The sequence below is a fragment of the Streptomyces sp. XY431 genome (genome assembly GCF_001279805.1).
Classification (GTDB): Bacteria; Actinomycetota; Actinomycetes; order Streptomycetales; family Streptomycetaceae; genus Kitasatospora; species Kitasatospora purpeofusca.
The window spans coordinates 1-57671 of sequence record NZ_LGDO01000070.1; the positions used below are offsets into that span (position 1 = coordinate 1).

The window sequence follows — 57671 nt, forward strand, 5'->3', positions numbered from 1 at the left end:
GGCTGGGGGTTCCCGGACCCGGTGGTGCCGTCGGTGCTGGTGGCGGAGGGGGTCGCGGGGCCGGCCTGGTCGGTGCCGGAGCCCTTGTCCTTGACCGCCCAGAGGATGCCGCCGCCGAGGGCCAGTACGAAGAGCAGGGCGAAGGCGATCAGCAGCGGCGCGCGCTTGCTGCCGGGGCCCTCGTCGTCGTCGGCGGCCTCGTAGCCGGTCGGGTAGTCGTGCCCGGCGTACTCGTGCTGGGGGTACTCGTTCCCGGGGTACTCGTTCGCGGGGTACTCGGGCTGGGCGTACTCGGGCCTGGTGTGGCCCGGCTGGGTGTGACCCTGCTGGGCGGGGTCGTACGGCGGTCGGCCGGGCGCCCCGTACGGGGCCTGGCCGTACGGGGCCGCCTGGCCGTACCCGGGCTGCGGCTGGCCCTGCGGCGGGTACGGCGGCTGCTGGGCGGGCCGGGGCGGTCCGTAGGGCGCCTGCTGCTGCGGCGCGCCCCGGGGCGGGAAGGCGCCGGGCGCGTCGGGGCGCGGCGGCACCGGCTGCGGGATGAAGGCGGTCGGGGCGTCCTCGCCGTACGGTCCGGCCGGCTGCGGCTGCGGCTGCGGCTGCGACGGTCCGGCGGGAGAGCCCGGGGGCGGGCCGGGGGCGGCCGGCGGGGCGGTCGGCGGCGCGCCCGGAGTGGCCGGCTGCTGGGGACCGCGCACCCAGCCGCCCGCACCGCCGCGGGCGGTCGGGTCCCAGACCGCCGGAGCGGTGTTCTGCTGGTCCGTCATCTGTCCCTGGCCCCCACGGTCTGCCCGGGCCTGCTCCGCCCGGGTGCTCTGCTGGTGTCGTGCGGCCGCGCCGCGGTCGCGGGCGCCCGCGACCGCGCGGACACCGTACCTTTCGCGACCCCCGCCCGGCAGCCCCGGCACGACGTTAGAGCATCCGTGATCGCCCGTGGGGCGGGTCGGCCGATTCCGGACACCCCGGGCGGCGGCCGGACGGCGGTGGGTGCGGGGTGCCGGGCCCGGCAGGTCCGGACGGTGGGTCCGACCTGCGGATCAGCCGGCGGTGGCGCGGCGCAGGACGCGCAGCGAGCCGGTCACCGAGACCTCCTCGAAGCCCTCCGCCAGCGCCCGCAGGTACACGCGGTAGGGCGCCTGGCCGCCGTCGGCCGGGTCGGGGAAGACGTCGTGGACGACCAGCAGGCCCTCGGGCGCCAGGTGCGGTGCCCAGCCCTCGTAGTCGGCGGTGGCGTGCTCGTCGGTGTGGCCGCCGTCGATGAAGACCAGGGCCAGCCCGCCGCCCCACAGCGCCGCGATCCGGGGCGAGCGGCCGACCAGGGCGATCACGTGGTCCTCCAGGCCGGCCGCGTGCAGGGTGCGGCGGAACCGGGGGAGGGTGTCCATCCGGCCGACTTCCGGGTCGACCAGGGTCGGGTCGTGGTACTCCCAGCCGGGCTGCTGCTCCTCGGAGCCGCGGTGGTGGTCGACGGTCAGCGCCACGGTGCCGGTCTCCCGGGCGGCCTCGGCCAGCAGGATCGCCGAGCGGCCGCAGTAGGTGCCGATCTCCAGCACGGGGAGGCCGGTGCGGCGGGCGGCGGTCACGGCGGCGGTGTAGAGCGCGAGGCCCTCGTCCACGGGCATGAACCCGGTCGCGCCCTCGAACGCGGCCAGCACCTCGGGCCGGGGGTGCGCGGTCTCCAGGAGGTCGGACATGGTGCTGCTCCTCGGCGGGGTGGTGGGTGGCGGCGCGGTTCGGTTTCCGCCCGCCGTCGGACCCTACTGGACGGTACGGCCCGACCCCGACCCCGCGGCGGCACTCTCGGCTCCGCCCTGGTCCGGCCCGCCACGGGGTGCGGGCCGTCGTCGGCATCCGCCCCGCCCCCCATGGCGGACCGGGTGGTCCTGCGGAGAGCGCGGGGGCGTCAGCCGGCCAGGAGGGTGCGGGCGGCGCGGGTGCGGTGCGGGGCGAGCTCGGTGTCGACGGCGGCGGCCTCCTCCGGCGGGCAGACGACCGCCGCCGGGACGGGTGTCCGCCGCTCCAGCAGCGAGATCCGCAGGTGGGTCGGCGGGTGCGAGGCGTCCACGCGGTGCCCGGACCTGCGCGAGCGGCGGAGCAGCCGTTCGTGCTCCAGCGGCGGGATCGCCGCCAGGTGCGCGCGCAGCTGCGGCCAGAGGGAGTCGGCGTCCGGTCCCGGCGCGGCGTCCCGCCGCCCGGAGCGGGGCCGGGACTGGATCTCGGCCCGCAGCCGCATGGTCACCGTCCCGGTCGCCGGGCCGAGCAGCAGGGCCGCCAGGCTCTCGCGCATCGCCCCGGTGGATCCGACCCGGGCGCCGAGTTCGTCGGCGTGGTACTCGGCCTGCTGCCCGGCCCGCGCCGTGAGCCGGTCGAGGAGGAGGTAGGCCCGGAACAGCAGCCCGCTGAGCAGGTGCAGGAAGGCGTTGCCGAGGTAGTCGCCGATCATGGTCAGCAGCGCGACCACGCCGTACCCGGGCGCGGTCCGCTCGCGCGGCAGGCTGAGGTCGTGCCAGTGCGCGAGCGACCGCATCGCCGAACCGAGCCACAGGCCCTGCCGGTGGTCGCCGTTCACCCGGTGGGCCAGCTCGTGGCCGAGCACCGCGATCCGCTGCGGCCCGTCCAGCGCCTCCCAGAGCGGCAGGCCCAGGGTGAGCACGGAGGTCCGGCGCAGGCCGACCACCCCCATGCTCGCGTTGAAGCTCTCGTCGACCCGGATCACCCCGATCGGCGGCGCCCCGAGTTCGGTGGCGATCCGGTCGGTCAGCCCGTACAGGGCGGGCGCCTCGGCGCGGGTCAGCACGCCCTGGCCGCTCGGCACCCGGCCGAGCCTCGGGCGGATCAGGAAGGCGACGGCGAGCAGCAGGGCGCCCAGGCAGCGCAGGGGCGTGTTGCCGGTGACGAGCAGCCAGAGGCCGGACCCGGTCACGGCGACGGTGACGAGGTGGACCGGGACGGCCAGGGCCGAGGCGGCGAGCCAGTCGTGGCGGGTGGTGTCGACGCGGCCCGCCACCACGTCCTCGAACAGTCGCTCGGTCCGCTCGGCCGCCGCGTGCTCCCGGGCCAGCTCCTTCGCGCTCCTGGCGGTGTCCTCGGCGGCCTCCTCGGCCGGGACGAGGTTCCACTCGCAGGCCGGGCACCAGGCGGTGAACCGGGGGTCGGGGTCGAGCGGCGCGGAGCACTCGGGGCAGCGGTCGGGGCGGCCGCCGACGGGGGCGGTGGCGGTGGCGCTGGTCGGTGGCGCGGCGGGATTCGGCGCGGCGGAGTTCGGCACGGCGGACGATCATGCCAGTGCCGGGGTGGCGGCGGAAGGGTCCGGCCCGGCCGGATCCGGCGCCCGGGTACGGTTCCCGGCGCGGCGCGCGGTCGAGTGGAACGTGTTCTACTCCGAGCGGGCGCGGCGTGCCAGAATCGGCCCGACCGACGATCCGCGAATCCGCGAAGGACCCGGGAGCAGCCCATGCGCGCCGCCATCCTGCACAGGACCGGTCAGGACACGCTCGACGTCCGCGACGACGTCGAGGCGGTCGGCTTCGGACCGGGCAGGGTGAGGATCCGGCTGCGGGCCGCCAGCCTCTGCCACTCCGACCTGTCGGCGATGAGCGGCGTCCTGCCCCAGCCCGCGCCGTTCGTCCCCGGCCACGAGGGCGCCGGCGACGTGGTCGAGGTCGGCGAGGGGGTGACGGAGGTCGCCGTCGGCGACCGGGTGGTGCTCAGCTGGATGGCGCCGTGCGGCCGCTGCGCGCACTGCGGGCGCGGGCGCGCCCACCTCTGCGTGGCGAGCCTGCGGCGGCTCGGTGCCCCGGGCTTCCGCTTCGGCGGGGACGGGGACGGCGCGGGGGAGGCCTCCGGCTTCTACGGCACCGGCACCTTCGCCGAGGAGGTGGTGGTGGACCGCGACGCGGTGGTCCCGGTGCCCGCCGACCTCCCGTACGAACTGGCCGCGCTGATCGGCTGCGGCGTGACCACCGGCATCGGCGCGGCCGTCCACACCGCCCGGGTCGAACCCGGCGCGTCGGTCGCGGTGATCGGTGCCGGCGGGGTGGGCGTCGCCGCCCTCCAGGGCGCCCGGGTCTGCGGCGCGGCCCGGATCGCGGTGGTCGACCCGGTGGCGTCCCGCCGGGAGCGGGCGCTCGCCTTCGGCGCGACCGAGGCACTCGCCCCCGAGGAGCTCAGGGCGGTGGCGAAGGGCCTGCCGGGCGGCGGCTTCGACTACGTCTTCGAGGCGGTCGGCCGCTCGGCCACCGTCCGGGCGGCGTACGACGCGGCCCGGCGCGGCGGCGCGGTGGTGGTGATCGGCGCGGGGGCGCAGGACGACCACGTGCAGTTCGGGATGGGGGAGCTGTTCTTCAACGAGAAGCGGCTGCTGCCCTCGCTGTACGGCGGCGCCCCGCTGTCGGGCACCGTCGCGCTGGTGGTGGAGCTGTGGCGGGCCGGCCGGATCGACCTGGCGGGGATGGTCACGCACCGGGTCGCGCTGGCGGAGGTCAACGAGGCGCTGGCGCAGATGCGGAGCGGCGAGGCACTGCGGACGGTCGTACTGCCGGGCTGAGGGCTGCCGGGTCGGCGCCGGGCGGTGGGTCCGGCCGCGGCACCTCGCCGGGCCGGACCCACCGCGACCGGGTCAGCCCAGGTCGGCCGAGGCTGCGCGATGGCGGCCGTGCGGGTCCGCCTCGGGGCTGTCGTCGGCGGCGGAGCGGCCGCGGTGGCGACCGGCCGCCGCGGTGTCCTCGGTCGTGGTCCCGTCGGTGTCGGTGAGGGTGTCGGAGATCAAGATCGTCTGTCCGTGCTTCCGTGCGAGGGTGCGGGTCGTCCGGCCTTCGGCCGGTACCACTGGACCCGGCCGGGGCGCGGCCGCCACCCTAACCGGCGGGGCGGACGGGGTGCTCCCGGGATCACGGCGCCCGCGCCCCGAACGACCCTGCCCCGTACGGCCCGACGGTTCGTACGACCCGGCTGCCGGTCCGACCTGTTTCGGCGGCCCGGGGCACCCAACGGGCGCTCCCCCGTGGCGCATTCGCTCCCGCCGGGCGGGCGGATCTGGGAGACTCCGCCCAGGGGCCGCGGCACGGGGACGGGGCGGCCCGGACACCAGCGAGGGCGGGGGCCGGATGGAGCCGGTGTTGATTCTGGCGGTCGTGTTCGTCGCGACGCTGTTCGTCGTGCTGGTCAGGTCGGTGGGGCGTTGGCGGGCCCGCCGACGCCCGGTCGGACGGAACCCCGTCGGCCCACCCGCGGCGCCGGGCGGGCCCCTGCCCGGCGGTGCGTCGTTCGGTGTTGTGTCACCGGGTGTTGTGTCACCCGGCGGTGCGTCACCCGTCCACCGGGCCACCCCGCCGCCGCCCGCCGACGCGTACCCCCCGACCGTTCCCGCGCTCGGCGACCTCGGAGACCTCGGCAGCCTCGGCCGCTTCCGCCTGACCGGCGAGTTGGGGCGGGGCGGCATGGGGACGGTCTACCTGGGCCTGACCCCGGGCGGCCGCCCGGTCGCAGTGAAGGTGGTGAACCCGGAGCTCGCCGCGGACCCGTCCTTCCGTCGCCGCTTCGCCCGTGAGATCGAGGCCGCGCGCAAGGTCGGCGGCTTCCACACCGCGCCCGTGGTCGACGCGGATCCGTACGGCGACCCACCCTGGCTGGCCACCGAGTACATCCCCGGCCCGTCGCTGCAGGAGGTCCTCCGCCGGCACGGGCCGGTACCGGCGCGCACGCTGCACGCGCTCGCGGCCGGGATCGCCGAGGCGCTGGAGGAGATCCACCGCTGCGGTGTGACCCACCGCGACCTCAAGCCGGGCAATGTCGTCGTCTCCGGCACCGGCCCGCGGCTGATCGACTTCGGCATCGCCCAGGTCGCCGACGACACCCGGCTCACCTCCACCGGATTCGTCGTCGGCACGGCCGGCTTCGTCGCCCCGGAACAGTTCACCGGTGCACCGGTGACCCCCGCCGTCGATCTGTACGCGTTCGGGATGGTGCTGTGCCACGCCGGTGGGGCGGCTCCGTTCGCCCCGGGGGTGCCGCTGGAATCCGCCCTGGGCATGCTTCCCGCACACCTGGCGGCGGTCGTGGCCCGGTGCCTGGACCGCGACCCCGGGCGCCGGCCCACCGCGTACGAGGTTCTGCGGCAGCTCTCCGGAGACCGGATCGGGAACGACGACTGGCTGCCACCACCGGTCCGGACGATGGTGGAGCAGCACCACCGCCCCGGCAGCCCCTGGGAAACGCCCTAGGCCGGGCGGCCGGTGCGCAGGAAGCCCGCGAGCAGTTCGTGCAGCACCGCGCCGCCCTCCTCGGCCAGCACCTCGTGCCCGGCGCCCGCCGCCTCGATGTAGCGGAAGTCGGCGCCCTCGGTGCGCCCGATCCGCAGCAACTCGTGCCGCAGCGCACGGGACTGGCTCACCGGTACCACCTCGTCCCGGTCGCCGTGCACCACCAGCAGCGGCGCGCCGATCCGGTGCGCGAGCTGCAGCACGTCGCGCGGTCCGCGGGCGTCCGCGATCGGCTCCCCGCCGCCCAGCCGGGTGGTCAGCGCCCGGACCGGGTCGGAGGCTTCGGCGAGCAGTCGGGCGCCGGACAGGAACGGCGCGACCACCGCGCAGCGCGCCACCTGCTCGGCCGGTGCGTGGGCCGCCGCCAGCAGCGCGAGGAAGGCGCCGTAGCTGACGCCGAACAGGGCCGGCGGCTCCAGTCCGAGCGCGGCCCGCTGGCCGGCGATGCCCTCCAGCAGGTGCAGGACGTCGTCGAGATCGGGCCCGCCCCAGGCGCCCCGGATCGCCAGCGCGTGCGCCACCCCGTAGCCCGTGGAGCCGCGCTGGTTCGGGGCGAGCACGGCCAAGCCCTCGCCGGCCATCCGCTGCAGTGCCGGGTCGAACTCCAGCCGCCAGGCGTCCGCCGGGCCGCCGTGCAGGGCGAGCACCAGCTGGGGGCTGCTCAGCCAGGCGTCCCCGCCGTACACCACCGCCTCCAACGGGCCTGCCGGGCCGGAGAGTTCGAGGCTCTGGGCAGGATGCCAGCGGCCGCCGTCGCCGGGCTCGGCGGAACCGTCCAGCCGCCAGCCGCGCAGCGTCGTGCCGGGGCGGCTCCTGGTGGTGCCGGGCTGCCAGGGCAGCACGGTGTCCCGCCACGGGCCCGGCAACCCCGAGCCCAGCGGCGCCAGTTGGAGCGGCAGCGGCACCGGCCCCGAGGTAGTGGCGACCGGGCCCTGGGTCAGCAGCGCGTCCACGTCCAGGGTGGCGAGCGCGGCCGGGTGGTCCGGCGCCGAGTACGGCAGCCGCAGCCCGTCCGCCGACCAGTGGCCTACCGCGCCGAGCCGCCCGGGCGGGACCGGCAGCGGGTCCAGCCGGCCGAGGGCGGGCCGCCACAGGGCGAGCGAGCAGCCCGCGCCGTGGTCGATCTGCACCGCGACCCGGGGTCCGTCGGCGGCCGGACGCAGCGCGACCGGCCGCAGGAACATGCCCGCGACGTGCAGGACTTCGGGGAACCGCAGCGGCTCGCCGCCGCCGGGCACGCCCCAGCCGATCCGGTCGGTGCCGGGCGCGTCGCTGCGCACCATGGCGAACCGGCTGTCCGGGTCGAACAGCAGCAGCCGGTCGTTGCTGTGCTCGCCGATCTCCAGCAGCGGGGTGACGGCGCCGGTGCGCAGGTCGAGCACCACGGTGCGGACCAGGCCGTCGCCCACCCGGTCGAGGGCCAGCAGCGCGCCGGCGTGGTCCAGCCAGACGCCACCGCCGTGCAGGCCCGGGATCTCGGCGATCTGGTGCGGCGGCGAGCCGTCGGCCCGGACCAGCCAGACCGTGGTGCCCGGCCGGGTGTCGCTGCCCAGGGCGAGGGCGACCGGGGCGCGGGGGCCGGACGCCGCGCCCGCCGGGAGCGGCAGCAGCCGGAGTCCGGGCATCCGCAGGGTGGCCAGCGGCCGTTCGGCGGTGACGGCCCGGCCGTACTGGTCGGTGGCGGCGGAGAGCGTCACCAGGTCGTGCCGGTCGCCGTCGGAACGGCGGACCAGCACCGAGCCGTCCGGCAGGGCGACCAGCTGCGAGCGGAGGTCCTCGGAGCGGTGGCCGGGCAGCGGGAGCCCGGTCGGCAGGGCGGGGCCCCGGGCGGGGAGGTGCCAGCTCTCGGCGTACCAGCCGCCGTCGGCGGCGGAGGCCAGGCAGGCGGCGTGGCTGCCGTCGGCGGAGAAGGTGAAGCCGAGCCGGCGCAGGGCCTGGGTCCCGGCCCGGGTGGTCACGTCCATGAATCCACCTGCCCGGCCGGATCGGGGCCGGTCCGCCCGGACGGCGTACCGAGCGGTGGGTCGAAGGGTCTGTCGGAGGGTGTGTCGAAGGGGGCCGGGTCCACCCAGAGCCGCGGACCGCCGTGCCGCAGCCGCAGCAGGAAGGCCAGTGCCCCCGCCGTCCCGGTGCCGTACGCGGGCGCGCACCCGGTGCCGGTCTCGTCCGGCAGCACCAGCAGCCCGTCGCGCAGGGCCGCGCGGGCGGCGATCAGCAGGCCCGACTCGACGGCGGCGGAGCGGAAGCCCGGATCGCCGGTGGCCTCGGCGAGGTCGAGCAGGAACTCGCCGTCCCCGGCCAGGCCGTGGCAGGCGCAGACACCGCTGTGCCAGCGTCCGGCGGTCACCGCCCGCCCGGCGGCCAGGGCCAGCCGGTGCGCGTCGGCGTCGCCGGTGGCGCGCCAGAGCCGCAGCAGGAAGGTGCCGGCGCCGGAGGAGCCGTTGCACCAGTGGGTCAGGCGGACGTGCGCGGGGTCCTCGGCGCTCCGCGGCCACCGGGCGGCGGGGGAGGCGCCGTCGTCGGCCGGGCCCGGGGCGGCCGGCGGGTCGAGGCGGGCGGTGGCGGCGAGGGTGCGGCCGGCCTCGACGGCGCCGGCGAGCAGCGCTGCGTCCCCGGTGGCCCGGGCCGCCGCCAGCAGGAAGGCGCCGACGCCCGCGACCCCGTGCGCGAACCCGAGGTGGGTGATCCCGGCGAGCGCGGAGTCGAAGTCCTGCGGCACCGGCCACACCGCGCCGTAGGGAGCCTGGCGGGCGGCGGCGAGGAGGCCGTGGCCGCACCGCGACGCCCGGGCGAGGAACTCCGCCGCCCCGGCCGCCCCGTCGGCATCGGGGGATCCGGGCAGGTCCTCGGCGGCGCAGCGGAGTTGCAGGAAGCCGGCGCCGGCCGCGCCGTGGCAGACGTCCGGGTTCGGCCACTCGACGGCTATCCGCTCGGCCAGCTCGGCCGCCCGCCGGGCGAGTGCCCGGTCGTCCAGGGCGCGGGCGGCGTCCAGCAGTGCCCAGGCGGCGCCGGAGCGTCCGAAGTGCAGCCCGGGCAGGACCACCGGTTCGGCGGCGCAGCGGCGCTCGATCCAGTCGGCGGCGGTCCGGGCGGTGGCCCGGGCGGTGGCCCGGACGTCCTCGGGCAGCCCGGTGGTCGCGGCCGCCCGGGCGAGGACGGCCAGGACGCCGGCCGCGCCGTGCTGGACATTGCAGGGGTCCGCGCGTTCGCCGGCCTGCACCACGGGCCACAGCCGGTCCCGGCGCGAGGGTGCGGCGGTGGCGGCGATGTGCCGCAGTCCGTCGTGCAGCACCCGGTCGAGGACCGCGGTGTCGCTCCCGCCGTGGCCGTGGCTGCGGCCGTCGACGCGGGTGGCGGCGGCCGGGGTCGGCCCCGGCCGGTCCGGCGTCGTGGCCGGTTCGGTGTGCCAGAACGCCCCGCCGGGCTCGGCGCGGTCCGTGTCGCTGTCGGCCCCGGCCGGCCCGGGTCCGTCGAGCTGCTCGGGGTCCCGCACCGGTGCGGGGCGGTCCGGGCCGGACGGGCGGTCGGCCCGGAACGGGGCGTGGCCGTCGGCCGCGAGGGACTCCCGGACCAGGGCCGGGTGCCAGCGGTGGCGCGGGTCCTCGGCGCGCAGGCCGAGCACGGCCGGGGCCAGTCGGCGCGCGGTGGTGCCGCAGCGGGCGGCGAGGGCGAGCCAGCGGCCGAGCCGGTCGGCGACCGGGCGGGCGTGCGGCAGGTCCTCGGGCAGCAGCGGGTCGTGCCCGGTGGCGAGCAGGAAGAACAGCCCGCCCAGCGCGAAGAGGTCCGCCTCCGGTTCGGCGGTGCGGGTGCCGTCGCCGCCGCGGCCCGCCGTCAGGCCGGCGAACCCCCCGCCGCGCCGCACCGCCGCCGGGGCCCCGGCGGCGGTGACCAGGGCGAGCCGCCCCGGCCCCTGCTCGGGGGCACGGTAGCCGGGCACGCCGGCCGGGCCGGCACTGCTGCCGGCCTCGGCGGCCAGTTCCAGGTCCACCAGCCGCAGCGAGCCGTCCGGCTGGACGAGCACATGGCCGGGGGAGAGGTCGCGCAGCACCAGCCCCTGCTCGTGCACCCGCTCGACGAGGTCGAGCAGGATGTGGGCCATCGGTCCGGCCTCGGCCCAGTCGACGTCGGGGCTGCCGTCGCGGCGCAGTCGGGCCGCGACCCAGCTGCCGAGCGGCTGTCCGGCGATTCGTTCCTGCACCAGGAAGAGCGAGTCGTCCTGTTCGACGAGTTCGACCGGTCTCGGGGCCAGCCCCAGGCCCTCCAGCCGGGTGAGCAGCGCGGCCTCGTGCCGCAGGGCGGCGCGGGCGTCGGTGCCGGCGGGGTCCATCTCGATGTGCGCGCGGGCCTGCTTGACCACGACCTCGGCGCCGCCGTCGGTGTCGCGGCCGAGGAAGACGCCGCCCTTGGCGCCGTGCCGGATCGCCCCGGTGACCACGTAGCGTCCGGCGAGCAGGACCCCGCCGCTGCCGCGCCGCCGGGGCGCGGGCCGGCCGACGCCCGGCCGGTACCCGGGTCCGGGGGAACCGGCGGCGCCGGGCGTACCGGGCGGGGTCGGGCCGAGCGGGGCCGGGGCGGCCCGCGGCCCGTCGAACGCCTGCTGTCCCTCGGCGGCCAGCGGATCCCGGGCCCACGGCGGGATCCGGTACGAGGCCCCGCGCACGTCCTCGACCCGCTCGCCGTCCGGCCCGCGCAGCATCGACCGGTACCCGCCGTCGTTGCCCAGCTCGGCCCGGGCCGCGATCGCGCCGTACCGGTAGTGGACGAGACTTCCGGGCCGGTACGGGCGGTCGGAGAGCACCGCGGGCCCGGGCAGGCCGTCGGTGGCGCGGTGCAGCGCGGCGGCCAGCCGCCGGAACTGCGGTTCGCCGACCGGGTAGACGGTGATGAACTTGCCGGCCGAACCCTGTTCGCTGTGGCGCGAGTTGAGCTCGTGCAGCTGGGCCGGTCCGGTCGCGAACCGGAACGCGCACGGGTCCTCGGCGAGTACTTCGGCGACGGCCGCGAGCACCGCGCCGCCGACCGTCGAGGCGGCGCTGACGTGGAGCTTCCAGCCCTCGTCGGGGAGTTCGCCCGGGGTCGGCCTGGCCGTGGACCAGAAGCCCTCGACGTCCACCCGCCAGCCGACCCGCCGGTCCTGTCCGTCCTGTCCGTCCTGTCCGTCCCGGCCTTCCCGCCCGTCGACCGGCGGGACCCCGGCGGCGAGGGCGGTCCGCGTCATCCCGGGCCACCCGCCGTCCGGGTCCGGCCTGCCGTCCGCCGGAGCGTCGCCTGCCGGAGCGTCGCCCGCCGGATCCGTGCCACCGGCCGTCCGCAGCGATGTGTCCGCCCGCATCCGCCACCACATCCCTTCGTCGGGTGCCGACGCGCCCGTCCCGGTGCCCGCTGCTCCGGCACCGGGCGCGCGGCCACGGCCTGAAATCGGTTCCTCGGAAGGCCCGGGTCCGCCGCCCCGGTGGCGGTCCGCACCGCCCCGGCCGCATCCGGCCCGTTCTGCGCACCCGGGACCGCGCCTCCGGCGGACCGCCCTCCCGGCGCCCTGGCCGGGGCGACTCCCATGGCCGGGACAACTCCCTTTCGCAGAAGTGAAGTTACTTTCGGTAGCGAGGGATGCTCAATCCGAAGCCGGTCACTTCACTCGTAAGGGTGATCCGGGCGCCGTTTCGAATTCGTGCGAACCGCGGGGTGTGCGCGAGGCCCGCCCGGTCACCCGGTGCGAACCGGGCCCGGGCGCCGGTCGAACGGGGCCGCCGCCCGCCCGAGGGCACCCGCGCCCCGGGTTGACGCGCGCGCGCCCCCGGCGGGGCCGCCCACCGGGCGGCCGGGCGGGCGGACGGCTCCCCCCGTGCGCACGGTAGTCTCGACAGGTGCCGAAACTGTCCGACGTCATCACCGCCCTCGAAGAGCTGTACCCGCCGCAGTGGGCGGAGTCCTGGGACGCCGTCGGCCTGGTCTGCGGAGACCCTCAGGCCGAGGTCCGCCGCGTGCTGTTCGCCGTCGACCCCGTGCAGGCGGTCGTCGAGGAGGCCGTCGAGTGGGGGGCGGACCTGGTGGTCACCCACCACCCGCTGTACCTGCGCGGCACCACCACCGTGGCCGCCACCACCTTCAAGGGCCGGGTCGTGCACACCCTGATCCGCGCCGGGATCGCCCTGCACGTGGCCCACACCAATGCCGACCACGCCGACCCGGGTGTCTCGGACGCGCTCGCCGAGGCGGTCGGCGTGACCGTGACCGGCCCGCTGGTCCCGGACCCGACCGACCCGCTGGGCCGGCGCGGCACCGGGCGGGTCGGCCTGCTGGAGCCCCCGCTGCCGCTGGCCGCGTTCGCCGCGCGGGTCGCCGCCGGCCTGCCGGCCACCGCCGCCGGTGTCCGGGTCTCCGGTGACCCGAACCGGCTGATCAGCCGGGTCGCGGTGTGCGGCGGATCGGGCGACAGCCTGTTCGCCGAGGTGCGCGCGGCGGGCGTCGACGCCTACCTGACCGCCGACCTGCGCCACCACCCGGCCTCCGAGGCCGCCGAGGCGGCGCCGGTCGCCCTGGTCGACGCCGCGCACTGGGCCACCGAGTGGCCCTGGCTGCCGCTGGCCGAGCGGGCGCTGCTCGGTACCGCCGAGAAGCGCGGGTGGACCGTGGAGACCAGGGTCTCCCGTACGGTCACCGACCCGTGGACCGCGCACGCCCCCATGTCCTTCCCCGCCTGACCCGATTCACAGGAGCTCTCCGCTTGAACGCCGCGCCCGCCGACCAGATCCGCCTGCTCGACCTCCAGGCCTTCGACTCCAAGCTCGACCAGCTGGCCCACCGGCGGCGCAGCCTGCCGGAGCACGCCGAGATCGACAAGGTCAACGCCGACCACACCGCGCTGAAGGACCTGGTGGTCGCCGCCCAGGCCCAGCACGGCGACACCACCCGTGAGCTGACCAAGGCCGAGCAGGACGTGGAGCAGGTCCGCTCCCGGGCCGCCCGCAACCAGCAGCGCCTGGACTCCGGCGCGATCACCTCGCCGAAGGACCTGGAGAACCTCCAGCACGAGATCGGCTCGCTGGCCAAGCGCCAGGGCGACCTCGAGGACGTCGTGCTGGAGATCATGGAGCGGCTGGAGTCCGCCCAGACCCGGGTCACCGAGCTGACCGCGCGCCTGGAGCACTCCACCGTCGTGCTGACCGAGGCCGAGGGCCGCCGGGACGCCGCGTACGCCGAGATCGACGCCGAGGTGGAGAAGGTCCGCCGCGACCGCGAGGCCGTCGCCGCCGTCGTCCCGGCCGACCTGATGAAGGTCTACGCCAAGCTGCGCGAGACGCAGGGCGGCGTCGGCGCGGCCCGCCTGTTCCAGCGCCGCTGCGAGGGCTGCCGCACCGAGTTCTCGATCACCGAGCTGAACTCCATCAAGGCCGAGCCGGCCGACAAGGTGGTCCGCTGCGAGAACTGCTCCCGGATCCTGGTCCGCACCGCCGATTCGGGCGTCTGACCCGGTGGCCGTGCGCAGGTTCGTCGTCGAGGCGGACGGCGGTTCCCGGGGCAACCCGGGGCCGGCCGGCTACGGCGCGGTGGTCCGGGACGGCGACACCGGACAGATCATCGCCGAGGCTGCGGAGTTCATCGGCCACGCGACCAACAACGTCGCCGAGTACAAGGGCCTGATCGCCGGCCTGAGGGCGGCCCGGGCGATCGACCCGGCCGCCTCGGTGGACGTCCGGATGGACTCCAAGCTGGTCGTCGAGCAGATGTCCGGCCGGTGGAAGATCAAGCACCCGGACATGCAGCCGCTCGCGGCCGAGGCGCGTGAGGTCTTCCCGCGCGCGCAGGTGGCGTACACCTGGATCCCGCGCGAGCGGAACAAGGACGCCGACCGGCTGGCCAACGAGGCGATGGACGCGGGCAAGGCGGGCCGCCAGTGGGAGCCCAGGGCCCCCAAGGCCGCCGCCGTTGTCGACGAGCCCGAACCGCCGCTGGAGACCGCCGCGCCCAAGGCCGGCTGGGCGGCGCCCGCCGACCTCGGCACCCCGACCACCTTCGTCCTGCTCCGGCACGGCGAGACCCACCTCACCCCGGAGAAGCGGTTCTCCGGCAGCGGCGGCACCGACCCGGAGCTGTCCGAGAAGGGCCGCTGGCAGGCCGAGCGGGCCGCCGAGGCGCTCGCCGCGCGCGGTTCGGTCCAGGCCGTGGTGGCCTCGCCGATGCTGCGCACCCGGCAGACCGCCGAGACCGTGGCCGCCCGGCTGGGCCTGGAGGTCCGGTACGAGGAGGGGCTGCGCGAGGTCGACTTCGGGGCCTGGGAGGGGCTGACCTTCGGCGAGGTCCAGGAGCGGCACCCGGAGGACCTCGCCGCCTGGCTCGGCTCCGCCAGGGCCAGGCCGACCGGCGGGGGCGAGAGCTTCACCACCCTCACCCACCGGGTCGGGGTGGCCCGGGACAAGGTCCTCGCCCGCTACCCCGGGAAGACCGTGCTGGTGGTCTCGCACGTCAGCCCGATCAAGACGCTGGTCCGGCTGGCGCTCGGCGCCCCGCCGGACTCGCTGTACCGGATGGAGCTGTCCGCCGCCTCGATCTGCGCCGTCCAGTACTACGCGGACGGCAACGCCTCGCTGCGGCTGCTCAACGACACCGGGCACCTGCGCTGACGGACGCCGGGGCCGGTCGGATCCCGTCCGACCGGCCCCGGCGCGCCTCGGGACTCAGTGCACCTCGGTGACCACCACGTCCAGCTGCCACGGCTTGCGCGCGGTGCCCTCGGCGGCGACCTCCACCCGGTGGCCGAGCCCCAGCAGCGCGTCCAGCAGCTCGCCGGGCGTCTTGGGCTCGGCGCCCGCGACCAGCAGGTCACGGACCAGGCGGCCCTTGGTGGCCTTGTTGAAGTGGCTCACCACCGTGCGCCGGCCGTCGCGCTCCTGCAGCACCCGCACGGTCGCCGTCCGGGCTACGAGCTCGCCGGCGGGCTTCCAGGCGGCCGCGTACGCGGAGGAGCGCAGGTCCAGCACCAGCCCGTCGGCGACCTCCGGCAGCACGGGCGCCATCGCGCTCCGCCAGTACGCTCCGAGCGCCCCCAGTCCGGGGAGTTTCACGCCCATCGAGCAGCGGTAGGGCGGGATCCGGTCGTCGATCCGTACGGCGCCCCAGAGCCCGGAGAAGACCAGCAGCGTCCGCACGGCCCGGTCGTACGCGGCCTCGTCGAGCGTCGCCAGCCCGAGGTTGTCGAAGAGCACACCGGTGTACACCTCCCCGGCCGGGAAGGCCCCCGCCGTCGGCAGGCCCGCGTTGCGCGCCACCTCGCCGCGCAGCCCGGGGCTCAGCCCCAGCACCTCGGCGGCGGCGTCCTCGTCGCCCCGGCAGAGTCCGACCAGCGTCTCCAGCACCCGGGCCCGGGCCGCCGTCAGCCCGGACAGCGACAGTCCGTCGAGCGCCACCGGCACGCCGTCCCCGGACGCGGCCTTCCCCTCCGAGGGCGGCAACAGGACCAGCACGGCGGACTCCTCAACACTTTGTGGCGACGGACCCGGCCACCCTACGCAACCGGCCCCGGCTCCCGGTAACCCGTGCCGGCCGCCGCGACCACCGCCGCCCCGGTGCCGAGCGCCAGGCAGAGCGGCGAGTAGTACCGGGCGTCGAGCCGCCGGAACCGCTCCGAGCGCAGAGCCCGCTCGCCGCCGACCAGCGTCAGCCCGCCCGCACCGCGGGTCAGCAGCACCGCCGACACCGTCCACACCCCCGCCCGGCGCAGCCGCGCCGGCCCGACCGCCGGCGCCGCCCCGGCCTCCGCGGCCACCAGGTAGGCGGCCGCACCGAGCAGCCCCGCCACCGCCGCGCACGCCGCCGCCGGGGGCACCCCGTCGCCGGTGCCGACCACGGTGTCCGCGAACTCCTCCGGAGTCCGCAACGGCCACGGCGTCACCGTCCACAGCGCGTGCAGCGCCCCCGTTCCCGCCAGCACCCCGGCCACCGCCGTCCCCACGGCCCGTACCGCTCGCATCGCCCGTTCCCCCTTCGCCGTCGATCATCAGCGCCTCCCACGCTACGACCTCTTACGCCGACGCCCCGCCCGGTCCGGCCCCGGCCGCGCCGCCCCGACGTCGGCGCGCCGCCCGCCGCCGACCTCCGGCCGGAACCACCCGCCCGGCCCTACGCTGCCCCCATGCCCCGCCGAAAACTGCGCGTCAAGGCCGCCGACTCCGCCCGGATCAATGCCGAACTGGCCGAGCTGCGGGCCGCTCTGGAGATCCGCACCGAATGGCCCGAGGCGGCACTGGCGGAGGCCGAGCGGGCCGCCGAGGCACCCCGGCTGCCCGACCACGACGCCACCGAGCTGCCGCTGTTCACCGTCGACCCGCCCGGCTCCCGCGACCTCGACCAGGCGATGCACCTCGCCCACCGCCCCGGCGGCGGCTACCGGGTGCACTACGCCATCGCCGACGTCGCCGCCTTCGTCCGCCCCGGCGGGGCGATCGACCAGGAGGCCCGCCGCCGGGTGCAGACGCTGTACTTCCCCGACCGGCCGGTGGCGCTGCACCCGACCCGGCTCTCCGAGGACGCGGCCAGCCTGCTGCCCGGCGAACCCCGCCCCGCGCTGCTCTGGCAGCTCGACCTGGACGAGGACGGCGCCGTCGTCCTCGCCGACCTGCGGCGCGCCGTGGTCCGCTCGCACCGCCGGCTCGACTACGCGGCCGTCCAGCGCGCCGTGGACGCCGGCGGCGCCGACGAGCAGCTCGTCCTGCTCGCCACCGTCGGCCGGCTGCGCGAGGAACAGGAGCGCGAGCGCGGCGGGGTCAGCCTTCCCGTGCCCGAGCAGGAGATCGAGGAGACCCCGCGCGGCTACGTCCTCGGCTACCGCGCGCCCACCCCCGCCGACGGCTGGAACGCCCAGATCTCGCTGCTCACCGGCATGGCCGCGGCCGAGCTGATGCTGGACGCCGGGGTCGGCCTGCTCCGCACCCTGCCCGCCGCGCCGCCCGACGCGTACGAGCGGCTGCGCCGCACCGCCCGCGCGCTGGACATCGACTGGCCCGACGGCCTGCCGTACCCGGACCTGGTCCGTTCGCTGGACCCGGACCGCCCGCTGCACGCCGCCTTCCTGAACGAGTGCACCGGCCTGCTGCGGGGCGCCGGCTACCGGGCCTTCGACGCCGCCCGGGGCCGGCCCGCGCCCGCCGACCCCGGACACGCCGCGCTGGCCGCGCCGTACGCGCACTGCACCGCGCCGCTGCGCCGGCTGGGGGACCGGTTCGCCCAGGAGGTCTGCGCGGCGGTCGCGGCGGGGGAGGAGCCGCCGGACTGGGCGCGCGAGGCGCTGGTGGACGTGGCCGCGCTGATGACGGCCGGGGACCGCCGGGCGGGCGAGGTCGAACGGGCCTGCATGGACCTGGTGGAGGCGGAGGTGCTGTCCGGCCGGGTGGGCGAGGACTTCCCGGCGGTGGTCATCGACGTGGACGGGAAGCGGCCGGGCCGGGGCACCGTCCAGCTCCGCGAGCCGGCCGTCCGGGCCCGCTGCGACCGGGCGGGGACGGGGCCCGGCGAGGGGGCCGACGGGGAGTCGCCCGGCACCGCCCTGCCGCTCGGCGGCCGGATCTCCGCCCGGCTCACCGTCGCGGACCCCACCACCCGGACGGTCCGCTTCGCCGCCGTCTGAGCCGGGTCCTGGTGGGAGGATCGACCCGTGCCCGATGCGACCTTCATGAGTCCGCCGCCCGTCGCCGACCCCGGCCGGCGCCGCCGACAGCTCGTCCTGGCGATCTGCTGCATGAGCCTGTTCATCGTCGGGCTCGACAACACCGTGGTGAACATCGCCCTCCCGGAGATCCAGAAGGACCTGGACGCCCCCGCCTCCGGCCTGCAGTGGATCATCGACGCCTACACCCTGGTGCTGGCCTCGCTGCTGATGCTGTTCGGCTCGCTCGCCGACCGCTTCGGCCGCCGCCGGGTGTTCCAGACCGGCCTGGTGGTCTTCGTGCTCGGCTCGCTGCTCTGCAGCCTGGCGCCGAGCCTGGGGTGGCTGGTGCTGTTCCGGGCGGTGCAGGCGGTGGGCGGTTCGATGCTCAACCCGGTGGCGATGTCGATCATCACCAACACCTTCACCGAGCCCCGCGAGCGGGCGCGGGCGATCGGCGTCTGGGGCGGGGTGGTCGGCATCTCGATGGCGCTCGGGCCGCTGCTCGGCGGCTTCCTGGTGCATGCTGCCGGCTGGCCGGCGATCTTCCTGATCAACGTCCCGGTCGGACTGCTGGCCTGTCTGCTGACCGCCCGCTACGTCCCCGAGTCGCGTGCGCCGCGGGCCCGCCGGCTGGACCCGGTGGGGCAGCTGCTGATGGTGGTGCTGCTCGGCTGCGGCACCGCCGCGATCATCGAGGGCCCGGAGCACGGCTGGACCTCCCCGCTGATCCTCGGCCTGGCCGTGGCGGCGCTCGCCGCGCTGGTGGCCTTCCCGCTCTGGGAGCGGCGGGTCGCCGAGCCGCTGGTGGACCCGAGGTTCTTCCGCAGCGCGCCGTTCACCGGGGCCACCCTGACCGCCGTCTGCGCGTTCGCCTCGCTCGGCGGGTTCCTCTTCCTCAACACCATCTACCTCCAGGACGTCCGCGGGTACAGCCCGATGGAAGCCGGTCTGTGGACGCTGCCGATGGCCGTGATGATGCTGGTCTGCGCGCCGCTGTCGGGCCGGATCGTCGGCGCCAGGGGCCCCCGGCTGCCGCTGGTGCTGGCCGGTCTCGGCCTGGTCGGCAGCGGTCTGCTGCTGACCAGGCTGGCGGCGGACTCCCCGCCGGCGCTGCTGCTGGCCGCGTACGGGCTGTTCGGCTTCGGCTTCGGCTTCGTCAACGCGCCGATCACCAACTCCGCCGTGTCCGGCATGCCGAGGGCCCAGGCCGGGGTGGCGGCGGCCGTTGCCTCGACCAGCCGCCAGGTCGGCCAGTCGCTCGGCGTCGCGGTGATCGGCACCGTGGTCGCCTCGGCCGTGGTCGGCCCGGTGCTCACCGGCTTCGCCCCGGCGACCCACGCCGGCTGGTGGATCCTGGTGGGGCTCGGCGCGACGATCCTGCTGCTCGGCCTGGTCACCACCTCCGCCTGGGGCACCGCCACCGCGGCCCGGGTGGCCGCCCACCTCGGCGCGGAGCCGCCGCCGGCCCGCCCCGGAGTACGGGAGGCCCCGCCCGAGCGGCTACCATGACCCCTACGGCGGAAGAGTCGGCCGGGCGGTCGCGACGGGTCCCAGGACCCGCCGAGGAACGTCCGGGCTCCACAGAGCAGGGTGGTGGGTAACGCCCACCCGGGGTGACCCGCGGGACAGTGCCACAGAAAACAGACCGCCCGCCGCTTCGGCGACGGGTAAGGGTGAAACGGTGGTGTAAGAGACCACCAGCGACCGGGGTGACTCGGACGGCTAGGTAAACCCCACCTGGAGCAAGGTCAAGATCGGCGCCCCAGGGCGCCGTGCGCGGATGCTTGAGGGCTGCTCGCCCGAGTCCGCGGGTGGACCGCACGAGGCTGTCGGCAACGGCAGCCCTAGATGGATGACCGCCTCCCCGGCCCGCGCGAGCGGCCCGGGAGACAGAACCCGGCGTACAGGCCGACTCTTCCGCCCCTGACGTCCACGAAGGCCCCCCGATCTGCGAAACAGCAGGCCGGGGGGCCTTCGGCGTTCCCGGGGCGGACGGGGGATCAGCCCGGGTGGGTGCCGACGGCGTCGCGGATCTGATCGCCGAGGCCGCCGTTGACGCGGGCGCAGTGGGCGCAGCAGAAGAACATCCCGGCGACCTCGACACCGTGGCCGACGATCCGGACGCTGCACTGCTCGCAGCGCGGGGCGAGCTTCTCCATGGCGCACTCGAAGCTGTCGAAGGTGTAGACGTCGCCGGTGACGGTCTTGATCTCGAAGGCGAGCCAGTAGTCGTTGCCGCAGGTGACGCAGGTGGCCATGGCGGCGCACTTCCTTCCGGGCGGGTGGGGCGGACGGCGGGGCCGGGCGGCTGCCCGGCCCTTCCCAGTGTCCGAGCGCCCCCGGCGGGCGGCCACCCGGTGGAGCCACCCGGTCACGTGGAGCGGTCGGAGAGCTTCTCCAGGGCGGCGAGGACGCGTTCGGCGTCGGCGGCGGCGACGAACAGGTGGTCGTGGTGGTAGCCGGCCACCACGTTGCAGCTGAGCCCCTCCTCGGCGAGCCGGGTCGCGACGGCGGCGGTCAGGCCGACGGCCTCCAGGGCGGAGTGGACCCGCAGGGTGATCCAGGCGGCCACGTACTCGTAGCGCAGGCCCAGTGCGTCCGCCTCCTCCTGGGCCACCACCACGGTCACCCCCTCGGGTTCGGCGACGGTGGCGACCGGCCGCAGTCCGGCGGGCACCTTGGTGGGGAGCGTGCAGTAGACGTACCGCCCCGGGTTGAGCACGGGGCGCAGGTCGCGCAGCAGCGTTGCGAGGTCTCGTTCTCCGGCCATGCACGCACCGTAGCGGCCGAGGGGGCGGCAGTGTCGGAAGGTGTATCGGAAAGCGTTGACGGTCGACAGTCAGCGATATATCGTCGAGTTATCGAGACAGTAACTCGACTGTCCCGAACGATCGTCTGACGATCGTCGCGACGGGGCCGCGTCCGAGCGGTCCGAACTGGAGGTGGGTGCCATGCGCCCAGGACGATTCCGTGGAGAAGGCGGTCCCGGCGGTTGCCGCCCGGGGCCGGAGTTCGCCGGTACGCCCGGTGAGAGGTACGAGGGCCGGGGGGCGTTCGGTCCCTTCGGGCCGCCCTTCGGCGGCGGGCCGGGTGGACGCCCGGGGCCGCCGTGGGCCCGGGGCGGCTTCGGCGGGCCGCCGCCGTGGGTGCGCGGACGGCGCGGCGGGCGGGCCCGGCGCGGGGACGTGCGTGCCTCGCTGCTGGCGCTGCTCAAGGAGCGGCCGATGCACGGCTACGAGATGATCGCCGAGATCGCCGAGCGCTCGGGCGGGGCCTGGCGGCCCAGTCCCGGTTCGGTCTACCCCACCCTCCAGCTGCTGGAGGAGGAGGGCCTGGTCACGGCGGAGGAGGTCGGCGGCAAGCGGCTGGTCCAGCTCACCGAGGCGGGCCGGACCGAGGCCGAGGCCGGACCGGACGAGCCGTGGGCGGAGGCCGGTCAGGAGGTCGACTGGGCCGCGGTCCAGGAGGTCGGCCAGGCGCTGGGCGCGGTGGAGCAGGCCGTCCGCCAGGTCATGGCGACGGGCACCGAGGCGCAGCGCGCCAAGGGCCTGGAGGTGCTCAACGAGGCCCGCAAGAAGCTCTACCTGATCCTGGCCGAGGACGCCTGACCGGTTCCGGTCCGGGGCGCGGTCCCGGTGCGGGCGGTGCGGCTGCTCAGGAGCGGACGGCGAACAGTGCCACGCACGCGAGCAGCAGCACCGCCCAGCCGAACCAGAGCCAGCCGTTGGAGCCGAGCACCGCGCTGTAGACACTGACCGCCACCAGCAGGCCGGCCGTGACCCCGGCCACCTGTCGATTGTGCAGCGCCACCGACCGGGAGCGGTTCCTCGGGTGCCGTTCGGTTCTCGCCATCGCCGTCCTCCCGCGAGGGGAGGCGGCCGTCACCCGGAAGCGCGGGCGGTGGCCGCCTCGTCGTACTCGTAGCGCCAGAACCAGCGGGTGCCCCGCTGCTGCTTGGCCCGGACGTACACCAGTGTGCGCGCCGGGGTGTCCCTGTGCGAAGGGACCGGCACGGTGTACTTCTTGGGCACCCCGTACATCGGGCCCAGCGGGATGGGGAGGGTCCGGCCGTCCAGGGGGCCGCCGACGAATTCGGTGTCCGCGCTCTTCACCCCACCAGGGTCTCACCCCGGCGGGGGTTCGCGGAGGGCCCGGCGAACGGGGGCGGACCGGGCCGCCGCAGGTGTCCCGGCGAAGGCGGTGTGAGGGCCGGGTGCCGGGAGTGTGACCGGAGAGGCACCGCCCCCGGTCATCCGAAGGGCCCGCGCACCCTTATCCTTCCTGTTACGCCCTCGGGGTCCACCCGGGTCAGCGGGCCCGTACGGGCCGGGCGAGGCGCATCTCATCGTGCCCGCCGGGCCGCCGAGCCGCAGCCGTCGTGCCGCCTTGACTCCGTACCGTGACCCCGGGCGTCGACCGTCCGGCAACCCCGGCTCCGGTCGGCGGGGCGCGGGACCGCAGTGCCGAGCACCACCCGGGGAAGCAGCGGGGGGCGCCGTGCGTTGCGTCGGAGTGGTACGTCGAACGCTGTGTCACACCAGGCACGGCAATGCGCGGAAGGGGCCCGATGGAATCCGGCGGCAGGTGGACGGCCTGGTGGCAGAAGCGGGATCGTGAGCGGGCCCGGTCGGCGGCACCCGACACCCCCGCCGCCAGACTGGACCAACTGCTCGGCGCCGTGCGCGCCGGCTTCCCGCTCGCTCCCGCCGCGCATCCGGCCGGGTACCGCTGTTCCTGCGACCGGGTGGCCTGTCCGGCCCCGGCCCAGCACCCGGTCTCCTTCGCCTGGCAGACGCAGGCCACCACCGACCCGGAGCAGCTCGCCCGCTGGCTCTCCCGCGACCCGCTGGCCAACTTCGTCACCGCCACCGGCCGCGCCCACGACGTGCTGGACGTCCCGGCCGAGGCCGGCCGGCTCGCCCTGGAGCGGCTGACCGCGCTCGGCGTCGAGGGCCCGGTGGCCGCGGTCGGCGAGGACCGCTACCTGTTCTTCACCGCCACCAGGGGCACCCCGGTGGACGAGGACGAGTGGTGGCCGAGCGCCCTGGACTCCACCCCCGACACCATGTCCGAGCACCCCGGCCTGCGTTGGCACTGCCGCGGCTCGTACACCCTGCTGCCGCCGGCCGCGCTGCCGGACGGCTCCGAGGTGCGCTGGCTGCGGGGTCCTGAGCAGCCGCTGCCGGACCCGCTGCGTGTCCTGGACGTGCTGACCGACGCCTGCACCGAGGTGGGCGCGGTGGCCGAGGAGCAGTGGCTGATCGGCTGACCGGCTGACCAACTGATCGGCCGACCCGCTGACCGGCCGAGCGCAGACGCGGGCCGGCCCGGTGGGCCGGCCCGGTCCCCCCCCGGCCCTACGGCAGGGTGAGGACCTCCGCGCCGTCCGCCGTGACCACCAGGGTGTGCTCGAACTGGGCGGTGCGCTTGCGGTCCTTGGTGACGACGGTCCAGCCGTCCGACCAGATCTCGTAGTCGTAGGTGCCGAGGGTGAGCATCGGCTCGATGGTGAAGGTCATGCCCGGCTTGATGACCTCGGTGGCCCGCTCGCTGTCGTAGTGCGGGACGATCAGGCCGGAGTGGAACGACGTGTTGATGCCGTGTCCGGTGAAGTCCCGGACCACGCCGTAGTCGAAGCGCTTCGCGTAGGACTCGATGACCCGTCCGATCACATTGATCAGGCGGCCCGGCTTGACCGCCTTGATCGCCCGGTCCAGCGACTCCCTGGTCCGCTCGACCAGCAGCCGGGACTCCTCGTCCACGTCGCCGACCAGGTAGGTGGCGTTGAGGTCGCCGTGCACCCCGTGGATGTACGCGGTGGCGTCGATGTTGACGATGTCGCCGTCCTGGAGGACGGTCGAGTCGGGGATGCCGTGGCAGATGACCTCGTTGATCGAGGTGCAGACCGACTTGGGGAAGCCCCGGTAGCCGAGGTCGGACGGGTAGGCCCCGTGGTCGCACATGTACGCGTGCGCGACCGCGTCCAGCGCGTCCGTGGTGACGCCGGGCGCGATCAGCTTCGCCGCCTCGGCCATCGCCCGGGCGGCGATGCCGCCGGCGATCCGCATCTTCTCGATCGTCTCGGCGGTCTGCACCTCGGGCCCGGTGTACGGCGTCGGCGCGGGCTTCCCGACGTACTCGGGGCGCGGGATGTGCGCCGGGACCTTGCGGATGGGTGACTGGATGCCGGGTACGAGTGCCATGGCGCCGATTCTAAGTGTCGGGCCCTCCGGTCCGGGGGCGGGCACCGGGTGTGCGGACGGCACCGGGGCGGGGAATGATCGGGACGACGCGACGCCACGGCGGGGCACGACCGCCGACACGGAGGTGACCACCATGGCTCTGGGATTCCGCCGGAACAAGCCGACCGGCCGGCCCGGCGAATGGTTCTACTGCATCAAGCACGGCAAGGTCGAGGAGGGGCCGGAGTGCCCGGCCAAGGACCGCCTGGGCCCGTACGCCACCCAGCAGGAGGCGGCGCACGCGCTGGAGACCGCGGAGCTGCGCAACCGCGAGTGGAAGAACGACCCCCAGTGGAACGACCGGCCGCAGGACGGCGCGGGGGAGTAGCCCCGGCCGGCTAGCCGGCGGCGGCGGCGGGGCTCTCCTCGGCCGAGGAGAGCCCCGCCGCCCGTTCCGCCGCCGCGCGCTCGTGCTCGGCGCGGACGGCGGCCGCGTGCGGATCGGTGCGGTCGTCGTAGGACAGCAACCGGGGCAACGCGGTGGCCAGCGCGAGCACGCCCACCACACAGGCCACGCCGCCGACCCACACCGAGGCCCGGACGCCGACCAGTCCGGCCATGCCGCCCGCCCGGACCTGGCCGAGCTGCGGCCCGACCGAGTAGCTGAGCAGCTCGACACCGGCCATCCGGCCGCGCAGCGCGTCCGGGATCGACTGGTTCCACAGCGTGGAGCGGGCGATCCCGCTGATCTGGTCGGCGCCGCCGGCCAGCGCCAGGAAGAGCAGCACCAGCCAGACCGAGCCGGACAGGCCGGCCAGGGCGATCGCCACGCCCCAGCCGAGCGCCGCGACCAGCAGCAGCCGGCCGTGCCGGTGGATCCGGGACGTCCAGCCGCCGGTCACCGAAACCAGCAGGGCGCCGACCGCCGAGGCGGCGTACATCGGGCCGAGCGCCCAGCCGGCGTCCAGCTCGGCGGCCAGGAACGGGAAGATCGCCACCGGGAAGGCGAACAGCATCGCGCACAGGTCGATCGCGTAGGTGCCGAGCAGGTCCTTGCGGCTCCACGCGTAGCGGACGCCGGTGAGCACCGCCCGCACCGAGGGCTTCTCGGCGCCGGTGGGCGGCGGCACCGCCCGGATCCGGGAGAGCAGCAGCAGCGAGGCGGCGAAGGTGACCACGTCCAGGGCGTACGCGGTCTGCACCCCGGCGAAGGTGACCACGACGCCGGCCAGGGTCGGACCGGCCACCGAGGCGGCGTTGCGGTAGAGGGAGTTGAGCGCGAAGGCGGCGGTCAGCTGGTCGTGCGGGACGATCCGCGGGGTGAGCGCGTCCAGGGCCGGGCGCTGCAGGCCGTCGGCGGCGGCGACCAGCGCGGCCACCAGGTAGATCGGCCACAGCACGGGGGTCGGCAGCAGCGCGTTGACCAGCAGCAGGATGCTGAGCAGACCGAGCCCCGCCTCGGCGAACAGCACCAGGCGGCGGCGGTCCAGCGCGTCGGCGAGGGCGCCGCCCCAGAGGCCGAAGACGATCAGCGGGACCAGCTCGAAGGCGCCGACCAGGCCGACCGCGACCGAGGAGTCCGTCAACTCCTTGATCTGCATCGGCACGGCGACGTAGGTGAGGAAGCTGCCGAAGCCGGTGACACAGCCGGAGAGCCACAGCAGGCGGAACTCCCGGGAGGAGCGCCAGGGGGTCAGGTCGGGAGTGACCGTGCGCAGCAGGGACTTCGCCCGACTGCTCGGGGACGGGGCGGCTTCGTTCACGAGCGACCATCCTGTGCGGGGGCCGGACCCCGCCGCAACGGATTTTCCGGCCGCCGCCCCGGCCGCCGCCCCGGCCGCCGCCCCCGTCCGCCGCCCTACCCGCCGTCACCAGCGGCTGATCGTCGGCCCCGCGGTGAGCCGCTCGGCGAGCGCGGCCAGCCGCCCCAGCGCCGAGCGCGGCCCGGGCGGCTGCCCGGCGGCGGCGCTGACCAGGTGCTGGGCCAGGTCGAAGGGCTCGTCCTCGGCCGTGCCGACGGCGAGCCGCCCGTGTGCCAGCCCGGCCAGGTCGCCCGGGCCGGCGGACCCGCCCGGGGTGTCCGGCGCCGCGCCTTCCAGCGCCAGCACCGTCGCCCCGTGCCGCCGGGCGTCGTGCACCCGCTCCAGCAGCGGCTCCCCGGCCGCCGTCGGGGCCACCACCAGGACGGTCGCGCCGCGCCCGGCCCCGGTCAGCCGGCCGAGACCGTGCGCCAGATGGGCCGGGGCGGCGGCCGGGACCCGGTGCCGCAGCAGGGTGGGCGCCAGCCGGGGGACGTCCGACCAGGCGGCCTCGTCCTCCAGATGGGCGGCCAGGTGCCAGGGCTCGTACCCGGTGGTGCCGACGAGCAGCAGCTCACCCGCCCCGCGCCGGGTGACCGCGTGCCGCAGCTCCCCGGCGAAGCCGCCGACGGCTTCCAGCCAACCGGTTCCGGCCAGACGGTCCCTCAGTGCCGAAACTCTCACCGCGTCCATGGCGCACAGGATGTCGCGACGGGCCGCTCGTTTGGCAGGATCGGCCCATGACTTCCCTCGATTCAGCGACAAACCCGGCCCACGAGCTGCCGGACGTCTCGCAGCTGGTGGTCGGTGTCCTCGGCGGCACCGGAGACCAGGGGCGGGGGCTGGCCCTGCGGCTGGCCAAGGCCGGCCAGCAGGTGATCATCGGCTCGCGCGACGCGGCCCGCGCGCAGGCCTCGGCGGACGCGATCGGCCTGGGGGTGCGGGGCGCCGACAACGCCGCCACCGCCCGTGAGAGCGACATCGTCATCGTGGCGGTGCCCTGGGACGGGCACGCCGCCACCCTCACCGCCCTCCGCGAGGAGCTGGCCGGCAAGATCGTGGTGGACTGCGTCAACCCGCTGGGCTTCGACAAGCAGGGCGCCTTCGCGCTCGTCCCGGAGGAGGGCAGCGCCGCCCAGCAGGCCGCCGCCCTGCTGCCGGACTCCCGGGTGACCGCGGCCTTCCACCACCTGTCGGCGGTACTGCTCCAGGACGAGTCGATCGAGCGGATCGACACCGATGTGATGGTGCTCGGCGAGGAGCGGGCCGCCACCGACATCGTGCAGGCGCTGGCGGGCCGGATCCCCGGCATGCGGGGCATCTTCGCGGGCCGGCTGCGCAACGCGCACCAGGTGGAGTCGCTGGTGGCGAACCTCATCTCGGTCAACCGCCGCTACAAGGCGCACGCGGGCCTGCGGATCACGGACGTCTGAGCACCGGCGTCCGACCGCGGACGTCCCGCCGAACGCACGGTCCGGTCGTCCGACGATCGGACCGGATCGCCGACCTCACCCCTGGACCCGGTCCGGGGGTGAGGTCGGCGACAATGGGGGCCGACCTCACCCCCGGCCGCAGGAGTACCCCACCATGCCCCGCACGTCCGTCCTCGCCTCGCTCGTCGTCGTTCTCGCGCTGGCCGCCGCCGTGGTCTCGCTGGTGCAGGGCTGGTGGCTCGGCCTCGTCTGGCTGCCGATGGCCGGCATCGCCAGCAATGTGCTCTGGATGAACGTGCGCCGGGAGAAGCTGGCCCGCGCGGCGGCCGAGCGGGCCTGAGTCCGGTCAGTCCTTCCAGAACATGAACAGCTCGTGGCCCACCTGCGGGTAGGCCCGGTCGACGCCCACCAGGTCCATCGCGCCGTACACGACCTCGAAGAACCAGTGGTTGATCTCCGGCTGCCAGAGCAGCGCGAAGACGGCCAGCATGCCGTACGGCGCGAACGGCTCGATCGCCCGCCGGGTCTTGGCCGAGAGCCAGGGCTCGACGATCCCGTAGCCGTCCAGGCCGGGCACCGGCAGCAGGTTGAGCAGGGTCGCGCTCAGCTGGAGCATGCCGAGGAAGCCCAGGGCGAGCGCCAGCGGCGAGACGTTCAGCTCGTAGCCGTTCCAGACCGCGTGCACCTCGGGGTCGTCCAGCCAGCCCGCGCCGACCGGGACCAGCAGCAGCACCGCGGCGAGCAGGTTCACCAGCGGCCCGGCGGCCGAGATCAGGCTGTGCTTGAGCCGGCCCTGCACCCGGTGCCGCTCGATCCAGACCGCGCCGCCGGGCAGGCCGATGCCGCCGAGCAGCACGAAGACGATCGGCAGCACGAAGCTGAGCAGGGCGTTGGCGTACTTGAACGGGTTGAGGGTCAGGTAGCCCTTGGCGCCGACGCTGATGTCGCCGCCGTGCAGCGCGGTGCGCGCGTGCGCGAACTCGTGCAGGCAGAGCGAGACCATCCAGCCGGCCACCACGAACAGGAAGATCCCGAACCGGGCGTTGCCGTAGCCCTGGAACACCGCCACGGCGGAGGTGGCGAAGATCGCGAGCAGGGCCCAGAACACCGGGCTGATCCGGCGGTCCTCGCTGCGTGAGCGCTGCGTGGCGGCGAAGGTCATGGTGTGGGTGCTCCGGTGGTCGGGGAGGTGAGGGCGGGGCAGAGGCCGATCATGCCGGGCGGGCCCGCGCCGGACAAGCCGTCCAGGGTGAACGTACGGAGCCCGGCACCGGGTTCCTGGCGCGGTCTCCCGGAGTCAGGGTGCAGTCAGGGTCGAGGACTGGACAAATGTGCGTGGGGGACGGGGTTGATCCACCAGAATGGTGCGGTGCACTACGGCATCCTCGGCACCACCACGGCCCACCACGACGACGGCACCCCGGTCCCGCTCGGCGGAGCCCGGCTGCGCGCCCTGCTCGCCGCGCTGGCGCTGCGCCAGGGGCGGCCGGTGCCGGCCGACCTGCTGGTCGACGAGGTGTGGGACGCCGAGCCACCGCAGGACGCCTCGGCCGCGCTCCAGACCCTGGTCGGCCGGCTGCGCCGGACCATCGGCCGCGACCGGGTCGGCTCCGGCCCGGCCGGGTACTGGCTGACCGAGCCCGCCACCGACCTCGCCGAGTTCCAGCGGCTGGCCGGGGAGGGCCGCCGGGCGCTGGAGCAGGGCGACCAGGTGTCGGCCGCCGAGCGGCTGCGCGCCGCGCTCTCGCTGTGGCGCGGCCCGGCGCTCGCCGACCTGCCGGACCGGGGCGGCCCGGCGACCAGGCTGGAGGCGCAGCGCGAGGAGGTCCGCCGGCACCGGATCACCGCCGAGCTCGGCCTCGGCCGGGCGGCCGAGCTGGTGGCCGAGCTCGCCGAGCTGTGCGAGGGCAAGCCGTTGGACGAGCCGCTGCAGTACCTGATGGTCCGGGCGCTGCACGAGTCCGGCCGGACGGCCGAGGCGCTGCGCCACTACGAGCAGACCCGGCGGGCCCTGGCGGACGAGCTGGGCGTCGATCCCGGGCGCCGGCTCCAGTCGCTGTACGCCGAGCTGCTGAGCCCGTCCGAACCGGTCGCCCCGGCGGTGGAGACCGCCCCGGCCGTGGGGGGCGCCCCGACCGCGGAGCCCGTGCCGCCGGCACCGGCGGCAGCACCGGCCCCGGTGCCGCCCGCCCGCGCGCTCGGCAATCTGCGCGGCCGGCTGACCAGCTTCGTCGGCCGGGAGAACGACCTCGCCGCACTGCGCTCCGTCCTGGCCACCAGCCGGCTGGTCACCCTCACCGGTCCCGGCGGCTCCGGCAAGACCCGGCTGTCGGTCGAGGCCGGCCGCCTGGAGCAGGGCGCCGGGCACTGGCCGGACGGCGTCTGGGTGGCCGAGCTCGCCCCGGTGGAGCGCCCGGACGCGGTGCCGGGCGCGGTGGTGTCGGCGCTCGGCCTGCGCGCGACCGTCCTGCACACCGGCGCCAGCATGGTCGCCGAGGTGATCGAGGGCCGCACCGACGACCCGGTGCGCCGGCTGATCGAGCACTGCGGGCGCCGCCGGATGCTGCTCGTCCTGGACAACTGCGAGCACCTGATCCAGTCCGCCGCCGATCTCGCGGACACCCTGCTCACCGAGTGCCCGGGGCTGACCGTGCTGGCCACCAGCCGGGAGCCGCTGGGGGTGCCGGGCGAGACCGTCCTGCCGGTCGAGCCGCTGCCGGACCCGGTGGCGCTGCGGCTGCTGACCGAGCGGGCCGCCGCCGCCCGCCCCGGCTTCGACCCGCAGAGCGATCCGGAGGCCTGCGCCGAGATCTGCCGCCGGCTGGACGGGCTGCCGCTCGCCATCGAACTGGCCGCCGCCCGGCTCCGGGTGATGACGGCCCGGCAGATCGCCGACCGGCTGGACAGCCGGTTCGCACTGCTCACCGCGGGCAGCCGGACCCTGCTGCCGCGTCAGCAGACGCTGCGCGCGGTGGTCGACTGGAGCTGGGACCTGCTCGGCAAGCAGGAGCGCGCGGTGCTGCGCCGGCTGGCGGTGTTCGCGGGCGGCTGGAGCCTGGAGGCGGCCGAGTCGGTCTGCTCGGACGAGGCCGAGGTGCCCCGCGAGGAGGTCGCCGACCTGCTGCTCTCGCTGGTCGACAAGTCCCTGCTGGTGGCCGACCTGGACGGGGAGGGACCGCCGCGCTACCGGATGCTGGAGACCATCCACGAGTACACCGACGAGCGGCTGGCCGAGGCGGAGGAGACCGCCGCCACCGGGGGCCGGCACGTCGAGTACTTCCGCGAGCTGGTCCGCAGCGCCGACCTCCATGTCCACGGGCCCGAGCAGCTGCACTGGCTGGCGGTGCTGGAGCGCGAGCACGACAACATCCGGGCGGCGCTGCGCCGCGCCGTCTGCCGCCGGGACGAGGGCGAGGCGGTGGTCCTGGCGCTGGGCATGAGCTGGTACTGGTCGCTGCGCGGCTACAGCCAGGAGGCCCGGCGCTGGTACGACGCGGTGCTGTCGATCGGCCCCGACCCGTTCGACGCCGCGGCCCGTCCGGTGCCGCTGGACCGGCACGTGCTGGAGTACCCGGTACCGATGCCGCCGGAGGTGCTCGGGGAGGCCCGCCGGGCGATCGTCATCTACCGGCTGATCAGCATCTTCGAGGGCAATCTCGACGTCCTGGGCGACCCGGAGGCGGTCGCCACCGCCCGCAAGGTCACCGAGGCCTACAGCAGCGACCTGCCGCAGTCCTACCGCTTCCCCGGGCTGATGCGGGTCTTCGGTGCCTTCCTGATCGGCCAGCTGGACGCCATGCGGGACCTGCTGGACGACGCGGTGGCGGGCTGCCGGGAGCACGGCAACGCGAGCGACCTGGCGTTCATCCTGCAGATCCGGGCCAAGATGATGAACGACTGGCCGGGCGGGGCCGAGCAGAGCACCCTGGACGGCGAGGAGTCGCTGGAGCTGTACCGCCGGGCCGGCGACCGCTGGGGGATGTCCCAGGCGCTGTCCGCGCGCGGCGAGTCGCTGGCCAACCAGGGCCGTTCGGCCGATGCGGCCGAGGCGTACCGCCGGGCGATCGAGCTGGCCGAGGAGCTGGGCGCGCCGCAGGAGGTGCCGATGCTCCAGGTGCACCTGGGGTCGGCGATGCTGGACAGCGACCTCGCGGCGGGGGAGCGGCAGATCCGGGCGGCGCTGGACGGGATCGAGCCGGGGGACAACCAGGCGACCAACGGCGCGCTGCTGTTCGGTCACCTGATGCTCTGCGGCATCAACGCGCAGCGCGGGGACTTCGAGCGGGCCCTGGCCGAGCTGGACGTGCTCCGGTGGACGCGGATCGGCGCGTTCGCCCCGGACGTGGTGGGCGGGATGCTGACGGTCACCCGGGGCTGGATCATCGCCCGGGCCGGCGATCCCGACCTCGGGCGGGAGCTGGTCGGCGAGGGCCGGCAGCTGATGCGCTCGGTGCCGGCCGCGGCGAGCGGTTTCGTGGACCAGATGTCGGTGATGATGCTGCCGCCGGTGATCGGGCTGCTGGAGGCGTTCGCCCGGCGGGACGGAGACCTGGCGCAGGCCCGGCTGGCCGCGGTGCTGTTCGGCGCGCACGCCGGGATGAACGGGCCGAAGGGCGGCTACCTCGACCGGGTCGAGCGCGAGCGGACCGAGGACGCCCTGCGCGGGATGCTCGGTGACGCGGAGTTCGAGGTGGCGGCCGCCGAGGGTCGGACGATGTCCGTGGCGGAGGCCAACGCCATGCTGGACGAGCTGGTGCGCTGAGCCGGGAACCGCTGGTGCACCGAGCCGGGAGCCGGCCCCGGGCGCTCCCCTCGCGCGTCCGGGACCGGCGTACCGGTCGGGCCGGGCCTCAGGTCCGCTTGCGGAACCGGGCGACGGCGAGCGGCGCGAAGACCGCGGTGATGCCGACCGACCAGGCCAGCACGATCAGCACCGGGTGCGCCACGGCGCCCTGGCCGTTCATCAGGGCCCGGCAGGCATCGGCCAGCGCGGACAGCGGGTTGACCTTGGTGAAGGCCTGGAGCCAGCCCGGCATGGTGTCGGTCGGGGCGAAGATCGAGCTGCCGAACTGCATCGGCATCAGGACCAGCATGGCGACTCCCTGAACGGCCTGGGCGCTGCGCAGCGCCATGCCCAGCAGCATCGAGATCCACACGATGGACATGCCGAAGATCAGCGAGAGCCCGACCGCGGCCAGCAGCTCCAGGAAGCCGCCCTTCAGTTCGAAGCCGAGGATCAGCGCGAAGACGATCAGGATGGTGAAGGAGAGCAGGGCGCGGCAGGTCTCGGCGGCGATCTTGGAGAGCAGGACCGAGGACCGGCCGATCGGCAGGGTCCGGAACCGGTCCATCACCCCGGTCTGGAAGTCACTGTTGAGGCCGGTGCCGACGGCCATCGCCAGGGTGATGCCGGTCTGCCCGAGCAGGCCGGGGATCATGTACTGCTTGTAGGCGTCCTGGCCGCCGGAGATGGCGCCGCCGAAGACGTAGACGAAGAGCACGGTGAAGATGACCGGCATCAGGACGGCGTCGAACATCGACTCCGGGTCGGCCTTGATCCGCATCAGGTTGCGGCGGGTCAGCGCACCGACGTGCCGCAGATGGCCGGGCAGGCCGATCCGGCCCTCCTCGGCCCGGGCGGGGGCGAGCGTGGCGGTGGTCATGCGACGGGCTCCTTGGCGAGGCTGGGGGCGGCGTCCTCGGCCGCCGGGCGGTCCGAGGGCTTGCCGGTGATGGCGAGGAAGACCTCGTCCAGGCTGGGCAGCTGGGTGTCGATGTCGGCGATGCCGAAGCCCCGGGTGCCGAGGACCCCGATCACGGCGGTCAGCTGGTCCTCGGAGGTGAGCGGCACCGACAGCAGGCCGGTGTCGGCGGAGAAGGTGGCGTTGGCGAGGCCGGTGTCGTGCAGGCAGCGGGCCATCTCCGGCAGCTCGGCCGGGTGGCTGGGCCGGACCTGGAGGGTGCGGCCGCCGACCTGGGCCTTGAGGTCGGCGATGCCGCCGGCCGCGATCACCCGGCCGCGGTCGATGACGGTCAGCTCGTTGGCGAGCTGCTCGGCCTCCTCCATGTACTGGGTGGTGAGCAGCACGGTGGCGCCGTCGGCGACCATCCGCTGCACCTCGTCCCAGACCTCGTTGCGGGTGCGCGGGTCCAGGCCGGTGGTGGGCTCGTCCAAGTAGAGGACCCGGGGGCGGCCGATCATGGAGGCGGCCAGGTCGAGGCGGCGGCGCATGCCGCCGGAGTAGGTCTTGGCGACGCGCTTGGCGGCCTCGGTGAGCGAGAACCGCTCCAGCAGCTCGGTGGCGCGCGCCTTGGCCTCCTTGCTGGAGAGGTCGAGCAGCCGGCCGATCAGGTAGAGGTTCTCGTAGCCGGAGAGCAGCTCGTCGACCGAGGCGTACTGGCCGGTGAGGCCGATGGTGCGGCGCAGCTGCTTGGGCTGGCGCAGCACGTCGTAGCCGCCGACGAAGGCGGTGCCGGCGTCGGGCTTGATGAGGGTGGAGAGGACGCGGACCAGGGTGGTCTTGCCGGCCCCGTTGGGGCCGAGCACGCCGAGGACGGTGCCCTCGCGCACGGTGAGGTCGACGCCGTCGAGCGCCTTGGTGCTGCCGAAGTGCTTGACGATGCCGCGGACCTCGACGGCATTCCCCGCAGCGGGCCCCCGGTCGTTCGGGGCGGTGGAGATTCGTGTCATGCGAGAAGACTGTCCGCCCCGGCTGTCAGCCCGCTGTCAGCCGGGTGTCGGGCGGGCGGCCCGCCGGCGAGCCGCTGTCGGCGCGCTGTCAGGCGGCTGTCACCGGGGCCCGGCCCGGCCGTGGCCGGGTCCCGGTGACGGGGAGCGCGTCAGTGGAAGGTGTGCTCCGGGGCGGGGAAGGCGTCGCCGCGGACGTCCTCGGCGAACGCGCGGGCGGCGTCGCCGAGGACGGCCCGCAGGTTGGCGTACTGCTTGACGAACTTGGGCACCCGGCCCGCCGTCATGCCGGCGAAGTCGGTCCAGACCAGCACCTGGGCGTCGCAGTCCACCCCGGCGCCGATGCCGACGGTCGGGACGGTGAGCTGCTCGGTGACCTGCTTGGCCAGCTCGGCGGGCACCGCCTCCAGGACGACCGCGAAGGCGCCGGCCTGCTGCACCGCCTTGGCGTCGCGCAGCAGCTGGTGCGCGGCCTCGTCGCCGCGGCCCTGGACGGGGTAGCCGCCCAGCGCGTGCACGGACTGCGGGGTGAGGCCGATGTGCGCCATCACCGGGATGCCGGCCTCGACCAGCAGCTCGATCGAGCGGGCGCTGCGCTCGCCGCCCTCCAGCTTGACCGCGCCGACCCCGGCGTCCTTCATCAGCCGGACCGCGTTGTGCATCGCCTGGGCCGGGGACTCCTGGTAGGAGCCGAACGGCAGGTCGGCGACGATCATGGCCCGCTTGGTGCCCCGGACGACGGCGCCGGCCAGCATGACCATCTGGTCCATGGTCACCGGCACGGTGGTCTCGTAGCCGAGGTGGCAGTTGCCGGCGGAGTCGCCGACCAGCAGGACGGGCGTGCCGGCCTCGTCGAAGACGCCGGCGGTGAGGGCGTCGTAGGCGGTCAGCATCGACCACTTCTCGCCGCGCTGCTTGGCTGCGGCGAGGTCGCGGACGGTGACGCGGCGGGTGGTGACCCCACCGTAGAGGGTGGTGGTCGACGCCTGGTTCTGGGCAGGCGAAGGCGAAGAAGCGTTCATCGAACAGGCTCCTGAAGGGTTGTCGTCTCGTGGCGCCGTGCGGCGTCCCCGGATCACCTCCATGCTTGCACGGCCCGGCGCGGGTGCAAAAGGGGCGGGGCCGCGCTGTGTGCGGGAGCGGCCGCGCGGATCTTTGCCAGGGTTTTACGAAACGGAGCCGTCTCGTATCGAAATGGGCGCTACGCTCGCTGCGGGGGGTTTACGAGACGACCGCGGCTCGAATTTACCCGCCAGTGCCACGCCGTACCACGGACGGGAAGAAGCCATGACCACCGCCGCCGCGCCACCCCGGGTGCCGGAAGCCATCCACCGCCGCCGCTGGGCGATCCTGGGCACCCTGGTGCTCGCCCTGCTCGTCGTCGTCCTCGACAACTCGATCCTCAACGTCGCGATGAAGACCATCGCCTCCCCGGCGCCCACCGGCATCGGCGCCAGCCAGAGCGACCTGGAATGGTCGATCAACTCGTACACCCTGGTCTTCGCCGGACTGCTGTTCACCTCCGGACTGCTGGGCGACCGGTTCGGCCGCAAGCGGGCCCTGCTGGCCGGCATGGTCGTCTTCGGCCTCGCCTCGCTGCTCTCCGCGCTCGCCTCCACACCGGGCGAACTGATCGGCTACCGCGCCCTGATGGGCGTCGGCGGGGCGCTGGCCATGCCGGCCACGCTCGCCATCATCATGAACGTCTTCGAGCGCGCCGAGCAGCCCAAGGCGATCGGCATCTGGGCCGGCGCGGTCGGGCTCGCGATCGCGATCGGCCCGATCACCGGCGGCCTGCTGATCGAGCACTTCTGGTGGGGCTCGGTCTTCCTGGTCAACGTGCCGATCGTGATCGTCGCGGTGATCGCGATGGCCCTGCTCGTCCCGGAGTCCAAGGACCCCAAGCCGGGCCGGATGGACCCGGTCGGCGTGCTGCTCTCCATCATCGGCCTGGTGGCGCTGATCTACGGCATCATCAAGGGCGGCGAGCTGGCGGACTTCACCGCCGTCGCGGCCTGGGGTCCGGTGCTGCTCGGCCTGGTGGCGCTGACCGCCTTCGTGGTCTTCGAGCGCCGCACCGCGCACCCCGCGCTGGACGTCGACTGGTTCCGCGACAAGGTGTTCAGCGCCTCGGTGGTGGTGATCGGCGTGGTGTTCTTCGCGCTGATGGGCGTCTCGTTCTTCGGCGTCTTCTACACCCAGAGCGTGCGCGGCTACAGCGCCCTGGAGGCCGGTGTGCTGATGCTGCCGCTGGCCGCCGCCCAGCTGGTCTTCGCCCCACGCGCCCGGCTGGTGGTCGACCGCTTCGGCGTCCGCGCCACCTGCGCCGCCGGCATGGTGTTCATCGCGGTCGGCTTCCTCGGCTACCTGCTGCTGAGCGCCACCACCCCGATCTGGGTGCTGGTCGTGCTCGGCCTGCTGATGGGCACCGGCATGGCGCACGTCATGCCGCCGATCACGGTCGCGATCATGGGCTCGCTGCCGCGCGAGAAGGCCGGCGCCGGCTCGGCCGTCAACAACACCTTCCGCCAGGTCGGCGGCTCGCTCGGGGTCGCGGTGCTCGGCGCCGTGCTCTCCACCGTCTACCGCGACGGGGTCTCCGACAAGCTCGCCCAGCTGCCCACCCCGGAGCTGCGGGAGAAGGCGGGCGAGTCGCTGGAGGCCACCATGGCCGTCGCCGCGCGACTCGGCGAGCGGGGCAAGGAACTGATCGGCCCGGCCAACGACTCCTTCATCCACGCGATGCACGTGGTGGCCGGGCTCTCCGCCGGGATCACCGCGGCCGGCGCCCTGCTGGCCTGGTTCCTGCTGCCCGGCAAGGTGCCGGCCGGCGGTCCGGGCGCCGGCCCCGCCGGCGGTCCCGCCGGCCCCGGTGCGGCGGCGGACGCGGCCGAGCACGGCGAGCGGGCCGGCGCGGCCCTCCGTAAGGCGGCCGCGGACGTCTGACCGGCGGCCGGGCTGAGCGAGAATGGGGCCCTGTCGCCGGGAGGACTGCCGGCGACAGGGCCCACGAGCGCGTGCGACCCCCGCCCCACTCTCCGGGCGGGGGCTCCACAACCGGGAGATGCGAGATGAAGACCGACCCGACGGCCGCGCCGCCGCCCTGCACCGGCCCGCGCCGCGGCAGGCCCCGCAGCGAGGCCGCCGAACAGGCGATCTTCGCCGGCGTCGAGGAACTGATGGCGGCCGGCACCAGCCTGGCGGAACTGACCATCGAGGGCATCGCCACCGCCGCCGGCGTCGGCAAGGCCACCATCTACCGGCGCTGGCCCAACAAGGAGGCCCTGCTGATCGACATGGTCAGCAGACTGGAGGAGCCGCTCCCCGAGACCACCGGGTCGATCCGCGGCGACCTCGTCGCGATGATCGAGTACATGCGGCTGCGCGGCCTGGCCAAGCGCTCCCGCTGGGTGCTCAAGGCCGCGCTCGGCCAGATGCACAGCTGGCCCGAGCTGCACGCCGCCTACCGCGAACGGGTGATCGCACCCCGCCGGGAGGCCGCCCGCCAGGTGATCCGGCGCGGCCTCGCCGGCGGCGAGCTGCGCGCCGACCTCGACGAGGAACTGCTCGGCGATCTGCTGATCGGCCCGATCCTCGCCCGCAGCGTGCTCTGGGACGACTCCGACCTCGACGACCCGCAGCTCGCCGAGCGGATGGTCGACGCCCTCCTCGGCGGCGTCGCGGGCCCCGCCCTCCGGCCCGCCCGGGCCTGACCGGACGGCACTCCCGCAGCGCCCCGCAGTTGTTCCACGCCCCCCCGGTCGGCCCTCCCGTCGGCATCGCCGCAGGCCGGGAGGCGGTTGTGGCCCGGCCGGCCGCGCAGTGGCCTGGCTCACCAACCGGGCCACGCCGGAACCCCGGTCGCCCGGCCGGGCGTCTGTCCCGACATAGGCTGGGCCGGAATCCGACCGAACCGGCACAGGTCCGGCACGCCCTCCGCCAGCAGGCGGCGGCGCACGCGGACGGACAGACGGCGCGAACGACGGGAGTCACGGATGGCGCAGGCGGACAGGGCGGACCGGGTGTCCCCGGCAGAGGCCGGCGACCCGGGATCCGGCCGACGCCCGGCCGGGTTCCTCGGCGTGCGCGACTGGGGCCGGGACGCCCGGGGCAGCACCACCTGGTGGCGCGGCCTCGTGCTCGCCGTCCTGGCCCTGCTCCTCGGTGCCCTGCTGGCCTTCCACGCCGAGGTGCCGAACAGCGTCGGCAACCTCGGCAGCCTGCTGGAGACCTTCCTGCCCTGGGTGGGGCTGGCGGTGCCGGTCCTGCTCGTCCCCGCCCTGCTGCGCCGCTCCGCCACCGCGCTGCTCGCGCTGCTGGTGCCGGTGGCGATCTGGGCCAACATGTTCGGCGGCCTGCTCACCGACAAGAGCGGCGGCACCGGCGACTTCACCGTGGTCAGCCACAACGTGGCCGCCGCCAACACCGACCCCCGGAGCACCGTCCGGATGCTGGAGAAGTCCGGGGCGCAGATCGTCGCGCTCCAGGAGCTGGCCGGCCGGCCGCTGCGTGCCCTGGAGTCCGGGCTGGCCGCGAGCTACCCGTACCACGTGGTGGAGGGCACGGTCGGGCTCTGGTCCAAGTACCCGATCGGCGACGCCTCGGTGGTGGACATCAAGATGGGCTGGACCAGGGCGTTCCGGGCCGAGGTGACCACCCCGAAGGGCCCGCTCGCGGTGTACGTCGCCCATCTGCCGTCGGTCCGGCTCAAGGCCGAGGGCGGCTTCACCGTCAACCAGCGGGACGTCAGCGCCCAGGCGCTCGGCGACGCCGTCGAGGCCGAGCCGCTGAAGAAGGTGCTGCTGCTCGGCGACCTCAACGGCACCATGAACGACCGCAGCCTGGCGCCGATCACCTCGCAGATGCGCTCGGCCCAGGGCGCGGCCGGGGACGGCTTCGGCTTCAGCTGGCCGGCGTCCTTCCCGATGGCCAGGATCGACCAGATCATGAGCAAGGGCGGACTGGAGCCCACCGACTCGCGGACCCTGGAGCGGGACGGCAGCGACCACCTCGCGGTGGCCGCCACCTACCGGTACCGGTGAGCGGCCGGGTTGTTCCGGCAGCCTGAAGCTTGTCCCGGACCTTCCGGAACAAGCTTCAGCCCTGGCGCCAGCGGTTGGTGATCGGCAGCCGGCGGTCCCGGCCGAAGCCCTTGGCCGAGATCTTCGGGCCCGGCGGGTACTGCCGCCGCTTGTACTCGGCGGTGTCGACCAGCCGCACCACCCGGTCCACCACGGCCGGGTCGAAGCCGGCCGCCACGATCGCGTCCCGGCCCTGGTCGCCCTCGACGTAGAGGTCGAGGACGGTGTCCAGCAGGTCGTAGTCCGGCAGCGAGTCGGTGTCCTTCTGGTCCGGCCGCAGCTCGGCGGACGGCGGCTTGACGATGGTGTTCTCCGGGATCGGCGGCACCGCGCCGAGCCGTTCGGCCTCCTCGTTGCGCCAGCGGGCGAGCCGGAAGACCAGCGACTTGTAGACGTCCTTGATCGGGCCGTAGGCGCCGACCGAGTCGCCGTACAGGGTCGAGTAGCCGACCGCCAGCTCGCTCTTGTTGCCGGGCGCGAGCACGATGTGCCCCTCCTGGTTGGAGATCGCCATCAGCAGGGTGCCGCGCAGCCGGGACTGGAGGTTCTCCTCCGCCAGTCCGGTCAGTTCGGTGGCGGCCACGTAGGCGTCGAACATCGGGGCGATCGACACCGTGCGGAAGTTCAGCCCGGTGCGGTGGGCCAGCTCGGCCGCGTCGTCCCGGGAGTGCTGCGAGGAGTAGCGGCTCGGCATCGAGACGCAGTACACGTTCTCGGCGCCGATCGCGTCCACCGCGAGGGCGGCCACCACGGCCGAGTCGATGCCGCCGGACAGGCCGATCAGCACCGAGCGGAAGCCGTTCTTGCGCACGTACGCCCGGGTGCCGGAGACCAGCGCGGACCAGATCTCGGCCTCGTCGGCGATCCGCGGCGCCACCTCGGCCCGCCTGGGCTCGGCGGGCGGGTCGGCGGGCTCGCCGCCCAGCTCGGTGCGGACCAGGTGCAGTCCGTCGGCGAGCAGCAGCCCGTCGGTGTGGTCGCTGCCGGCGGCCGGCAGGTCGAGGTCCAGCACCAGCAGGTGCTCCTCGAACTGCGGCGAGCGGGCCAGCACCTCGCCGTCCGGGGCGACCACGATCGAGTCGCCGTCGAAGACCAGCTCGTCCTGGCCGCCGACCATGTTCACGTAGGCGAGCGCGCAGCCGGCCTCGGCGGCCCGGCGCCGCACCAGCTCCAGCCGGGCGTCGTCCTTGTTCCGCTCGTACGGCGAGCCGTTGACCACCAGCAGCAGGCCGGCCCCGGCCTCGCGGGCGGCGGTCACCCGGCCGCCGTCCTGCCAGATGTCCTCGCAGATCGCCAGCGCGACGTCCACCCCGTGCACCCGGACCACCGGCAGCTGGTCGCCGGGGACGAACCAGCGGTACTCGTCGAACACGCCGTAGTTCGGCAGGTGGTGCTTGGCGAACCGGGTCGCGACCTCGCCGCGGAACAGCACCGCGGCGCAGTTCTGCGGGGAGCCGGCCGGCCGGCCGAAGCGCGGCGAGGCCTGCTCCGAGCGGCCCAGGTAGCCCACCACCACGGGCACCTCGCCGAGCCCCTCCGCGGCGAGCCGCCCGGCCAGCTCGGTCAGCCCGGACCGCGACGCCTCGACGAAGGAGCGGCGCAGCGCGAGGTCCTCGACCGGGTAGCCGGTCAGGGCCATCTCGGGGAACGCGACCAGCTGCGCACCGGCCTCGACGGCCTGCCTGGTCCAGTGCACCACCCCATCGCTGTTGCGCGCGATGTCACCGACCCACGGGTCGGTCTGGCAGAGGGCGAGACGGAGATTGGGCATGCCACCGAGTCTAATCGTCGATCTGACGAAATGTCTCGGCCGGGGTCGCCACTGCCTCCGGCGGCCGTGATCCGCCATGATGGGGAGCAGTCGCTGCCGGGGTGGTTTCCGGGCGTAACACGAACGTAAAGAGCAGAGGTGAGACTGTCCCCATGGGCAAGCAGCAGGAGTTCGTGCTTCGGACGCTCGAAGAGCGTGACATCCGGTTCGTCCGGCTGTGGTTCACCGATGTCCTGGGGTTCCTCAAGTCGGTCGCCGTGGCGCCGGCCGAGCTGGAGCAGGCGTTCGAGGAGGGCATCGGCTTCGACGGCTCGGCGATCGAGGGATTCGCCCGGGTGTACGAGTCCGACATGATCGCGAAGCCGGACCCGACCACCTTCCAGATCCTGCCGTGGCGCTCGGAGACCCCGGGCACCGCCCGGATGTTCTGCGACATCCTGATGCCGGACGGCTCGCCCTCCTACGCCGACCCGAGGTTCGTGCTGAAGCGCACCCTGGAGAAGGCCTCCGCCCAGGGCTTCACCTTCTACACCCACCCCGAGATCGAGTTCTTCCTGCTGAAGAACCTGCCCGGCGACGGCACCGCGCCGATCCCCGCCGACCACTCCGGCTACTTCGACCACACCCCGCGCGGGGTGGGCCACGACTTCCGCCGCCAGGCGATCACCATGCTGGAGTCGATGGGCATCTCGGTGGAGTTCTCCCACCACGAGGGCGCCCCCGGGCAGCAGGAGATCGACCTGCGCTACGCCGACGCGCTCTCCACGGCCGACAACATCATGACCTTCCGGCTGGTGATGAAGGAGGTCGCGCTGGAGCAGGGCGTGCACGCCAGCTTCATGCCCAAGCCGTTCTCCGACCACCCCGGCTCGGGCATGCACACCCACCTCTCGCTGTTCGAGGGCGACCGCAACGCCTTCCACGAGTCGGGCGCCGAGTACCAGCTCTCCAAGGTCGGCCGCTCCTTCATCGCGGGCCTGCTGCGCCACGCCGCCGAGACCGCCGCCGTCACCAACCAGTGGGTGAACTCCTACAAGCGGATCTGGGGCGGCTCCCAGCGCACCGCCGGCGCCGGCGGCGAGGCCCCGTCGTACATCTGCTGGGGCCACAACAACCGCTCCGCGCTGATCCGGGTCCCGATGTACAAGCCGGGCAAGCAGGGCTCCACCCGGGTCGAGGTCCGCTCCCTGGACACCGGCTGCAACCCCTACCTGGCCTACGCCGTCACCCTGGCGGCCGGCCTCAAGGGCATCGAGGAGGGCTACGAGCTCCCGCCGGGCGCCGACGACGACGTGTGGGCCCTCACCGACCCCGAGCGCCGCGCCCTCGGCATCCAGCCGATGCCGCAGAACCTGGGCGAGGCGATCGACCTGATGCAGCGCAGCGAGCTGGTGGCGGAGACCCTCGGCGAGCACGTCTTCGACTTCTTCCTGCGCAACAAGAAGCAGGAGTGGGAGGAGTACCGCTCCGAGGTCACCCCCTTCGAGCTGCGCAAGAACCTCCAGGTGCTGTAGGGGATCCCGCCGCAGAAGACTGACACCGCGTCAAGCACCACCGGGCCCGCCGTCGTTCCAATGGATGACGGCGGGCCCGCCGTTTGGGTTGGCGCGTCCTCTGATGGCGGTACGTGAGGAGATTGTGACGTTGCGTTGTGATCCGATAAGCGTGATCAATCCCCTCCCCCCTGAGAGGACCTCATGCCCTCCTCCACCGTCAGCCGCGCCGCCGCCGTCCGTACCCTCGCCCGTCGGATCGGGATCACCGGTGTCGCCGTCGCCGCCGTCGCCGGACAGCTGCTCTCCGCCCCGATCGCGGACGCCCGCGGCTCGGGCCCCAAGGGCCCGCAGCAGCGTGCCGACACCATCGTCTCGAACCCGCTGCCGTTCAAGACGCGCTTCCAGGGCGACTTCCACGGCTCCGTCACGCGGATCAGCAACTCCCTGATGACCTGCGACGAGACCCAGCCGCCGGTCGACCCGGCGCAGCCGGCGTGCGTGGACGCCCGGACCGGCGCGGGCAGCCGGCCGATCAACAACAACTACCAGATGAAGTACATCAACATCGATCCGGGCAGCGTCGGCCCGCTCGGTGACGAGATCTACTCGGCCAGCTCGGCCGACCTCGGGCTGCTGGAAGGCTCCAAGGTCAAGTACGCCCGGCTGTACTGGGGCGGCACCCGGGGCATCGGCGACACCGTCCTGCCGGAGAGCCAGATCGACGAGATCTACCTGAAGGTGCCGGGCGAGAACCAGTACCGCAACATCGCCAACGACCAGCCGTCCATCGGCTACATCACCACCACCGAGGAGAGCAGCTACCAGGCCTCCGCCGACATCACCGACCTGGTGAAGGCCGCCGGCAACGGCACCTACACCGCCGCCAACATGGACTCGGTGGTGAAGCCGCACAGCTGGGGCGGCTGGTCGATCGTGGTGGCGTACGAGAACGACTGCAAGCCGCTGCGCCACGTCCACATCTGGGACGGCTTCCAGGTGGAGCTGCCGGACAGCCCGGCCCGCGAGTTCAACCTCGACGGGCTGCAGACCCCGGCCACCGGGCAGGTCGCCGGCAAGCTCGGCTTCATCGTCTACGACGGCGACCTGAAGTGGACCGGGGACACCCTGGCGATGAAGTCCACCAACGGGCCGGAGTCGATCTTCACGGACGTCAACCACGCCTCCAACGACGCGTTCAACTCCACCATCGAGGAGCTGTCCCCGGCGGACCAGTTCGTCCGCAACCCGTACAACCGCAACAACTTCGGGTACGACTCCAACCGCTGGGACATCTCGCCGTTCCTGCGCAACGGGGACACCGACATCACCATCAAGTTCGACACCGACAAGGACGGCTACGACCTCGGTGTCTTCTACGCCTACGTGAACCTGGACGGCTCGTTGGAGGGCTGACCGCCCGGCACCGACCGGCGCCGCTGCCGCACCACCCGCACCGGGGGGTGCGGCAGCGGCGTTCCGGCGTTCCGGGGCGCCCCGCGCAGCAGCCGCTCGCAGGGGCGCTCCACCCACCGGTGCAGGGCGCCCGCCACGGCCAGCGTCCCGGCGGCGAGCAGCAGGTCGACGGCGAGCAGCGCGAGCGTCCCGGTCGGTCGGCCGGCCGTCCACAGCCAGCAGCGGATGCCGATCTCGTGCACCAGGTACCAGGAGTAGGACCACTCGCCGAGGAGCACCGCCGTCCGCCCGGAGAGCAGCCGGGGCGCCGTGCCCGCCGTGTCCCGCCGGGCGGCGGCCACCAGCAGCGCCGCGAACAGCGGGGCCGGGAACAGCTGCGAGGCGCTGTACGGGCCCCACCACAGGGCGTCGGGGACGGCCGCGTGCCAGGGCACCAGCAGGAGGTGCCAGCCGGCCACCGCCGCCGCGGCCGCGCCGAGCCGCACCCGGGGGAGCAGCCCGTGCCGGGCGGCCAGCCCGGTGACCACCCCGAGCACGAACTGCGGGGTGCGGGTCAGCGGCAGGTAGTCCAGCAGCCAGCCGCGCAGGGCGGGATCGGCGGGCAGCAGCGCGCCCGCCGCCCAGAGCACCGGACCGAGCGCGGCGCAGGCCGCCGCCAGCGGCAGCCAGCTCCGCCGGCGCGGGGCCAGCAGCCGCAGCAGGGCCGGGAACAGCAGGTAGAACCAGGCCTCGGCGCCCAGCGACCAGGCGGCCGGATTGCCGCCGAAGACCGTGCCCGGCGCCCAGGCGTGCAGCAACGGCAGCGACCAGAGCACGGCCGCCAGCGGGACGGCCAGCCCCAGGGCGGCGTTCGCGCCCAGCGACAGCGCGGTGGTCAGCGCGTGCAGCGGCCAGATCCGGGCGAACCGGCGCCGGGCGAAGGACCGGGCGGTGGCCGGCGAGCCCTCGTACGTCCAGGCGAGGACGAAGCCGGAGAGGACGAAGAAGAAGGTGACCCCCGAACGTCCGTACCAGGAGAGCGGGCCGAGCAGCGGCAGCTCGCCGAGCTTGCGCGCCAGGTGGTAGAGCACCACCAGCAGCGCGGCCCAGAAGCGCAGCCCGGTGAGCGAGGGCAGACGGCCGGGCATCGGACCCTCCGGGGCGGCGACGGGGAGGAGGCGGGGAGCGGACGTCCGGTGAACGAGCGCGGCGGGCGCGGGGTCACGGACGGGTGACACCGGTGTCCGCCCGGTGGTCACGCCCGGGCGCGCCGCGCCGGGGACGCGTAGCCTGCTGGGGCGGACGGGGGCGGACGGACGGAGGGGCGATGGCGGTGGAGGAACAGCGGGCCGGCAGCCGGGTGAGCCGACCGGAGACCAGACTGGCGCGGCGGGGGTTCACCGACCCCGGCAAGGCGCTGCGGCTGCTCGCCGAACCGGCCCTGGACGGGCTGGCCGCGGACCCGGTGCTGCTCGACGCGCTCGCCGCCACCGCCGACCCCGACCTCGCCCTGCTCGGCCTGTCCCGGCTGCTGGAGGCCGCCGAGGAGACCGACCGGCACACCCTGCGCGACACCCTGACCACCTCCAAGCCGCTGCGCGACCGGCTGCTCGGTGTGCTCGGCGCGTCCACCGCGCTCGCCGACCACCTCGCCAGGCACCCGCACGACTGGCACGTCCTGGTCACCTTCGAGCTGCGCGACATGCACCCCGGCCCGGCGGACTTCCGCCGGGCGCTCGCCGAGGCGGTCGCCGCCGACCCCACCGGCCGCCCGGCCGACGCGCTGCGGGTCGGCTACCGCCGCTGCCTGCTGGCGGTCGCCGCCCGCGACCTGACCGGCACCACCGACCTCGCCCAGACCGCCGCCGAACTCGCCGACCTGGCGGGCGCCACCCTCCAGACCGCCCTCGACCTGGCCGCCGCACAGGACCCGGAGGCCGCCGCCGACTGCCGGCTCGCCGTCATCGGCATGGGCAAGTGCGGCGGCCGCGAGCTCAACTACGTCTCCGACGTCGACGTCATCTTCGTCGCGGAGCCGCGCGAGGGCGTCGAGGAGCACCGGGCGGTCAAGGCCGCCACCCGGCTGGCCGCCGCGCTCACCCGGCTCTGCGCCGACACCACCGGCGAGGGCACCATCTGGCCGGTGGACGCCAATCTGCGCCCCGAGGGCCGCAACGGCCCGCTGGTCCGCACCCTGGCCAGCCACCTCGCCTACTACCGGCGCTGGGCCAAGACCTGGGAGTTCCAGGCGCTGCTCAAGGCCCGCCCGGTGGCCGGCGACGCCGAGCTCGGGGAGGCGTACATCGCCGAGCTGGCGCCGATGGTCTGGCAGGCCGCCGCCCGGGAGAACTTCGTCACCGATGTGCAGCAGATGCGCCGCCGGGTGATCGACTCGATCCCCGCCACCGAGCTGGACCGCCAGCTCAAGCTGGGCCCCGGCGGACTGCGCGACGTCGAGTTCTCCGTCCAGCTGCTCCAGCTGGTGCACGGCCGCACCGACGAGGCGCTGCGCAGCGGCAACACCCTGGAGGCGCTGGCCGCGCTCTCCCGCGGCGGCTACGTGGGCCGCGCCGACGCCGCCTCGCTGGACGCCGCCTACCGGTTCCTGCGCTCGCTGGAGCACCGCATCCAGCTGCACCGGCTGCGCCGCACCCATCTGATGCCCACCGACGAGGAGGACCAGCGCCGACTGGCGCGCTCGCTCGCGCCGCTGATCAACGACGACACCAGGGCCGACCCGGTCGCCGCGCTGCGGCGGGAGTGGAAGCGGCACGCCGTCGAGGTGCGCCGGCTGCACGAGAAGCTGTTCTACCGGCCGCTGCTGGACGCCGTCGCCGAGCTGCCGCCGGGCGCGGCGGGCCTGCGCCAGGACGCGGCCCGGGCCCGGCTGGAGGCGCTGGGCTACGCCGACCCGGCCGCCGCGCTGCGGCACCTGAGCGCGCTCGCCGCCGGGGTCAGCCGCAAGGCGGCGATCCAGCGCACCCTGCTGCCGGTGCTGCTCGGCTGGTTCGCCGACTCCGCCGACCCGGACGCCGGACTGCTCAACTTCCGCCAGGTCTCCGACGCGCTCGGCCGCACCCCCTGGTACCTGCGGCTGCTGCGCGACGAGAGCGCCGCCGCCGAGCAGCTGGCGCGGGTCCTGTCGGCCGGGCGGCTCGCCCCCGACCTGCTGCTGCGGGCACCGGAGGCGGTCGCCATGCTCGGCGACCCGCAAGGGCTGGTGCCGCGCGGGCGGCCCGCGCTGGAGCAGGAGGTGCTGGCCGCCGTCCGCCGGGCCGACTCGGTGGCCGGCGCGGTGGCGGCGGTGCGCTCGGTGCGCCGCCGGGAGCTGTTCCGCACCGCCGCCGCCGATGTGCTCGGGCGGCTCGGCGAGGACCCGGCGCAGGCGCTGGACACCGCCGGCGAGGCGCTCACCGCGCTCAACGCGGCCACGCTGCAGGGCGCGCTGCGGGCCTGCGTGGCCGGCTGGGAGGCCCGCAACGGCGAGCTGCCGACCCGGATCGCGGTGATCGCGATGGGCCGGTTCGGCGGGCACGAGCTGGGCTACGGCTCGGACGCGGACGTGCTCTTCGTCCACGAGCCGGTGCTCGGCTCGCTGGAGGAGGACGCCGCCCGGGCTGCCCAGGCGGTCTGCCACGAGCTGCGCACCCTGCTGGCCGCGCCGTCCACCGAGCCGCCGCTGGAGGTGGACGCCGACCTGCGGCCGGAGGGGCGCAACGGCCCGCTGGTGCGCTCGCTCGCCTCGTACACGGCGTACTACCGCCGCTGGTCGCACGCCTGGGAGAGCCAGGCGCTGCTGCGGGCCGAGCCGGTGGCCGGGGACCCGGAGCTGGGGGAGCGGTTCCGGCAGCTGGTCGACCCGCTGCGCTTCCCCGGTGCGGGGGTGCCCGAGCGGGACGTGCTGGAGATCCGCCGGATCAAGGCCAGGATCGAGGCGGAGCGGCTGCCGCGCGGCGCCGATCCGACCACCCACACCAAGATCGGCCGGGGCGGGCTGGCGGACGTCGAGTGGACCGTGCAGCTGTTCCAGCTGCGGCACGGGCACGAGCTGCCGGGGCTGCGCACCACCCGGACCAGGGCGGCGCTGGCGGCGGCGGTCGAGGCCGGGCTGGTCGGGGCGGAGGACGCGGAGGTGCTGGACGCGGCCTGGGTGCTGGCCTCCCGGGTGCGTTCGGCGGTGATGCTGGTGCGCGGCCGGCCGGGCGACTCCTTCCCGGCGGACACCCGGGAGCTGGCCGGGGTGGCCCGCTACCTGGGGTACGGGGCCGGGCACAGCGGTGAGCTGGTGGACGACTACCGGCGCACCACCCGGCGGGCCCGGTCGGTGGTGGAGCGGCTGTTCTACGGCTGACACGTGGGATACGCCGAGAGGGGCCCCGGTCGCCCGGGGCCCCTCTCCGCGTGTCCCGTCCTGGTTCGCGGCCTCAGCGGCGCGCGCTGCTCACCGCGGGCTCGCTCCACTGCTCGGGCACCGTGACCGGCTCGGCCGGCAGCTCCCGGGCGGGCACCTGCGGGAGCCGGTAGATCCAGGAGTGGTAGAGCCAGCCGGCGGTGAGGAAGCCCACCAGCAGGCACAGCAGGCCGCCGACGGCGTCCATCCAGAAGTGGTTGGCGGTGGCGACGATCACCACCAGGGTGGCCACCGGGTAGAGCAGGCCGAGCACCCGGACCCAGGTCCGGCGGGCCAGGAAGAAGATGGTCAGACCGCACCACGTCGACCAGCCGATGTGCATCGAGGGCATCGCGGCGAACTGGTTGGAGACATGGGTGGCCGGGCCGGAGGCCATCGAGCCCCAGGTGCCGTGCGTCTTCACGGTGTCGATGAAGCCGCCGTCGGTCATCAGCCGGGGCGGGGCCAGCGGGAAGAAGTAGAAGCCGACCAGCGCGATCGCGGTGGTGACGAACAGCACCGTGCGGGTCGCGGCGTAGCGGCCGGGGTGCCACCGGTAGAGCCAGACCAGGACGCCGATGGTCACCACGAAGTGCAGCGTCGCGTAGTAGTAGTTCATCCCGGTGATCAGCCAGCCGACGCTGTCGACCGCGTGGTTGACCGAGCGCTCGACGGCGACGCCGAGGGACTGCTCGAGGTCCCAGATCCAGCCGGCGTGCTTCTGCGCGATCGTCTCCTGCTCGGGGACGGCGTTGCGCACCAGGGAGTAGATCCAGTAGCTGATGCCGATCAGTGCCAGCTCGAACCAGAGTCTCGGCCGCGCGGGCGACCTGCGCTGCTCGCGGACGCGGTCACGCAGGGCCGCGGTTCGGGTGCGGGCCGCAAGGGTGGCTCCGTCGGGCATGCGGCCGCCGTTCTGCTGGATCTCGGTCGGTTCCCCCATGGACGAGAAGTCTGCCAGACGTCCCGTAGCCGTCTGCTCATCCTCCGGAAGTGGATTCTTCACCGGCTGTCCCCCTTCAGAGGTAGGGGGGTGGCTCCCACCGGGGGAGGGGGTGCGGACGGATCTGGGGTCAACCGGTGGGACGGGCATACGTCCCATTGTCACGCCGGACAGGCGGGGCGGCGCAATCGGGGGTGGCAGCGCGGGACCGGGGCGTATTTTCCCCGACCGAAACGCTTTCTGCATCTTGCTGAAACATATTGCAGGCCGCTAGCGTCTCGGCCACCCGACCACCCCATGACCCCGTATACCCGCGCAAGGGAGCCTTCAGTGGCCGAAGTCCCGCCCCGCCGCCGGCGGAGCACCCCTCGCAGACCCGGCCGGACGGCGGTGCTCCTCGCTGCCGCGCTCACCGCCGCCACCCTCGGCACCGCCGGACCGGCCGCGCTCGCCGCCGCCCCGCCCGGCCCGCCTTCGGACGCCGCGCTGGCCGCCACCGCCGGACGGCACGACCTCACCCGCGAGCAGTTCTACTTCGTCCTGCCGGACCGCTTCGCCAACGGCGACCGGGGCAACGACACCGGCGGCATCACCGGTACCCGCCTGGACCACGGCCTCGACCCGGCCGACAAGGGCTTCTACCACGGCGGCGACCTCGCCGGGCTGATCCAGCGGCTCGACTACATCCAGGACCTCGGCACCACCGCGATCTGGATGGCGCCGATCTTCACCAACAAGCCGGTCCAGGGCACGGGGGACGCCGCCAGCGCGGGCTACCACGGCTACTGGATCACCGACTTCACCCGGGTCGACCCGCACTTCGGCACCAACGAGCAGTTGAAGGAGCTGATAGCCAAGGCCCACGCCCGGGGCATCAAGGTCTTCTTCGACGTCATCACCAACCACACCGCCGACGTCATCGACTACCAGCAGAAGCAGTACGGCTACCGCAGCACCGGCGCCTATCCGGTGCTGGACGCCGACGGCAACCCCGTCGACGAGACCGCGCTCGCCGACGCCGCGTCCGCCTGGCCGAAGCTGACCAAGGACTCGTTCCCCTACAGCCCGGTGTTCCGCAAGCCCTCCGACGCCACCGCCAAGACCCCGGCCTGGCTCAACGACCCCGCGCTCTACCACAACCGGGGCGACTCCACCTTCGCCGGCGAGTCCGCCACCGAGGGCGACTTCTCCGGCCTCGACGACCTCGACACCCAGAACCCCAAGGTGGTCAAGGGCTTCGAGAAGGTGTACCAGCAGTGGGTCGAGGAGGCCGGCGTCGACGGCTTCCGGATCGACACCGTCAAGCACGTCAACATGGCCTTCTGGCAGCAGTGGGCACCCGCGCTCAAGGAGTTCGCCGCCAAGCGGGGCAACAAGAAGTTCTTCATGTTCGGCGAGGTCTACTCCGGCGACCCGGCCGTCACCGCGCCCTACGTCACCAAGGGCCGGCTCCAGGCCACCCTCGACTTCCCGTTCCAGAACGCCGCCCGCTCCTACGCCTCCCAGGGCGGCTCGGCGCGCGGCCTCGCCGACGTCTACGGCCAGGACCACCGCTACACCACCGCCGACACCGACGCCTACGAGCTGCCGACCTTCCTCGGCAACCACGACATGGGCCGGTTCGGCTCCTTCCTGCTCGCCGACAACCCGGGCGCCGACGAGGCCACCCTGCTGCGCAAGGACCGGCTCGGCAACGAGCTGATGTTCCTCACCCGCGGCCAGCCCGTCGTCTACTACGGCGACGAGCAGGGCTTCACCGGCGCCGGCGGCGACAAGGACGCCCGCCAGGACGTCTTCGCCTCGCAGACCGCCTCCTACAACACCGACCGGGTGCTCGGCGGCCCCACCGGCCCCGCCGACCGGTACGGGCGGGACGGCGAGCTGTACCGGGGCATCGCCGGCCTGGCGAAGCTGCGCCGCGACCACCCCGCCCTCGCCGACGGCGCCCAGATCGAGCGGTACGCCGCCGACGGCCCGGGCGTCTACGCCTTCTCCCGGATCGACGCCGGACAGCAGGTCGAGTACCTGGTCGCGGTCAACAACGCCGCCGAGCCGAAGACCGTCACCCTGGACACCTTCTCGGCCGGCCAGGGCTTCGACCGGATCTACCCGGCCGCGGGCGAGCGGACCACCAGCGGCGCCGACCGCAGGGTCACCGTCACCGTGCCGGCGCTCTCCTCGGTCGTCCTCAAGGCCGCCGGGAAGCTCGCCCCGGCCGCCGCCGCGCCCGCCGTCACCCTGCGCGCGCCCGCCGACGGCTCCACCGGCACCGTCACCGTCGGCGCGGACGTGCCCGGCGGCGGCTTCGGCCGGGTCTCCTTCGCCGCCCAGGTCGGCGACCGGCCCTGGCAGGTGCTCGGCACCTCGGACACCGGCCGCTACGCCGTCACCCAGGACCTCGCCGGCGTCGCCCCCGGCACGCCCGTCCGTTACAAGGCCGTCGTCCAGGACGCCGCCGGCCGGCTGAGCTCCGCCACCGGCGGCTTCACCACCGGCACCCCGGCCCCGAAGCCGGTCCCCAGTGCCGCGGCCCGCCCGTACGCCGTCGTCCACTACCAGCGCAAGAACGGCGACTACGACGGCTGGAACCTCTACGCCTGGGGCGACCTCGCCGACGGCGAGGCCACCCCGTGGCCGGCCGGCCACGGATTCACCGGCCGGGACGCCTACGGCGCCTTCGCCTACGTGAAGCTGAAGCCCGGCGCCTCCGACCTCGGCTTCATCGTGGAGAAGGACGGGGTCAAGGACGTCGACGCCGATCGCCACCTCGACCTCGGCGCCACCGGCGAGGTCTGGCTCAAGGAGGGCGACCCCACCGTCCTGACCGCGAACCCGGGCCCGGTGAACACCCAGCCGCCCGCCACCGCGGTGATCCACTACAACCGGGCCGACGGGAACTACGACGGCTGGGGCCTGCACGACTGGACCGGCGCCGCCAGCCCCACCGACTGGGGCAACCCGCTGCTGCCGGTCCGCCGGGACGCCTTCGGCGCCGTCTTCGAGGTGCCGCTCGCCCCCGGCGCGACCAGCCTCAGCTACATCCTGCACAAGGGCAACGACAAGGACCTGCCCGCCGACCAGTCGCTCGACCTGGCCGGCACCGGTCGCGAGGTCTGGATCCTCGGCGGCCGCGAGGGCTACCTGCTGCCGCAGACCGCCGGCGCCTCCTCCCAGCTGGACCCGACCTCCGCCAGGGCCCAGTGGATCGACGCGCGCACCGTCGTCGTTCCGCCCGGGTACGGCGCCGGGGACGCCGCCCTCGCCGCCGGCACCAGCGCCCAGCTGGTGTACGACCCGGCCGGCGGCATCCGGGCCGACCGGGGCACGCTGACCGCGCCCGGCCGGTGGATCCGGCTGGAGCCCGCCCCCGGCGGGCTGACCGGCGCCCAGAAGGCGGCCTTCCCGCACCTGGCCGGCTACCGCGCCTTCACCGTGGACACGCGCGACGCCGCCCGGGTGCCCGAAGCCCTGCGCGGCCAGCTGCTGTTCACCGAGCACCTGCCGAGCGGCGCCGTGCTGGCCGCCACCGGCGTGCAGATCCCCGGGGTGCTCGACGACCTGTACGCCCGCCGCACCGGCCGGGTCGACTTCGGACCCGCGTACTACAACGGCAAGGTCGCGCTCTCGCTCTGGGCGCCGACCGCGCAGGAGGTCTCCGTCCAGGTCTTCGACACCGCCACCGGCGGCACCCCGAGGACCCTGCCGCTGAAGCGCGACGAGGAGACCGGCGTCTGGGAGGTGGTCCGGGACCGGGCCGAACTCGACGGCAAGTACTACCTGTACCAGGTGAAGGTCTGGGCGCCGACGGTCCAGCAGCTGGTGGTCAACACCGTCACCGACCCGTACTCCGTCGCCCTCTCCACCGACTCCCGGCGCAGCCTGGTCGCCGACCTCTCCGCGAAGGCGCTCAAGCCGCCGGGCTGGGAGGACCACGCCGTCCCGCCGGCCGTCCCGCTCGGGCGGGAGCAGATCCAGGAGCTGCACGTCCGCGACTTCTCCGTCGCCGACGGCACCGTCCCGGCCGCCGAGCGCGGCACCTACCTGGCCTTCACCGAGTCCGAGGCGGCCGGTGCGAAGCACCTGCGCGAGCTGGCCGCGGCCGGGGTCACCACGATCCACCTGCTGCCGACCTTCGACATCGCCACCGTCAGGGAGAACCGGGCCGAGCAGCGGCTGCCCGCCTGCGACCTCGCCGCCCTGGCCGCCGACAGCGACAAGCAGCAGGAGTGCGTGGCGGCCGTCGCCGCCCAGGACGCCTACAACTGGGGCTACGACCCGCTCCACTACAACGTGCCGGAGGGCTCCTACGCCACCGACCCCGAAGGGACCGCGCGCACCGTGCAGTTCCGGCGGATGGTGCAGGCGATCCACGCGGCCGGCCTGCGGGTGGTGCTCGACGTCGTCTACAACCACACCGCCGCGAGCGGCCAGGCCGAGCACTCGGTGCTGGACCGGGTCGTCCCCGGCTACTACCAGCGGCTGGACGCCAACGGAAAGGTGACCACCGACAGTTGCTGCGCCGACACCGCGCCCGAGCACGCCATGATGAACCGCCTGGTGGTCGACTCCGTCACCACCTGGGCGCGCGAGTACAAGGTGGACGGCTTCCGCTTCGACCTCATGGGCCTGGACCCGAAGTCCACCATGCTGGACGTGCAGGCCGCGCTGCGCCGGATGACGCCGGACTCGGACGGCGTGGACGGGAAGAACGTCCTGCTCTACGGCGAGGGCTGGAACTTCGGCGTGGTGGCGGACGACGCCCGGTTCGAGCAGGCCACCCAGCGGAACATGGCCGGCACCGGCATCGCCACCTTCGACGACCGGTTCCGGGACTCCGCGCGCGGCGGCAACTTCCAGCTCTCCTCGGCGCCCCAGCAGGGCTTCGCCTCGGGCCTGTTCACCGACCCGAACGGCTCGGCCGCCAACGGCACCCCGGAGCAGCAGAAGGCCCGGCTGCTCCAGCAGACGGACCGGCTCAAGGTGGGGCTGACCGGCAACCTGGCCGGCTACTCCTTCACCGACAGCTCCGGACGGACTGTCACCGGCAAGGACGTCGACTACAACGGCGCCCCGACCGGCTACGCGGCCCGGCCCGGTGAGGCCCTCGCCTACGTGGACGCGCACGACAACGCCGATCTGTTCGACGCGCTGGCGTACAAGCTGCCGGCCGGCACCGCGCCCGCCGACCGGGCCCGGATGCAGGCGCTGGCACTCGCGCTGCCTACGCTGTCGCAGGGCCCCGGCTTCGTCCAGGCGGGCAGCGACCTGCTGCGTTCCAAGTCGCTGGACGCCAACTCCTACGACTCCGGCGACTGGTTCAACGCGATCCACTGGGACCCGCGGGACGGCAACGGCTGGGGCCGGGGGCTGCCGCCGGCCGCGGACAACAAGGAGCTGTGGCCCACCGCCAAGGCCCTGCTGGCGGATCCGCGGCTGACCGTGGGCCCCGCCGACATCGCGGCGGCGGGCGCGCAGTACCAGGACTTCCTGCGGATCAAGCGCTCCTCGCCGCTGTTCGCGCTGCCGACCCTGGCGGCCGTGCAGCAGCGGCTCGGCTATCCGCTGTCGGGCACGCCCGGCGAGGTCCCGGGGGTGCTCACCCTGCACCTGGACGGCACCGGGCTGCCGGGTGCGGAGAAGGGGATCACGGTGGTGTTCAACGCGACGCCGACCGAGCGGAGCCAGACCGTCGGCGCGCTCGCCGGGACGGCCCAGGCGCTCCACCCGGTCCAGGCCGGCGGCGCCGACCCGGTGGTGAAGCGGTCCGGCTTCGCCGCGGCGACCGGGACCTTCACCGTGCCGGGCCGCACGGTGGCGGTGTTCGTGCAGGGCTGACGGAGTGTCGTCGACCGGGCCCCGTTCCGTCACCACGGAGCGGGGCCCGGGACTGATCCACAGGGTTTTCGGTTCCATTCAATGTATGGAGTTGGCCGGAAACCGCCCCTGGCACGGCCGGAAAGGGGAGGTGCCGCCCCCGTCGGGGCCCGGAGCGGGTCCTGCGGGCCGGGCCCGCGCCCTGAGCGCTGGTCAGTGCCTGCGGGGGGTGACCAAACCTTTTGGCAGATATGAAAACGATCGTCGGATGTTCGCACGGGCGTAACACTCCTGAGCATCCGGCAGATGTACGGGCCGGTAGCTAATCGGCCAATCCGTGGCATGCATCTGTCATTAACGGCTCGTTTGCTGCCACGATTCCTCCGGCTGCAGACGAGGGGGCCCCACCCCCCGGTGCAGCTGTCCGAGGTCAGGAACAGCGCGATCCCCCCTGCCGAAACGCTTGACCACCTTGCTCCGCAACCGCACCCGCGCCGCGCACCGGCGGCGGGGGCCCCCACTGAGTCGCAACCCTGCGACCAGGTTCTGTCCACCGTCCGCGAACCCCGCGGCGGTCGGAAAAGGAGTCCGCATGTCCCGTTACGCCCACGCCCGGAAGGCAGCGGTTGTCATGGCCGCCACCACCGCGCTGCTGGTAACCGGTTTTCCGGCCCTCGCGCAGGCGGTCACCCCTGACGCGCCGGCCGCCGTTGCCGCGCAGCAGGCGAGCCGCGCCGAGCTGATCGCCTCGGCGAACCAGCAGACCGCCGGCCTCGCCCAGGTCCTGGGCCTGACCGCGAACGAGAAGCTGGTCACCAAGGACGTCGTCCAGGACACCAACGGTGCCCGCCACCTGCGCTACGAGCGCACCTACGCCGGCCTGCCGGTGCTCGGCGGCGACCTGATCGTCCACCAGGACGCCACCGGCGCCACCACGGGCGTGACCAAGGCCAGCGAGGCCGTGCTGACCGGCATCGAGACCACGCCGAAGCTCGCCGCGCCGAAGGCCCAGGAGGCCGCGCTGGCCGCCGAGGCCGGCTCCGCGCTCGACAAGGCCCCGACCCTGGTCGTCTGGGCCGGCGACGGCACCCCGAAGCTCGCCTGGCAGACCGTCGTCTCCGGCAAGGAGTCGGACGGCACCCCGAGCCGCCTGCGGGTCGTCACCGACGCCACCACCGGCGCCGTGCTGGGCAAGACCGAGGCCATCAAGACCGGCACCGGCACCGGCGTCTTCGTCGGCAGCGTCCCGCTGACCACCACCCAGAGCGGCTCCAGCTTCCAGCTCAAGGACGCCACCCGCGGCGGGCAGTACACCACCGACATGGGCAACCGGACCACCGGCAACGGCACCCTGTTCAGCCGGGCCACCGACACCTGGGGCAACGGCCAGGCCAGCAACCGCGAGTCGGCCGCCGTCGACGCCCAGTACGGCGCCGCCGCCACCTGGGACTTCTACAAGAACACCTTCGGCCGCAGCGGCATCCGCAACGACGGTGCCGGCGCGTTCAGCCGGGTCCACTACGACACCGGCTACGTCAACGCCTTCTGGGACGACGACTGCTTCTGCATGACCTACGGCGACGGTGACGGCGACACCCACCCGCTGACCGAGCTGGACGTGGCCGGCCACGAGATGAGCCACGGCGTCACCTCCGCCACCGCCAACCTCAACTACTCCGGCGAGTCCGGCGGCCTCAACGAGGCCACCTCTGACATCTTCGGCAACGCGGTCGAGTTCTACGCCAACCTGCCGAAGGACAACCCGGACTACCTGGTCGGCGAGCTCATCGACATCAACGGCAACGGCACGCCGCTGCGCTACATGGACAAGCCCTCCAAGGACGGCCGCTCGGCCGACTCCTGGTACTCGGGCGTCGGCAACCTGGACGTGCACTACTCGTCCGGTGTCGCCAACCACTTCTTCTACCTGCTGGCCGAGGGCAGCGGCGCCAAGGTGATCAACGGCGTCAGCTACAACAGCCCGACCGCCAACAACGTCACCGTCACCGGCATCGGCCGGGACAAGGCGCTGCAGATCTGGTACAAGGCGCTGACCTCGTTCATGACCTCCACCACCAACTACGCGCAGGCGCGCACCGCGACCGAGAACGCCGCCACGGCGCTCTACGGCGCGGGCAGCCCCGAGCTGATCGCGGTCGGCACCGCCTGGGCCGGCGTCAACGTCGGCACCGTGCCGCCGAACCCGGGTGGCGTCACCGTCACCAGCCCGGGCAACCAGAGCACCAAGGTCGGCACCGCCGTCAACCTGGCCATCAAGGCCACCGGCGGCACCGCCCCGCTCACCTACACGGCCACCGGCCTGCCGGCCGGCCTGGCGATCAACGCCTCCACCGGCGCGGTCACCGGCACCCCGACCACCATCGGCAACTCCAACGTCACCGTGACGGCGAAGGACTCGGCCGGCAAGACCGGCTCGGCCAGCTTCACCTGGGCGGTCACCGACGGCAGCACCACCTGCACCCCGGCGCAGCTGCTCGGCAACGCGGGCTTCGAGACGGGTACGGCCGCGCCGTGGACCGCCTCCAGCGGCGTCATCGACAACTCGTCCTCGCAGGCCGCGCACGGCGGCACCTGGAAGTCCTGGCTGAACGGCTACGGGTCCGCCCACACCGACACGCTGTCCCAGACGGTCTCCATCCCGGCCGGCTGCAAGGCGACCCTGAGCTTCTACCTGCACATCGACACCGGCGAGTCCGGCACCACCCAGTACGACAAGCTGACGGTCCAGGTCAACGGCACCACGCTGAAGACCTACTCCAACGT

Annotated in this window: 42 protein-coding genes, 1 other RNA gene and 1 pseudogene (1 of these 44 running past the window's edge); 22 read left to right on the forward strand and 22 right to left on the reverse strand. The window is 74.5% G+C overall.

The features are described 5' to 3' along the window. From ADK60_RS10250 to ADK60_RS10260, 3 genes and pseudogenes are all read right to left on the reverse strand, one after another. Window positions 1-764, reverse strand: a pseudogene (locus ADK60_RS10250) (hypothetical protein); the annotation flags it as partial. 270 nt (window positions 765-1034) lie between these two features. After that, the gene (locus ADK60_RS10255) at window positions 1035-1691 is read right to left on the reverse strand and encodes a class I SAM-dependent methyltransferase (protein ID WP_045940411.1); all 657 of its coding nucleotides are present in this window, start codon (window positions 1689-1691) and stop codon (window positions 1035-1037) included. Window positions 1692-1900: 209 nt separating this feature from the next. Further along, the gene (locus ADK60_RS10260; protein ID WP_053645043.1) at window positions 1901-3265 is read right to left on the reverse strand and encodes a M48 family metalloprotease; all 1365 of its coding nucleotides are present in this window, start codon (window positions 3263-3265) and stop codon (window positions 1901-1903) included. A gap of 186 nt (window positions 3266-3451) precedes the next feature. Between ADK60_RS10260 and ADK60_RS10265 the strand changes: the two genes are divergently transcribed. Then, entirely contained in the window at window positions 3452-4543 is a 1092-nt protein-coding gene (locus ADK60_RS10265; RefSeq protein WP_053645045.1) for an alcohol dehydrogenase catalytic domain-containing protein, read from the forward strand. Between the two features lie 72 nt (window positions 4544-4615). On the opposite strand, the gene ADK60_RS44685 is transcribed toward ADK60_RS10265, so the two are convergent. Beyond that, window positions 4616-4765, reverse strand: coding sequence for a hypothetical protein (locus ADK60_RS44685; RefSeq protein WP_159400379.1), 150 nt, complete (start codon window positions 4763-4765; stop codon window positions 4616-4618). 520 nt (window positions 4766-5285) lie between these two features. On the opposite strand from ADK60_RS44685, the gene ADK60_RS10270 reads away from it, so the two are divergent. Further along, window positions 5286-6218 carry a serine/threonine-protein kinase gene (locus tag ADK60_RS10270; RefSeq protein ID WP_053645047.1) on the forward strand — a complete coding sequence of 311 codons (933 nt, stop codon included), beginning with the start codon at window positions 5286-5288 and terminating at the stop codon, window positions 6216-6218. Here the strand turns inward: ADK60_RS10270 and ADK60_RS10275 are convergent. Continuing rightward, a complete protein-coding gene (locus ADK60_RS10275) occupies window positions 6215-8221 on the reverse strand; it encodes a S9 family peptidase (RefSeq protein WP_053645049.1) in 2007 nt (668 codons plus the stop codon). The genes ADK60_RS10270 and ADK60_RS10275 overlap by 4 nt on opposite strands. Next, window positions 8212-11475, reverse strand: a complete 3264-nt coding sequence (gene lanL, locus ADK60_RS10280; RefSeq protein ID WP_159400380.1) for a class IV lanthionine synthetase LanL — start codon at window positions 11473-11475, stop codon at window positions 8212-8214. Before lanL ends, ADK60_RS10275 begins: the two co-directional genes overlap by 10 nt. 646 nt (window positions 11476-12121) lie before the next feature. Here lanL and ADK60_RS10285 point away from each other — a divergent pair. From ADK60_RS10285 to ADK60_RS10295, 3 genes are read left to right on the forward strand one after another with little or no spacing between them, the layout of a single operon-like run. Then, window positions 12122-12958: a Nif3-like dinuclear metal center hexameric protein gene (locus tag ADK60_RS10285; RefSeq protein ID WP_053645052.1), complete on the forward strand. Its 837-nt coding sequence runs from the start codon at window positions 12122-12124 to the stop codon at window positions 12956-12958. Between the two features lie 23 nt (window positions 12959-12981). Next, the gene (locus tag ADK60_RS10290) at window positions 12982-13725 is read left to right on the forward strand and encodes a zinc ribbon domain-containing protein (RefSeq protein WP_045940418.1); all 744 of its coding nucleotides are present in this window, start codon (window positions 12982-12984) and stop codon (window positions 13723-13725) included. Window positions 13726-13735: 10 nt separating this feature from the next. Then, complete coding sequence (locus tag ADK60_RS10295) at window positions 13736-14878, forward strand: bifunctional RNase H/acid phosphatase (RefSeq protein WP_234371022.1); 1143 nt, start codon at window positions 13736-13738, stop codon at window positions 14876-14878. Between the two features lie 54 nt (window positions 14879-14932). Here the strand turns inward: ADK60_RS10295 and yaaA are convergent, their stop codons facing one another. Next, on the reverse strand, window positions 14933-15718 hold the full coding sequence (gene yaaA, locus ADK60_RS10300; protein ID WP_045940420.1) for a peroxide stress protein YaaA: 786 nt from the start codon (window positions 15716-15718) through the stop codon (window positions 14933-14935). 41 nt (window positions 15719-15759) lie between these two features. After that, entirely contained in the window at window positions 15760-16224 is a 465-nt protein-coding gene (locus ADK60_RS10305) for a DUF3995 domain-containing protein (protein WP_079008217.1), read from the reverse strand. A gap of 162 nt (window positions 16225-16386) precedes the next feature. Between ADK60_RS10305 and ADK60_RS10310 the strand changes: the two genes are divergently transcribed. The 3 genes from ADK60_RS10310 (at window position 16387) to rnpB (ending at window position 19818) form a co-directional block, all read left to right on the forward strand. After that, the gene (locus ADK60_RS10310; protein ID WP_053645058.1) at window positions 16387-17877 is read left to right on the forward strand and encodes an RNB domain-containing ribonuclease; all 1491 of its coding nucleotides are present in this window, start codon (window positions 16387-16389) and stop codon (window positions 17875-17877) included. A gap of 45 nt (window positions 17878-17922) precedes the next feature. After that, window positions 17923-19407 (forward strand): DHA2 family efflux MFS transporter permease subunit, encoded by a 1485-nt coding sequence (locus ADK60_RS10315; protein ID WP_045940424.1) that lies wholly within the window; start codon window positions 17923-17925, stop codon window positions 19405-19407. Between the two features lie 13 nt (window positions 19408-19420). Further along, an RNA gene (gene rnpB / locus ADK60_RS10620) (RNase P RNA component class A) lies at window positions 19421-19818 on the forward strand. Between the two features lie 80 nt (window positions 19819-19898). On the opposite strand, the gene ADK60_RS10320 is transcribed toward rnpB, so the two are convergent. Both ADK60_RS10320 and ADK60_RS10325 read right to left on the reverse strand, forming a co-directional pair. Next, window positions 19899-20156, reverse strand: coding sequence for a metallothionein (locus ADK60_RS10320; RefSeq protein ID WP_030391599.1), 258 nt, complete (start codon window positions 20154-20156; stop codon window positions 19899-19901). A gap of 113 nt (window positions 20157-20269) precedes the next feature. Beyond that, complete coding sequence (locus ADK60_RS10325) at window positions 20270-20668, reverse strand: ACT domain-containing protein (RefSeq protein ID WP_053645060.1); 399 nt, start codon at window positions 20666-20668, stop codon at window positions 20270-20272. Window positions 20669-20849: 181 nt separating this feature from the next. Here ADK60_RS10325 and ADK60_RS41685 point away from each other — a divergent pair, with 181 nt between their 5' ends. Further along, window positions 20850-21506 (forward strand): PadR family transcriptional regulator, encoded by a 657-nt coding sequence (locus ADK60_RS41685; RefSeq protein ID WP_079008218.1) that lies wholly within the window; start codon window positions 20850-20852, stop codon window positions 21504-21506. A 46-nt stretch (window positions 21507-21552) separates the two neighbouring features. On the opposite strand, the gene ADK60_RS47560 is transcribed toward ADK60_RS41685, so the two are convergent. After that, complete coding sequence (locus ADK60_RS47560) at window positions 21553-21687, reverse strand: hypothetical protein (RefSeq protein WP_286163259.1); 135 nt, start codon at window positions 21685-21687, stop codon at window positions 21553-21555. A 92-nt stretch (window positions 21688-21779) separates the two neighbouring features. Further along, the gene (locus ADK60_RS10340; protein WP_053645062.1) at window positions 21780-22010 is read right to left on the reverse strand and encodes a DUF8847 domain-containing protein; all 231 of its coding nucleotides are present in this window, start codon (window positions 22008-22010) and stop codon (window positions 21780-21782) included. 455 nt (window positions 22011-22465) lie between these two features. Between ADK60_RS10340 and ADK60_RS10345 the strand changes: the two genes are divergently transcribed. After that, window positions 22466-23167 carry a bifunctional DNA primase/polymerase gene (locus ADK60_RS10345; protein ID WP_030391595.1) on the forward strand — a complete coding sequence of 234 codons (702 nt, stop codon included), beginning with the start codon at window positions 22466-22468 and terminating at the stop codon, window positions 23165-23167. An 88-nt stretch (window positions 23168-23255) separates the two neighbouring features. Here ADK60_RS10345 and map read toward each other — a convergent pair whose 3' ends face one another. Next, window positions 23256-24101, reverse strand: coding sequence for a type I methionyl aminopeptidase (gene map, locus ADK60_RS10350; protein ID WP_045940427.1), 846 nt, complete (start codon window positions 24099-24101; stop codon window positions 23256-23258). Between the two features lie 133 nt (window positions 24102-24234). Here map and ADK60_RS10355 point away from each other — a divergent pair, with 133 nt between their 5' ends. Further along, window positions 24235-24468: a hypothetical protein gene (locus tag ADK60_RS10355; RefSeq protein WP_030391593.1), complete on the forward strand. Its 234-nt coding sequence runs from the start codon at window positions 24235-24237 to the stop codon at window positions 24466-24468. Window positions 24469-24478: 10 nt separating this feature from the next. Here ADK60_RS10355 and ADK60_RS10360 read toward each other — a convergent pair whose 3' ends face one another. Together ADK60_RS10360 and ADK60_RS10365 are read right to left on the reverse strand one after the other, a co-directional pair. Then, window positions 24479-25843 (reverse strand): MFS transporter, encoded by a 1365-nt coding sequence (locus tag ADK60_RS10360; RefSeq protein ID WP_053645064.1) that lies wholly within the window; start codon window positions 25841-25843, stop codon window positions 24479-24481. A 105-nt stretch (window positions 25844-25948) separates the two neighbouring features. After that, window positions 25949-26572 (reverse strand): hypothetical protein, encoded by a 624-nt coding sequence (locus ADK60_RS10365; protein WP_053645066.1) that lies wholly within the window; start codon window positions 26570-26572, stop codon window positions 25949-25951. Between the two features lie 47 nt (window positions 26573-26619). Between ADK60_RS10365 and npdG the strand changes: the two genes are divergently transcribed. Next, the gene (gene npdG / locus ADK60_RS10370) at window positions 26620-27312 is read left to right on the forward strand and encodes an NADPH-dependent F420 reductase (RefSeq protein WP_045940430.1); all 693 of its coding nucleotides are present in this window, start codon (window positions 26620-26622) and stop codon (window positions 27310-27312) included. Window positions 27313-27466: 154 nt separating this feature from the next. Further along, window positions 27467-27652, forward strand: coding sequence for a hypothetical protein (locus tag ADK60_RS10375; RefSeq protein WP_030391589.1), 186 nt, complete (start codon window positions 27467-27469; stop codon window positions 27650-27652). Between the two features lie 6 nt (window positions 27653-27658). On the opposite strand, the gene ADK60_RS10380 is transcribed toward ADK60_RS10375, so the two are convergent. Continuing rightward, window positions 27659-28474, reverse strand: a complete 816-nt coding sequence (locus tag ADK60_RS10380; protein ID WP_045940431.1) for a site-2 protease family protein — start codon at window positions 28472-28474, stop codon at window positions 27659-27661. A 207-nt stretch (window positions 28475-28681) separates the two neighbouring features. Here ADK60_RS10380 and ADK60_RS10385 point away from each other — a divergent pair, with 207 nt between their 5' ends. Continuing rightward, a complete protein-coding gene (locus tag ADK60_RS10385) occupies window positions 28682-32074 on the forward strand; it encodes an ATP-binding protein (protein ID WP_063783110.1) in 3393 nt (1130 codons plus the stop codon). Between the two features lie 88 nt (window positions 32075-32162). On the opposite strand, the gene ADK60_RS10390 is transcribed toward ADK60_RS10385, so the two are convergent. The 3 genes from ADK60_RS10390 to panB form a co-directional block, all read right to left on the reverse strand. Next, window positions 32163-32975 carry an ABC transporter permease gene (locus tag ADK60_RS10390; RefSeq protein WP_053645070.1) on the reverse strand — a complete coding sequence of 271 codons (813 nt, stop codon included), beginning with the start codon at window positions 32973-32975 and terminating at the stop codon, window positions 32163-32165. After that, window positions 32972-34003 (reverse strand): ATP-binding cassette domain-containing protein, encoded by a 1032-nt coding sequence (locus ADK60_RS10395; protein WP_053645072.1) that lies wholly within the window; start codon window positions 34001-34003, stop codon window positions 32972-32974. Before ADK60_RS10395 ends, ADK60_RS10390 begins: the two co-directional genes overlap by 4 nt. Before the next feature lie 149 nt (window positions 34004-34152). Further along, on the reverse strand, window positions 34153-35022 hold the full coding sequence (panB, locus tag ADK60_RS10400) for a 3-methyl-2-oxobutanoate hydroxymethyltransferase (protein ID WP_030391584.1): 870 nt from the start codon (window positions 35020-35022) through the stop codon (window positions 34153-34155). 265 nt (window positions 35023-35287) lie between these two features. Between panB and ADK60_RS10405 the strand changes: the two genes are divergently transcribed. The 3 genes from ADK60_RS10405 (at window position 35288) to ADK60_RS10415 (ending at window position 39042) form a co-directional block, all read left to right on the forward strand. Beyond that, entirely contained in the window at window positions 35288-36946 is a 1659-nt protein-coding gene (locus ADK60_RS10405) for an MFS transporter (RefSeq protein ID WP_053645074.1), read from the forward strand. 125 nt (window positions 36947-37071) lie between these two features. Beyond that, the gene (locus ADK60_RS10410) at window positions 37072-37713 is read left to right on the forward strand and encodes a TetR/AcrR family transcriptional regulator (RefSeq protein WP_045940435.1); all 642 of its coding nucleotides are present in this window, start codon (window positions 37072-37074) and stop codon (window positions 37711-37713) included. Window positions 37714-37995: 282 nt separating this feature from the next. Further along, window positions 37996-39042, forward strand: a complete 1047-nt coding sequence (locus ADK60_RS10415) for an endonuclease/exonuclease/phosphatase family protein (protein WP_053645076.1) — start codon at window positions 37996-37998, stop codon at window positions 39040-39042. Between the two features lie 55 nt (window positions 39043-39097). On the opposite strand, the gene ADK60_RS10420 is transcribed toward ADK60_RS10415, so the two are convergent. After that, window positions 39098-40852 carry an NAD+ synthase gene (locus ADK60_RS10420; protein ID WP_053645078.1) on the reverse strand — a complete coding sequence of 585 codons (1755 nt, stop codon included), beginning with the start codon at window positions 40850-40852 and terminating at the stop codon, window positions 39098-39100. Between the two features lie 152 nt (window positions 40853-41004). Here ADK60_RS10420 and glnA2 point away from each other — a divergent pair, with 152 nt between their 5' ends. Together glnA2 and ADK60_RS10430 are read left to right on the forward strand one after the other, a co-directional pair. After that, entirely contained in the window at window positions 41005-42366 is a 1362-nt protein-coding gene (gene glnA2 / locus ADK60_RS10425) for a gamma-glutamylpolyamine synthetase GlnA2 (RefSeq protein ID WP_030391579.1), read from the forward strand. Window positions 42367-42549: 183 nt separating this feature from the next. After that, complete coding sequence (locus tag ADK60_RS10430; RefSeq protein WP_053645080.1) at window positions 42550-43761, forward strand: hypothetical protein; 1212 nt, start codon at window positions 42550-42552, stop codon at window positions 43759-43761. On the opposite strand, the gene ADK60_RS10435 is transcribed toward ADK60_RS10430, so the two are convergent. Further along, window positions 43728-44888 (reverse strand): acyltransferase family protein, encoded by a 1161-nt coding sequence (locus tag ADK60_RS10435; protein WP_053645082.1) that lies wholly within the window; start codon window positions 44886-44888, stop codon window positions 43728-43730. The genes ADK60_RS10430 and ADK60_RS10435 overlap by 34 nt on opposite strands. Window positions 44889-45067: 179 nt before the next feature. Between ADK60_RS10435 and ADK60_RS10440 the strand changes: the two genes are divergently transcribed. Beyond that, window positions 45068-48091, forward strand: coding sequence for a bifunctional [glutamine synthetase] adenylyltransferase/[glutamine synthetase]-adenylyl-L-tyrosine phosphorylase (locus ADK60_RS10440; RefSeq protein ID WP_053645084.1), 3024 nt, complete (start codon window positions 45068-45070; stop codon window positions 48089-48091). Window positions 48092-48164: 73 nt separating this feature from the next. Here ADK60_RS10440 and ADK60_RS10445 read toward each other — a convergent pair whose 3' ends face one another. Next, window positions 48165-49073: a phosphatase PAP2 family protein gene (locus tag ADK60_RS10445; RefSeq protein ID WP_052709125.1), complete on the reverse strand. Its 909-nt coding sequence runs from the start codon at window positions 49071-49073 to the stop codon at window positions 48165-48167. A 330-nt stretch (window positions 49074-49403) separates the two neighbouring features. Here ADK60_RS10445 and pulA point away from each other — a divergent pair, with 330 nt between their 5' ends. Beyond that, complete coding sequence (gene pulA, locus ADK60_RS10450; RefSeq protein WP_502687413.1) at window positions 49404-54908, forward strand: pullulanase-type alpha-1,6-glucosidase; 5505 nt, start codon at window positions 49404-49406, stop codon at window positions 54906-54908. 571 nt (window positions 54909-55479) lie between these two features. Next, window positions 55480-57671, forward strand: the 5' portion of a protein-coding gene (locus tag ADK60_RS10455) for a M4 family metallopeptidase (RefSeq protein WP_053645088.1). Its footprint extends 145 nt past the window's final position; the window shows 2192 of its 2337 coding nt (coding positions 1-2192); its start codon is at window positions 55480-55482; its stop codon lies off the right edge, out of view.

Excerpts from the sequence above, each read along its gene's own strand:
- ADK60_RS10415 (WP_053645076.1), top strand. The coding sequence starts at position 37,996 with ATGGCGCAGGCGGACAGGGCGGACCGGGTGTCCCCGGCAGAGGCCGGC.
- ADK60_RS10410 (WP_045940435.1), top strand. The coding sequence starts at position 37,072 with ATGAAGACCGACCCGACGGCCGCGCCGCCGCCCTGCACCGGCCCGCGC.
- ADK60_RS10445 (WP_052709125.1), bottom strand. The coding sequence starts at position 49,073 with ATGGGGGAACCGACCGAGATCCAGCAGAACGGCGGCCGCATGCCCGAC.
- ADK60_RS10380 (WP_045940431.1), bottom strand. The coding sequence starts at position 28,474 with ATGACCTTCGCCGCCACGCAGCGCTCACGCAGCGAGGACCGCCGGATC.
- ADK60_RS10390 (WP_053645070.1), bottom strand. The coding sequence starts at position 32,975 with ATGACCACCGCCACGCTCGCCCCCGCCCGGGCCGAGGAGGGCCGGATC.
- ADK60_RS10315 (WP_045940424.1), top strand. The coding sequence starts at position 17,923 with ATGAGTCCGCCGCCCGTCGCCGACCCCGGCCGGCGCCGCCGACAGCTC.
- ADK60_RS10345 (WP_030391595.1), top strand. The coding sequence starts at position 22,466 with ATGGAATCCGGCGGCAGGTGGACGGCCTGGTGGCAGAAGCGGGATCGT.
- glnA2 (WP_030391579.1), top strand. The coding sequence starts at position 41,005 with ATGGGCAAGCAGCAGGAGTTCGTGCTTCGGACGCTCGAAGAGCGTGAC.
- ADK60_RS10325 (WP_053645060.1), bottom strand. The coding sequence starts at position 20,668 with ATGGCCGGAGAACGAGACCTCGCAACGCTGCTGCGCGACCTGCGCCCC.
- ADK60_RS10275 (WP_053645049.1), bottom strand. The coding sequence starts at position 8,221 with ATGGACGTGACCACCCGGGCCGGGACCCAGGCCCTGCGCCGGCTCGGC.
- ADK60_RS10395 (WP_053645072.1), bottom strand. The coding sequence starts at position 34,003 with ATGACACGAATCTCCACCGCCCCGAACGACCGGGGGCCCGCTGCGGGG.
- ADK60_RS41685 (WP_079008218.1), top strand. The coding sequence starts at position 20,850 with ATGCGCCCAGGACGATTCCGTGGAGAAGGCGGTCCCGGCGGTTGCCGC.
- ADK60_RS10375 (WP_030391589.1), top strand. The coding sequence starts at position 27,467 with ATGCCCCGCACGTCCGTCCTCGCCTCGCTCGTCGTCGTTCTCGCGCTG.
- ADK60_RS10320 (WP_030391599.1), bottom strand. The coding sequence starts at position 20,156 with ATGGCCACCTGCGTCACCTGCGGCAACGACTACTGGCTCGCCTTCGAG.
- ADK60_RS10405 (WP_053645074.1), top strand. The coding sequence starts at position 35,288 with ATGACCACCGCCGCCGCGCCACCCCGGGTGCCGGAAGCCATCCACCGC.
- ADK60_RS10255 (WP_045940411.1), bottom strand. The coding sequence starts at position 1,691 with ATGTCCGACCTCCTGGAGACCGCGCACCCCCGGCCCGAGGTGCTGGCC.
- lanL (WP_159400380.1), bottom strand. The coding sequence starts at position 11,475 with ATGACGCGGACCGCCCTCGCCGCCGGGGTCCCGCCGGTCGACGGGCGG.
- ADK60_RS10265 (WP_053645045.1), top strand. The coding sequence starts at position 3,452 with ATGCGCGCCGCCATCCTGCACAGGACCGGTCAGGACACGCTCGACGTC.
- ADK60_RS10310 (WP_053645058.1), top strand. The coding sequence starts at position 16,387 with ATGCCCCGCCGAAAACTGCGCGTCAAGGCCGCCGACTCCGCCCGGATC.
- panB (WP_030391584.1), bottom strand. The coding sequence starts at position 35,022 with ATGAACGCTTCTTCGCCTTCGCCTGCCCAGAACCAGGCGTCGACCACC.
- ADK60_RS10355 (WP_030391593.1), top strand. The coding sequence starts at position 24,235 with ATGGCTCTGGGATTCCGCCGGAACAAGCCGACCGGCCGGCCCGGCGAA.
- ADK60_RS10365 (WP_053645066.1), bottom strand. The coding sequence starts at position 26,572 with ATGGACGCGGTGAGAGTTTCGGCACTGAGGGACCGTCTGGCCGGAACC.
- ADK60_RS10420 (WP_053645078.1), bottom strand. The coding sequence starts at position 40,852 with ATGCCCAATCTCCGTCTCGCCCTCTGCCAGACCGACCCGTGGGTCGGT.
- map (WP_045940427.1), bottom strand. The coding sequence starts at position 24,101 with ATGGCACTCGTACCCGGCATCCAGTCACCCATCCGCAAGGTCCCGGCG.
- ADK60_RS10440 (WP_053645084.1), top strand. The coding sequence starts at position 45,068 with ATGGCGGTGGAGGAACAGCGGGCCGGCAGCCGGGTGAGCCGACCGGAG.
- ADK60_RS10305 (WP_079008217.1), bottom strand. The coding sequence starts at position 16,224 with ATGCGAGCGGTACGGGCCGTGGGGACGGCGGTGGCCGGGGTGCTGGCG.
- npdG (WP_045940430.1), top strand. The coding sequence starts at position 26,620 with ATGACTTCCCTCGATTCAGCGACAAACCCGGCCCACGAGCTGCCGGAC.
- ADK60_RS10435 (WP_053645082.1), bottom strand. The coding sequence starts at position 44,888 with ATGCCCGGCCGTCTGCCCTCGCTCACCGGGCTGCGCTTCTGGGCCGCG.
- ADK60_RS10430 (WP_053645080.1), top strand. The coding sequence starts at position 42,550 with ATGCCCTCCTCCACCGTCAGCCGCGCCGCCGCCGTCCGTACCCTCGCC.